Annotated in this window: 48 protein-coding genes, 1 pseudogene and 1 riboswitch (1 of these 50 running past the window's edge); of the genes and pseudogenes, 32 read left to right on the top strand and 17 right to left on the bottom strand. The window is 59.4% G+C overall.

Annotation, left to right across the window (positions count from 1 at the left end):
- On the bottom strand, nucleotides 1-476 hold the 5' portion of the coding sequence (locus HMPREF2651_RS00545) for an exodeoxyribonuclease III (RefSeq protein WP_049181117.1). It extends 322 nt beyond the left edge of the window; the window shows 476 of its 798 coding nt (coding positions 1-476); its start codon is at nucleotides 474-476; the stop codon falls past the left edge of the window.
- Nucleotides 477-597: 121 nt separating this feature from the next.
- On the opposite strand from HMPREF2651_RS00545, the gene HMPREF2651_RS00540 reads away from it, so the two are divergent.
- Nucleotides 598-1425, top strand: a complete 828-nt coding sequence (locus HMPREF2651_RS00540) for an RDD family protein (RefSeq protein ID WP_239663051.1) — start codon at nucleotides 598-600, stop codon at nucleotides 1423-1425.
- 47 nt (nucleotides 1426-1472) lie between these two features.
- Here HMPREF2651_RS00540 and HMPREF2651_RS00535 read toward each other — a convergent pair whose 3' ends face one another.
- On the bottom strand, nucleotides 1473-2645 hold the full coding sequence (locus HMPREF2651_RS00535; RefSeq protein WP_049181119.1) for an N-acetylglutamate synthase, CG3035 family: 1173 nt from the start codon (nucleotides 2643-2645) through the stop codon (nucleotides 1473-1475).
- A gap of 3 nt (nucleotides 2646-2648) precedes the next feature.
- Nucleotides 2649-3230, bottom strand: coding sequence for a peptide deformylase (locus tag HMPREF2651_RS00530; protein WP_038626702.1), 582 nt, complete (start codon nucleotides 3228-3230; stop codon nucleotides 2649-2651).
- A gap of 195 nt (nucleotides 3231-3425) precedes the next feature.
- Between HMPREF2651_RS00530 and HMPREF2651_RS00525 the strand changes: the two genes are divergently transcribed.
- From HMPREF2651_RS00525 to HMPREF2651_RS00510, 4 genes are all read left to right on the top strand, one after another.
- Nucleotides 3426-3773 carry a DUF3263 domain-containing protein gene (locus HMPREF2651_RS00525; RefSeq protein WP_038626695.1) on the top strand — a complete coding sequence of 116 codons (348 nt, stop codon included), beginning with the start codon at nucleotides 3426-3428 and terminating at the stop codon, nucleotides 3771-3773.
- Nucleotides 3774-3824: 51 nt separating this feature from the next.
- Nucleotides 3825-4745: a LytR C-terminal domain-containing protein gene (locus HMPREF2651_RS00520; protein WP_038629197.1), complete on the top strand. Its 921-nt coding sequence runs from the start codon at nucleotides 3825-3827 to the stop codon at nucleotides 4743-4745.
- Nucleotides 4746-4969: 224 nt separating this feature from the next.
- Nucleotides 4970-5527 (top strand): hypothetical protein, encoded by a 558-nt coding sequence (locus HMPREF2651_RS00515; RefSeq protein WP_038626693.1) that lies wholly within the window; start codon nucleotides 4970-4972, stop codon nucleotides 5525-5527.
- A gap of 17 nt (nucleotides 5528-5544) precedes the next feature.
- Complete coding sequence (locus HMPREF2651_RS00510) at nucleotides 5545-6768, top strand: glutamate--cysteine ligase (protein WP_049181120.1); 1224 nt, start codon at nucleotides 5545-5547, stop codon at nucleotides 6766-6768.
- A 170-nt stretch (nucleotides 6769-6938) separates the two neighbouring features.
- Here HMPREF2651_RS00510 and HMPREF2651_RS00505 read toward each other — a convergent pair whose 3' ends face one another.
- The 8 genes from HMPREF2651_RS00505 to HMPREF2651_RS00470 form a co-directional block, all read right to left on the bottom strand.
- On the bottom strand, nucleotides 6939-7289 hold the full coding sequence (locus HMPREF2651_RS00505) for a monovalent cation/H(+) antiporter subunit G (protein WP_038626688.1): 351 nt from the start codon (nucleotides 7287-7289) through the stop codon (nucleotides 6939-6941).
- Nucleotides 7286-7696, bottom strand: a complete 411-nt coding sequence (locus HMPREF2651_RS00500; protein ID WP_038626686.1) for a monovalent cation/H+ antiporter complex subunit F — start codon at nucleotides 7694-7696, stop codon at nucleotides 7286-7288. Before HMPREF2651_RS00500 ends, HMPREF2651_RS00505 begins: the two co-directional genes overlap by 4 nt.
- On the bottom strand, nucleotides 7677-8330 hold the full coding sequence (locus tag HMPREF2651_RS00495; RefSeq protein ID WP_049181121.1) for a Na+/H+ antiporter subunit E: 654 nt from the start codon (nucleotides 8328-8330) through the stop codon (nucleotides 7677-7679). Before HMPREF2651_RS00495 ends, HMPREF2651_RS00500 begins: the two co-directional genes overlap by 20 nt.
- On the bottom strand, nucleotides 8330-10033 hold the full coding sequence (locus HMPREF2651_RS00490; RefSeq protein WP_038626684.1) for a Na+/H+ antiporter subunit D: 1704 nt from the start codon (nucleotides 10031-10033) through the stop codon (nucleotides 8330-8332). The genes HMPREF2651_RS00495 and HMPREF2651_RS00490 overlap by 1 nt, the downstream gene beginning before the upstream one ends.
- Nucleotides 10023-10538: a Na(+)/H(+) antiporter subunit C gene (locus tag HMPREF2651_RS00485; RefSeq protein WP_038626682.1), complete on the bottom strand. Its 516-nt coding sequence runs from the start codon at nucleotides 10536-10538 to the stop codon at nucleotides 10023-10025. The genes HMPREF2651_RS00490 and HMPREF2651_RS00485 overlap by 11 nt, the downstream gene beginning before the upstream one ends.
- Nucleotides 10535-13672 carry a Na+/H+ antiporter subunit A gene (locus tag HMPREF2651_RS00480; RefSeq protein WP_049181122.1) on the bottom strand — a complete coding sequence of 1046 codons (3138 nt, stop codon included), beginning with the start codon at nucleotides 13670-13672 and terminating at the stop codon, nucleotides 10535-10537. Before HMPREF2651_RS00480 ends, HMPREF2651_RS00485 begins: the two co-directional genes overlap by 4 nt.
- A gap of 219 nt (nucleotides 13673-13891) precedes the next feature.
- Nucleotides 13892-14446: a 2-isopropylmalate synthase gene (locus HMPREF2651_RS00475; RefSeq protein ID WP_038626681.1), complete on the bottom strand. Its 555-nt coding sequence runs from the start codon at nucleotides 14444-14446 to the stop codon at nucleotides 13892-13894.
- A 225-nt stretch (nucleotides 14447-14671) separates the two neighbouring features.
- Complete coding sequence (locus HMPREF2651_RS00470) at nucleotides 14672-16057, bottom strand: dipeptidase (protein WP_049181123.1); 1386 nt, start codon at nucleotides 16055-16057, stop codon at nucleotides 14672-14674.
- Between the two features lie 366 nt (nucleotides 16058-16423).
- Here HMPREF2651_RS00470 and groL point away from each other — a divergent pair, with 366 nt between their 5' ends.
- Nucleotides 16424-18049, top strand: coding sequence for a chaperonin GroEL (groL, locus tag HMPREF2651_RS00465; RefSeq protein WP_049181124.1), 1626 nt, complete (start codon nucleotides 16424-16426; stop codon nucleotides 18047-18049).
- 456 nt (nucleotides 18050-18505) lie between these two features.
- On the opposite strand, the gene HMPREF2651_RS00460 is transcribed toward groL, so the two are convergent.
- Nucleotides 18506-18982: a DIP1984 family protein gene (locus HMPREF2651_RS00460; RefSeq protein ID WP_049181125.1), complete on the bottom strand. Its 477-nt coding sequence runs from the start codon at nucleotides 18980-18982 to the stop codon at nucleotides 18506-18508.
- Between the two features lie 153 nt (nucleotides 18983-19135).
- Here HMPREF2651_RS00460 and ppk2 point away from each other — a divergent pair, with 153 nt between their 5' ends.
- Complete coding sequence (gene ppk2 / locus HMPREF2651_RS00455; RefSeq protein WP_005510168.1) at nucleotides 19136-20035, top strand: polyphosphate kinase 2; 900 nt, start codon at nucleotides 19136-19138, stop codon at nucleotides 20033-20035.
- Nucleotides 20036-20302: 267 nt separating this feature from the next.
- Here ppk2 and HMPREF2651_RS00450 read toward each other — a convergent pair whose 3' ends face one another.
- On the bottom strand, nucleotides 20303-21424 hold the full coding sequence (locus HMPREF2651_RS00450) for a Dyp-type peroxidase (RefSeq protein ID WP_049181126.1): 1122 nt from the start codon (nucleotides 21422-21424) through the stop codon (nucleotides 20303-20305).
- A gap of 209 nt (nucleotides 21425-21633) precedes the next feature.
- A riboswitch (cobalamin riboswitch) is annotated at nucleotides 21634-21817 on the top strand.
- Between the two features lie 38 nt (nucleotides 21818-21855).
- Between HMPREF2651_RS00450 and metE the strand changes: the two genes are divergently transcribed.
- Complete coding sequence (gene metE / locus HMPREF2651_RS00445; protein ID WP_038626671.1) at nucleotides 21856-24165, top strand: 5-methyltetrahydropteroyltriglutamate--homocysteine S-methyltransferase; 2310 nt, start codon at nucleotides 21856-21858, stop codon at nucleotides 24163-24165.
- A gap of 306 nt (nucleotides 24166-24471) precedes the next feature.
- Here metE and HMPREF2651_RS00440 read toward each other — a convergent pair whose 3' ends face one another.
- From HMPREF2651_RS00440 to HMPREF2651_RS00425, 4 genes are all read right to left on the bottom strand, one after another.
- Nucleotides 24472-28521, bottom strand: coding sequence for a Pls/PosA family non-ribosomal peptide synthetase (locus HMPREF2651_RS00440; protein WP_038626669.1), 4050 nt, complete (start codon nucleotides 28519-28521; stop codon nucleotides 24472-24474).
- Nucleotides 28518-29372: a MarR family winged helix-turn-helix transcriptional regulator gene (locus HMPREF2651_RS00435; RefSeq protein WP_049181127.1), complete on the bottom strand. Its 855-nt coding sequence runs from the start codon at nucleotides 29370-29372 to the stop codon at nucleotides 28518-28520. The genes HMPREF2651_RS00440 and HMPREF2651_RS00435 overlap by 4 nt, the downstream gene beginning before the upstream one ends.
- 157 nt (nucleotides 29373-29529) lie before the next feature.
- On the bottom strand, nucleotides 29530-29826 hold the full coding sequence (locus HMPREF2651_RS00430; protein ID WP_038626665.1) for a rhodanese-like domain-containing protein: 297 nt from the start codon (nucleotides 29824-29826) through the stop codon (nucleotides 29530-29532).
- 153 nt (nucleotides 29827-29979) lie between these two features.
- Nucleotides 29980-30453, bottom strand: a complete 474-nt coding sequence (locus HMPREF2651_RS00425; protein WP_005510088.1) for an inorganic diphosphatase — start codon at nucleotides 30451-30453, stop codon at nucleotides 29980-29982.
- A 124-nt stretch (nucleotides 30454-30577) separates the two neighbouring features.
- Here HMPREF2651_RS00425 and dacB point away from each other — a divergent pair, with 124 nt between their 5' ends.
- From dacB to HMPREF2651_RS00305, 24 genes and pseudogenes are all read left to right on the top strand, one after another.
- A complete protein-coding gene (dacB, locus tag HMPREF2651_RS00420; protein WP_239663052.1) occupies nucleotides 30578-32056 on the top strand; it encodes a D-alanyl-D-alanine carboxypeptidase/D-alanyl-D-alanine endopeptidase in 1479 nt (492 codons plus the stop codon).
- A gap of 48 nt (nucleotides 32057-32104) precedes the next feature.
- Complete coding sequence (locus HMPREF2651_RS00415; protein WP_049181129.1) at nucleotides 32105-33385, top strand: amidase family protein; 1281 nt, start codon at nucleotides 32105-32107, stop codon at nucleotides 33383-33385.
- A complete protein-coding gene (gene tilS, locus HMPREF2651_RS00410; protein ID WP_371325847.1) occupies nucleotides 33366-34451 on the top strand; it encodes a tRNA lysidine(34) synthetase TilS in 1086 nt (361 codons plus the stop codon). The genes HMPREF2651_RS00415 and tilS overlap by 20 nt, the downstream gene beginning before the upstream one ends.
- Before the next feature lie 122 nt (nucleotides 34452-34573).
- A complete protein-coding gene (gene hpt / locus HMPREF2651_RS00405; protein WP_038626661.1) occupies nucleotides 34574-35158 on the top strand; it encodes a hypoxanthine phosphoribosyltransferase in 585 nt (194 codons plus the stop codon).
- A 269-nt stretch (nucleotides 35159-35427) separates the two neighbouring features.
- Nucleotides 35428-38100: an ATP-dependent zinc metalloprotease FtsH gene (gene ftsH, locus HMPREF2651_RS00400; protein ID WP_049181130.1), complete on the top strand. Its 2673-nt coding sequence runs from the start codon at nucleotides 35428-35430 to the stop codon at nucleotides 38098-38100.
- 9 nt (nucleotides 38101-38109) lie between these two features.
- Nucleotides 38110-38685, top strand: coding sequence for a GTP cyclohydrolase I FolE (gene folE, locus HMPREF2651_RS00395; RefSeq protein ID WP_049181131.1), 576 nt, complete (start codon nucleotides 38110-38112; stop codon nucleotides 38683-38685).
- Nucleotides 38686-38771: 86 nt separating this feature from the next.
- Nucleotides 38772-39713, top strand: coding sequence for a dihydropteroate synthase (gene folP, locus HMPREF2651_RS00390; protein WP_038629186.1), 942 nt, complete (start codon nucleotides 38772-38774; stop codon nucleotides 39711-39713).
- A gap of 5 nt (nucleotides 39714-39718) precedes the next feature.
- Nucleotides 39719-40123, top strand: a complete 405-nt coding sequence (folB, locus tag HMPREF2651_RS00385; RefSeq protein ID WP_005510214.1) for a dihydroneopterin aldolase — start codon at nucleotides 39719-39721, stop codon at nucleotides 40121-40123.
- Entirely contained in the window at nucleotides 40120-40632 is a 513-nt protein-coding gene (gene folK, locus HMPREF2651_RS00380) for a 2-amino-4-hydroxy-6-hydroxymethyldihydropteridine diphosphokinase (protein WP_038626655.1), read from the top strand. Before folB ends, folK begins: the two co-directional genes overlap by 4 nt.
- Nucleotides 40633-40634: 2 nt before the next feature.
- Complete coding sequence (locus tag HMPREF2651_RS00375) at nucleotides 40635-41141, top strand: DUF3180 domain-containing protein (protein ID WP_038626653.1); 507 nt, start codon at nucleotides 40635-40637, stop codon at nucleotides 41139-41141.
- On the top strand, nucleotides 41138-42388 hold the full coding sequence (locus HMPREF2651_RS00370) for a DUF6779 domain-containing protein (protein WP_070585946.1): 1251 nt from the start codon (nucleotides 41138-41140) through the stop codon (nucleotides 42386-42388). The genes HMPREF2651_RS00375 and HMPREF2651_RS00370 overlap by 4 nt, the downstream gene beginning before the upstream one ends.
- Nucleotides 42389-42452: 64 nt before the next feature.
- Entirely contained in the window at nucleotides 42453-43373 is a 921-nt protein-coding gene (locus HMPREF2651_RS00365) for a Rossmann-like and DUF2520 domain-containing protein (protein ID WP_049181132.1), read from the top strand.
- 97 nt (nucleotides 43374-43470) lie between these two features.
- A pseudogene (gene panC, locus HMPREF2651_RS00360) lies at nucleotides 43471-44412 on the top strand (pantoate--beta-alanine ligase); the annotation flags it as partial.
- 314 nt (nucleotides 44413-44726) lie between these two features.
- A complete protein-coding gene (panD, locus tag HMPREF2651_RS00355) occupies nucleotides 44727-45149 on the top strand; it encodes an aspartate 1-decarboxylase (RefSeq protein WP_038626645.1) in 423 nt (140 codons plus the stop codon).
- A gap of 247 nt (nucleotides 45150-45396) precedes the next feature.
- Entirely contained in the window at nucleotides 45397-47592 is a 2196-nt protein-coding gene (locus tag HMPREF2651_RS00350; RefSeq protein WP_049181133.1) for a PhoX family protein, read from the top strand.
- Nucleotides 47593-47762: 170 nt separating this feature from the next.
- Nucleotides 47763-48377, top strand: a complete 615-nt coding sequence (locus tag HMPREF2651_RS00345) for a DUF4178 domain-containing protein (RefSeq protein ID WP_049181134.1) — start codon at nucleotides 47763-47765, stop codon at nucleotides 48375-48377.
- A gap of 11 nt (nucleotides 48378-48388) precedes the next feature.
- Nucleotides 48389-48928, top strand: a complete 540-nt coding sequence (locus HMPREF2651_RS00340) for a DUF2617 family protein (protein ID WP_141745472.1) — start codon at nucleotides 48389-48391, stop codon at nucleotides 48926-48928.
- Nucleotides 48929-48932: 4 nt separating this feature from the next.
- Entirely contained in the window at nucleotides 48933-49397 is a 465-nt protein-coding gene (locus HMPREF2651_RS00335; protein WP_049181136.1) for a DUF4247 domain-containing protein, read from the top strand.
- Nucleotides 49398-49399: 2 nt separating this feature from the next.
- Nucleotides 49400-49909 carry a DUF350 domain-containing protein gene (locus tag HMPREF2651_RS00330; protein ID WP_080972847.1) on the top strand — a complete coding sequence of 170 codons (510 nt, stop codon included), beginning with the start codon at nucleotides 49400-49402 and terminating at the stop codon, nucleotides 49907-49909.
- Nucleotides 49910-51472: a polyamine aminopropyltransferase gene (locus HMPREF2651_RS00325; RefSeq protein WP_049181137.1), complete on the top strand. Its 1563-nt coding sequence runs from the start codon at nucleotides 49910-49912 to the stop codon at nucleotides 51470-51472.
- Nucleotides 51473-51542: 70 nt separating this feature from the next.
- Nucleotides 51543-53075, top strand: coding sequence for a lysine--tRNA ligase (gene lysS, locus HMPREF2651_RS00320; protein WP_049181138.1), 1533 nt, complete (start codon nucleotides 51543-51545; stop codon nucleotides 53073-53075).
- A gap of 131 nt (nucleotides 53076-53206) precedes the next feature.
- Nucleotides 53207-54694: a metallophosphoesterase family protein gene (locus HMPREF2651_RS00315; protein WP_049181139.1), complete on the top strand. Its 1488-nt coding sequence runs from the start codon at nucleotides 53207-53209 to the stop codon at nucleotides 54692-54694.
- Between the two features lie 122 nt (nucleotides 54695-54816).
- Nucleotides 54817-56223, top strand: coding sequence for an acyl-CoA dehydrogenase family protein (locus tag HMPREF2651_RS00310; protein ID WP_038626632.1), 1407 nt, complete (start codon nucleotides 54817-54819; stop codon nucleotides 56221-56223).
- 42 nt (nucleotides 56224-56265) lie between these two features.
- Complete coding sequence (locus tag HMPREF2651_RS00305; protein WP_049181140.1) at nucleotides 56266-57477, top strand: acyl-CoA dehydrogenase family protein; 1212 nt, start codon at nucleotides 56266-56268, stop codon at nucleotides 57475-57477.
- Nucleotides 57478-57671: the final 194 nt, after the last annotated feature.

The following is a 57671-nucleotide window of genomic DNA, read 5'->3' as shown; positions in this document are numbered from 1 at the left end:
TTGAAGTCGCCGCCCATCATGAAGGTGGCCTCCGGGTCGTCGTCAAGCGTGGCGATGATGTGCTGACGGAGCCGCTCCAGAAATTCGAGCTTGTACTCGAAGTGCGGGTCGGTGATGTCGCGGCCGTTCGGGATGTAGAGGCTATGGACGCGCACGCCACCGCAGGTAGCGGCGATATGGCGGGCCTCCAATGCGGGAGTTGCGTCGGGGTCCTTGTTGAAACCGGGCTGACCGGGGAACTCTGCCTGGATGTCCTCAAGGCCGACGCGGGAGATGATGGCAACGCCATTCCACTGATTCAGGCCGTGGTGGGCGACTTGGTATCCCAGCTCTTCAAAAGCAGCGGTGGGGAATTGGTCGTCCTTGCACTTGGTTTCCTGGACGGCCAGGACATCAATGTCATTCCGGCGCAGCATTTCCACCATTCGGTCGAGGCGAGTTCGAGCCGAATTGACGTTCCAGACACAGATTCGCATATCAACGATTGTAAAAGGGGAACGAAACGGCGGCCTTATGCGTTGAACAAAGCAGTGACAAAATAAGCGGACAAAAGCGAACAAGGTGGGCGGAAGCCCGGTAGGAAAGGGAGTTTCGAGGTTGGCTAACTGGGACGATCGCCGTTACGGCGGCGAGTACAGTCCGACGGATTACCTGGGTAGTAGTGGCAGGAACGTTTATCGGGAACACGACGCATATGCGGCGTACGATGCGGCAATGCCGTATCAGGAAGTGCCATATCCGGTAGCAAACATTCCGGTCGGCTATGAAAGCGGGTACCCCGCTAGCTATGGGGCGTCTTCCTTCGGTGCGCTCAGTGCTAATCCCAAAGTCGCGCCGCTGACCGCTCAAATGGCAGTACACCTGGGCTTTGACCCCAATCTGGCCAATGGCTCAGTGGCACGTCGTGGTGGTGCGCTGTTGGTGGATTCTGTCATCTACACTGCATTGATCGCCTCCATTGCAGTTCTCACTAGCATCGTGGGGACATCGGACAGCGGCGTAATGGTGATGCTGATCAGCCTCTTCCTCGGTCCCGGTGGTTTTTACCTCTACCGCGTGGCGGGGGACTCCATCTTCGACGGGTCGCCGGGTAAACACGCCATGGGCATGAAAATCGAAGGTGCACACGGGATGCCAGTTTCAGCCCGCGATGGTTTTGTGCGCAATGTCTGGATTCTGCCGTCGATGATTCCGGTCGCCGGTTGGTTTGTCTCTGCGGGCCTGGCTGGCTGGATTGCAATGGCTGCCTCCCGCGATCCGCTGGGTCGAGGTCGCCATGAGCTTTCGGTCCGCACTCGCGTGGTGGAAAAGCCGGAGACGCGCGAGCTGCAGCGCGGGCAGCGCCGCATGGACAACCGCATGGGCAGCAAAGAGCAGCAGGGCAAGCAGCTGAAGCGGATTAAAAGGGTTAAGCGCGGGAAGTAGGGCGATCAGGGCGAGCAGCGCAGGGCCGAAACGTAACCCCCGGCCCCCTAAGCCCCTGTCAGCTCCGCGTAGCGGTGCCGGTGGTGCTCGGTAAAACCGAGTGTCCGGTATAGCGCAATGCCAGCCTCATTTGAGCCCAATACCTGCAGATATGCAGAATCTGCCCCGTGTTGTGCGCCCCAGTGCATCATGTGAATTCCCAGTAGGGTGCCAAGTCCTCGGCGGCGCATATCGGCTGCGACTTCCACAGCGGAGAACCCGAGCCATACACGGCCGTCGTCCGATTCGGTCAGCGTGCCGCGCGTAATGGCTACCGTGCGTATGCCTTCAGGCGCATTGTTGTCAGGTACTTGCAGGCGTCCGAAGCACATGCGGCCATCAATTTCATTGCGCAGGAACTGCAGCGCATGCTCAGGCAGCGTAGTACCGCGGAAATGGTAGAGCCCCAGCCAGTCGTCGTCAGGTTGATCAGCGATATCCACCTGCACGTCTGCAAGCTCGACGCTGTGCTCATCGAGCACCTGTTCGGCGCTGTGCTCATCAAGCACCTGTGCTGCGCCGTCCGATTCAGCTGCCAATTCAGCAGGCGGCAAATCCCCATCGAGTGCGCGCGTCATAACCGTAATGTCCGGCCCGACCGTCCACTCCGGCCCCGCGACCAGTGCCTGTGCCGGTTTGGCGATTCTATCCGGAATCGCAATCCGCACCGGCAAATCGTGGGAATCGTAAAACGACTTAATCTTCTCCAACGGCACCGGCTGAGTGCTGGCTCCGGGTTCGAGCGGCAGCGCAGAGTTGGAACGCTCCGTAATGCCATCGCCGGCTCGCAGCAGCCAGCCCGACTCCACCACATGCGCGATACCCGGGAAGGCCTTCGCTGTCGCAGTTTCCACGGCGCGAATATCCGAATTGCGCACCGGATGATCCGGCAGGGCCTTCACAATCAAAATGTGCTTATCGCTAAAGTCCACCGCTGCCACGGATTCGTCGGCACGCACGCCAGCACGAACCTGCGGACGCACGACGAACGGATCCATGCTGAGCACATGCCCAATGACGTCCGTAGTCTTCTTGCCGCTGGCCAGCGCCTCTTCATCGGTCAGCGCGCGCCGCACAATGACACGACGTCCCACCGCCACTTCACCGACGCCCCAGCGGGAAATCGGTAGCTTCTGTGCTGCACTTTCGCTTGCCGACGACTCCAATTGCCTATCCGCCACGATCTAATCCTCGTGGCCGAACGGGTCTGGATCCACGCCCGGCATCCAGGTCAGGCTGCCCTCGGTCCAACCGGCGCGCTTGATTTCCTTCTTGGCCATGCGCTTCCAGCGGCCCGTGAGACAGTCGGTGTAAAGGAACCCATCCAGATGGCCGACCTCGTGCTGCATGCAGCGAGCGAGGAAACCGGTGGCCTCGATGCGGACCTCTTCGCCGTTTTCATCCAGGCCGGTGACGACAGCCTTCTCCGCGCGGTTGGTGGGGAAGGACAGGCCGGGTACAGAGAGGCAGCCTTCGTCATCGGAACCGTCGTCGTTAGGCATGGTCTTCGGGATTTCACTGGTGGTCAGCACCGGATTGATGACGCAGCCGCGGTGCCAGACGTCGTCATCATCGGGGCAGTTGTAGACGAATAGACGCTTGCCGACGCCCACCTGGTTGGCAGCCAGCCCCACACCGTGGGCGCGGTCCATGGTTTCGTACATGTCCTCGATGAGCTCACGCAGCTCGGAGATGTCCTCGGTTACCGGCTGGGTAGGAGTGTGGAGAACGGGGTCTCCGGCAATCACAATGGGACGGATAGTCATGTCGATGATTCTACTCGGCGTCCATCTTTTCTAAATCGCCTGGTGATGTCTGAGTTGTGCCAGGGAGTTGTAGGTGGGGCATAGGTGAGGCTGAGTGGCTGGGCCATACTATGTATCTTCACTAAGTATCTGCATAAGTAGTGTCGTGCGGAATAGAAAATCAGGGCGAGTGAGAAGGAAAGCGGGGTGCGGAAAATGGTGAGCAAGAAACCCATAGGCGGCAGCCACGAACCTGAGACCGAGCTGCGGCCTGACTCATCCGAGCATCTCGGACTCGCGGGCGATACCAGCGGCATTGAACCCGTTTTGGCGCAGAAAATGCTGGATTTTGAGAAAGAATGGCTGAAAGTTGCCCGCCGTGGGCCGCGTATGGCCGGTGCGCGGCAGGAGGCAATTCGGCGTCGCTTTGCCGAGGACTTTGGAAACAACACAATCCGCTACCACCAGGTACTTTCTCGACTTCTCGACTCTCCGGCAGCCGAAGCAGCCGAACCCGTGTTGGTTCATCGGCTGCGTGCCGTGCGGGATAACCAAGACGCATAAGGTTCAAGTTTCACTTCACGGTTCGGCGGCAGAACATATAGGATGTGGGATGTGTCTGACCAACTAAACCCTCAGAATTCGCCGCGTCCGGGCCGTCATCGACTCGATGACGACTTCGACGACTTTGATGAGTACAGCGATTACGCGGAGGCTCCCGCTGCTGGCGGCGCTCATGCGTACTCCGAGCCGTCGGATGCTCAACACACAGCGCCAAAATCTGCGGCTCCCGCCGCTGGCGCAGCCGCTGCTGGTGCCACCGCTGCCGCCACTACCGGTGCTGGCTCTCGGGCTGCTGCTAGCAATTCCGCAGCTGCTGATGGTGTTGATGACGGCGACATCGGCGACGGTGCCGGTGATGGCCGCTACATGCGCGTTCTCGCTATCGTGCTGCTCGCTATCGGCGTGTGCCTGGTCGCCTACGGTGCCTACGCACTCAGCACACGTGGCGACGATGCCGAGAACACCGGCCAGAATGACACCTCGGCATCCGCTCCGGCTGACTCTGGTGCGCCTGCTGACTCGGCCAACGGCAGTGATCCGGCAAAGGATGGTGCTGCTGGAGACGGTGACGGCGAGGTTCCGCCGCCGCCACCGGCAAATGAGCCAGGCAAGCCGGTTCCTCCCTCAGAGAATCCACCGGCACAGGATGAGGCCAACGAAGCGCCACAGATTGACCGCAAGACTGTCAAGGTCAGTGTCCTGAATAACTCTGAGGTCGTGGGCCTCGCCGATGACCTGTCCAAGCAGATGGGCGAGCAGGGCTGGGGCGCCGGTGAGACCGGTAACGCTCCTGAAGAGGAGATGGGTGTGTGGGAGAAGACTACCGTCTACTTCGACCCGAGGAACGAAGAGGAAAAGGCCGCCGCTGAGCAGATTGCGCACGACAACGGTTGGGAAGCCGCACCTCGCGATGACCGCCTCCGGGACGCTCCGGCGGGAATCGTCGTGGTCGCAACTGATCCGGCTCACTAGACTCCCGGCCCACCGGACTTCGGTTTCTCACTAAGGTTTGCGGCCTAAGCGTCAAGACCTGCCGCCGTGGTACGAAGCCTCCCCATAGCTTTCCAAGCCCCGCGTAAGCCACACATTTCATGGCTTACGCGGGGCTTTTGCATATTTTGCAGTCTCAAACAGATCACGGTTGAAAAAGGGGTACTAGTATTCTGCTAGTAGCCAGTGAGATCTGTGAGGTTTTTATGTTCGCCGTAAAGCGTCGTCGCGTTGCTGTCGCCACCGCGTTGGGTTGTGCTGCAACACTGTTGGTTTCCTGCTCGGGGGTTGAATCCAGCAGTGACAAGGACGGGAACGCGGACGCGTCGACAAGCACTGCGCCAGTGAGCGTAGATCCGGCTGCACCGAAGCTGACCGAGCGCGTCAGCGCCTATAACTTCATCCGCACAAACGACGACGGATCAATGAAAATGCTGGCAACTGTACAGGTCATGAGCGCTAAGGGATGGATGGGCCTTTCCGACGAAAAAGGTCAGTTCACTACCTTGGATAAGGGCAAGTACACAGTGCAGGCACGCGGTGCATCTGGCTGCAGTGGCATCGGCAGCCCCGCAACCGAAGGGTTGGGTGTCATCGGCGAAGTGCACGTCGATGACAAACGGAATGCAGATGTTTGGAACGTTCCGTCCAAGGTGGATGAAGACAGTTTCACCACAGTTGCGCTTGTCGATTCCAACGGTGACCTTGCCTCGTGCGCAAAAACCGTCACCTGGACGGAGCCAACTGAGGAAAACGACTCCTAGTGTGAAAAAATAGCGGTATGACTGAGCAATTTTCCGGATCGGCGCAGCCATCTCTGGGAGTGGAATGGGAAGTGGCGTTCGTTGACCGACGAACGCGCGACACCGCTCCCGCTGCCGCCGAGGTGCTCGACATCATCGATGCGGAGCATCCCGGACATGGGCTCCAGCGCGAGTTCCTCGCCAACACCGTGGAGCTCGTCACCGGTGTGCACATGAACGTGCCCGATGCCGTAGCGGAGCTCCAAAGCCAGCTGGACATGGTTCTCGATGCCGCTGACCGCGTTGGGGTGGATGTGTGGTCATCGGGCTCGCATCCGTTCGCCCGCGGTACTGCTCAGCAGGTCAGCGCTAAGGGGCACTACTCCGAAATCATCAACCGCACTCAGTGGTGGGGCAACCAGATGATCATCTGGGGAGTCCACGTCCACGTTGGCATTAAGGACTCCGAACGCGTTTGGCCGATCATTCAGGCCCTGGCAACGAAGCTGCCGCACATGTTGGCGCTGTCTGCCTCCTCACCGGCCTGGAACGGCGAGGACATGGGTTACGCTTCCAACCGAAGCCTGCTCTACCAGCAGCTTCCCACTGCTGGTCAGCCGCCGGCGATTTACACGTGGCCCGAGTGGGAGTCCTACATGCACGACCAGTCCCGCTCCGGCGTCATCAACCACACCGGTTCGATGCACTTGGACATTCGCCCAGCATCAAAGTACGGCACCATTGAGATTCGTGTCGCTGACGCTACCTCTAACCTGCAGGAACTCGCCGCTATCGTGGCATTGACGCACTGTTTGACGGTTTACTACGACCGCATGTGGGAGGCTGGCGAGGAACTACCGTCGCTACAGTCCTGGCACATCGCCGAAAACAAGTGGCGCGCCGCCCGCTACGGCATGGACGCGTTGGTCATCGTCAATCGTGATACCGACGAGCGGTGGGTTCGCGATGAACTCCGTGAGCTTGTGGTTCAACTCGCCCCGCTTGCCGACGAACTGGGCTGCCGAGCCGAACTGGAATTCGTCAACAATATCGTGGAAATGGGCGCGGCATACGAGCGTCAGCGCACTGTGGCGGATGCGGCCGGGGCGCTGCCTTCCATGGCTACCGAGGACGACGTACGGGCGAACGAAGAGCGCATTGGCCACACCCCGTGGCGAGCCGCCGTGGATCTTGCGGTGCAGGAACTGCGCGCCGGGCATCCGATAGCGCCTGCAGATTTCCACGAGCAGATAGACGACTAGCCGTCGTTAAGCGGTGTGTGCCCAGACATAAATTAGTGACTAGGCCTATAGCACTTTTGGGGTGCATAAACCTAGCCACTAACTGAAGAAAGGCGCCCCCCTGGGCGGCCCCGGTCGAACCCGGTTCCGCTCCAGGTCGGGGTCCAATCTTGACGGGGAGTGTCCTCTCGTTATTCCCGGCTGTCATCGCGGGCGAGGCTGTCCTCGTCGACGAGCCTCTCCTTGAACGCCTCGTGGCCAACGCGGTTACTAACAATTGGCGATGTACCCAGAGCAAACAGGATAATCAGGGTCAACAGAGCCAAGTCACTACTAGTAGTTGTGTGAGCTGACGCGTGCGTGGCGACGTGCAAAAGCGAACCCGACAGCGTCAGAATTAGCCCCAGCGTTTGTGGCTTGGAGGATGCGTGCATGCGACTGATGGTGTCGCGGAAGCGTATTAATCCCACGGACGCTGCAACGCACAGTAGCATTCCGGTGATAATGAGTGCGATGGCGATAATGTCTGCCACGAGAATCATTTGGGCTCTCCCTTCACTGTTTTCGGAGCTGCTGTCGGTGTTGCCTTAGGCGCTGCTTTCTGTGCGGTTTTCTTTGTGGCGGCCTTTCCGGCTGCTTTCGCCACACCCTTTCGGGAGCCCTTCGCGGGCTGCTTTCCGTCATCCGGAACACGGAACTTGGCGACCGCCAGCGAAGACAGGAAACCGAGCAGCGCAATGATGAGCATTGGGTAGACCACCGAAGTGTCCAAGCTCCAGGCCATGAACGCAGCGAGCATGCCCTGCAACATTGCAGTCATGGACTCCAGGGCCACCAGGCGGTCCAGCGAGTTTGGTCCTGCGATCATGTGCCCGAGGGTAATCATCACCGCAATGAAATAGCCTGCAGCAGCTACGCCGAGCAGAATGTTAAAAACTTCCGGGTTCATCGACTGCTCCTTTCTCCCCTTTTTCGCTGCTCGTTTCGCCTTGCTCGTGGCTTTTCGCACTGCTCGGCTGCTCTTCGCCAGAGCCTGGCTTAGTCGGTTGCTCATGTACATCGCGGTTCTCAAACGCGCGAATCACCCGTCGCTCGATTCGGGTCAGCTGGTTGATTTGTTCAGCTACCTTGCCTGTCGACGAAGCGTCGAGAAGATGCATGGTCAGCGTCTTTTTTCGCTTATCGATGTCCACGATGATGCCGCCCGGCTGCAGATTAATTAGTGCCATTGCAGTCGTGAGCGAAATATCGTCATTGGTCCGCATGGGGACCTTGATAATGGCAGTCGGTGGCGGATCATCTCGTCGGATGGCCAGCCAGGCGACACTGATAGAGGCCTTCACGAAGTCGATTGTCCAAGAACCGAACAGTCGCACCATGCCACCGAAGTTGATGTCCAGTGCGCTGCTTGGCGGGATAGGCATGGCGAGGTTCAGCAACGTGGCTACAAGGATTCCCGAGAGCACATTGGCAAATGTCACCTCGCCCCACAGCATGACCCAAATAATCACTGTGAATAAGAAGAGCAGGATTGAAATACGTGGTGGTCGCTTTGCAGCCACCTTGGCGCGCGCTTTACTCATCAGCTTTCACCTGCTCCTTCCAGCGTGCTGGTGGCACGTTCGGTCGCTGAATCCGACTTCCATGGGCTCTTGGTGCGGCCTGGGTTTTCCAGCTGCTCCAGGCCCTTGTCATCGGCCGAGTCGATACCGAGGACCGCTGCGCGGTACTCATCAACATTCGCGACGTTGCTTGCCGCTTCGGTAGCCACATTGGACAGTGGCCCGGCCAGAACGGTAACCCCCACAGAGGCAATCACCAGCAGGGCCGTCGGCATCACCATGCCGAGTGGCATCTTGCCGACGTCGTCACGCTCTGCGATAGCAACCATCTGAGTCCTTTCCCGGAGCGCGGCTGGCTGCGCAAGCACGGTGTCGCCCTCGGGGGCGTCGGAACGGTCGCGCCAGAAGGCCTTCGACCAGACAAGAATCATGGTGTAGAGGGTCAGCAGGCTGGTGATGATAGATCCCGCAACCAGAATCCATGCGGTGGCGGATCCGTTCTGTGCGCCGGCCTCAATGAGCATGACCTTGCCCAGGAAGCCTGAGAACGGCGGGATACCACCGAGGTTGAGCGCGGGCACGAGGTATAGCAACGCCAGCAGCGGCGACGTCTTGGCCAGGCTACCGAGGCTGCGCAGGGAGGACGAGCCCGCCTGGCGCTCGATAAGCCCGACCACCAGGAACAATGCCGTCTGCACCAGAATGTGGTGGACGATGTAGAAAATCGCGCCGCCGAGTCCCAGCGTATTGCCGACGGCAATACCGAAGATCATGTATCCGATGTGGGATACCAGCGTAAAAGACAAGAGACGTTTGATGTCATTTTGGGCCATGGCACCGAGAATGCCCATGAGCATTGTCGCTAGGCCGGCCCACATCAGGACGTCGTCAAGCCTGCCGTCTGGGAAAACGACACTGCGCGTGCGGATGATCGCGTAGACACCCACCTTCGTCAGCAGCCCTGCGAAGACCGCGGTAACCATCGACGGTGCGGTGGGGTAGGAGTCTGGCAACCACGCCGACAGCGGGAACACTGCTGCCTTCACTGCGAAGGCAACGAGCAGCACTGCGAAAATCGCGGTGCGGGTGCCATCGGGGATGTCCTCCATACGCAGAGAAATATGCGCGAAGTTCACCGTGCCGACCGCTTGATAAACCAGGCCAATCGCCAGCAGGAACACCATCGAGGACAGCATGTTGACCATCACATACGACACGCCTGCGCGCGTGCGTGACGACGATGCCCCCAGCGTGAGCAGCACGTAGGAGGCTACGAGCAGAACTTCGAAACCGACATACATATTGAACAGGTCGCCAGCCAAGAAGGCCATTGAGACGCCCATGTTGAGCAGCATGTACGTCGGAACGAAGACGGAGATCGGCTCATCTTCGTCACCATCGCTAATACCCTGGCCGATGCCGAACCACATCACGGCAAAGAGGACCAGCTGAGAGACGGTAATCATCAACACTGCGAGGTTGTCGGCTACGAGCGTGATGCCGATTGGTGCGTCCCAGCCACCCACCTGGACAGTGTGGACGCCGTGCGCGTAGATGAGATACACCAAGGCGCTGGCGACTCCCAGCAGACTGCCGAGCGAAAACAGCGCGATCGCCTGCTGTGCTTTGGGGAAACGCGCCAGCAGCAGAGCAATTGCGGCGGTGGCGGCGGGGACGATGATAGGCAGCGGAATTAGTGCGAGAATTAGTTGCTCAGTCGTCATCGTCGTCACCTCCTGGGGAGTTTGATGGCGGGGTCACGGGCTTTTCGAAACTGGCCGGACCGAAGCTATCGCCGGCCTCTGTGGGTCGACCGGTGGTGGGGTCGTCGGATTTGTCGTGATCCGGAGCAGCTGATGGGTCGCTGGCCCGACGCATTGCCAGGCTGCGGTCCTCGTGGTCATCTTGCACGTGATCGCCGATGCGGTAGCGGTGCTGGCGATAGAGCAGAGCCAACAGGAATGCGGTCATGCCCATGGAAATAACAATCGCGGTGAGGATGAAGGCCTGAGGCAGCGAGTCGGCCTGGGCATCGCTGACTAGCGATTCTCTATCCCAAATCGGTGGCTGCCCCGGGGAACCGGAACCAAGCAGGATGAGCAGGTTGATACCGTTGCCCATCAGCAACAGTCCCATGAGCATCCTTGTCAACGAACGATCGAGGAACAGGTACACCCCTGTAGCGATCAGTGTGCCGACAGTAGCTAGCAGAACAAAATTGAGAATCACTGGTGAGTGTCCTTTCCTTCGGTCCTAGCTGGGGCTGTCGTTTCTGAGGCCTCTGAGGTGGCTGTGTTGGCAGAGCCTGCGGGTTTAGTGCCGGCAGGTTTAACGCTTGCGGGGTTAGCGCCTGCGGACTTAACACCTGCGGGCTTAGCCGCCGCCAACTTGCTGCGCAGCTGGCGGGACTGACCGAGTGCGGCTCGATTCACACGACGTGAACGATTGCGCTCAGCGCGAAGGTTTATCTGAGCATCGATGCCACCGCCCAAACTGCGCAGGATGTAGACAATCGTGCTAACCACAATCATGTACACACCCAGATCAAAGAGCATGGGGGAGACAACAGTGACATCGCCGAGCAGCGGAATTTCCCGCGAGCCATACGTAGAAGTTAGCGGTGCCCACCCCACAAACAGTGGCCACAACGCGCTGAGTGCCGACACCAGCAGACCGCCGCCGAGAAGTATCTCGTTAGGAATCGGCAGAGTTGCCGCCAACTCACGACGACCACCGATGAGATAACGCATGGTCAGTGCCAGCGCAGCCACGAGACCACCGGCGAAGCCACCGCCGACATCGTTATGGCCGGCAAAAAAGAGATAGAAGGAAACCACCATCATGGCGGGGAAGAGCACGCGCGATGCCACCAGCACCATGATCGGGTAGCGCAACCGCTCGGCTTCACCGGACTCATCGAGAGTGTTCAACCAACGGTTGGTGCGGCGAGCTCGATTCCGCTGCGGCTTAATCTTTGAACGCATATGCATGGTATGCGTGCGGAAGACCAGTGAGGTAATCCCCAGAGCCACCATCACCAGCACGGTGATTTCTCCAAAGGTATCCCAGGCACGGATGTCGACAAGAAGTACGTTCACCGCATTCTGGCCGTGCCCAATGTCGTGAGCCAGTGGCGGAATGTCGCCGGAGATTGGCTCAGTACGACGGGAGCCCATGGCGTAAGCGGCCAACACGGGAACCGTGACACCGACTGCAATGGCCAACCAAGCACGGTGTCGTGTCCACCTCGGGTTCGATGCCGGTGCCCGCGGGGAGAGCGTACGCAACACCAACACGAAAATAATCATTGAGATCGTCTCAACCAGCAGCTGCGTCAGAGCCAAGTCAGGTGCGCCGAACATGGCGAAGATAATGGCCAAGCCGTAGCCGGTCACGCCTACCAGGATGACTCCGGAAAGCCTGTTCTTCTGCCGGGTAGCGGCCAGCGCCGCGATAATCATGATGAGCGCAACTGCACCCTGCGGAGCTGAGTCCCACAGTTCCATTCGCAGCTCATCGCGCTCGCCGAGCAACAACGCACCGATGGACAGCACGATGAGGGTCAGCAAAATGACCGCTTCATTTAACGGGAGGGAACCACGCTGGGTCGCAGCAGTGACACGGAGAGAAAGACGGCGGGCCAAGTCCAGGATTCCGTCGTAAAGCGCATCGGCACTACCGAGAGCCGGTTGATCAAACTGCAGCTGACGCACCAGATTACGCTGCCAATGCATGATGGCACCCGCGAGCAGAATTGTGGCCGTCAGCGCCAGCGGAAGGGTGAATCCGTGCCAGAGAGCCAGGTGCGATTCTGCTTCCGTATTCGGGAATGCGCTGGTGAGGTAAGGCGAGATAATCGAGTCGAGGACGCGCGGAACCAGGCCGAAAACCAAACCTGCCAGCGCGAGCAGCCATGCCGGGCCAATCTGATCCCAGGTCGGGGAATCCATCTCGGCGACGGCAGGAGAAGTGCCACCACCGCTGGCGTGCGTGCTGGACTTGGTCGCAAAAGCGGCACGCAGTAGGTACAGAGAGTACGCCACGGTCAGAATCGATCCCACGACCAGGCCAATGGTGGTGAACACCGACGGCATTCCGTGCAGCGGCTCGGCATTGAGCGTGGCCTCCAGCGCCGCTTCCTTCGCGACAAAGCCGAAGAACGGCGGCACACCCATCATCGAGGCGGCAGCGAGAATCGAAATCACCAGCAGCTGTGGCGACTTTTTGCCCAGCCCGGAGAGCTTACGGATATCGCGCGTACCAGTCAGCCTGTCAATCGTTCCCGCGATCATAAACAGCGTGGCCTTGAACATGGCGTGGCCGAGAGTCAGCGCCAGGGCGGCCAGTAGCGTCGCGCGGGTGCCTATCGACGCTACCGTGATGATGAATCCCAACTGGCTGACAGTGCCATACGCCATGATCAGCTTGAGATCCTTCTGGCGCAGAGCCATCCAGCCGCCCATGATCATGGTCAAAAGGCCGAGCGGGATGATGATTGGTTGCCACGCGCTGGTGGCGTTGAAAGTTGGCGCGAGGCGGGCGACCAGGAACACACCGGCTTTGACCATCGCTGCCGAGTGCAGGAAGGAAGAAACCGGGGTAGGGGCAGCCATTGCGCCGGGCAGCCAGAAGTGGAAGGGCGCGATAGCGGACTTAGAAAGTGCGCCGATGACCAGCAGGATTGCTGCTGTGGAGACCGCCGTGGAGTTTAGCTGCGACGTGGTCAGCGCGCCAGGTGCTGTGAGGTCGGAGAAGTTCCAGAACCCGGTGGTCACTCCCATCAGGACGATACCGACCAGCATGATTAGCCCGCCAAGTGTCGTGACCAGGAGCGCCTGCCCTGCTGCGCGACGGGAGGAAGCTCGCTCGGCATAGTAGCCCACCAGGAGGAAGGAAAGAACCGAGGTAATTTCCCAGAAGACAAACATCAGCATGATGCTGTCGCTGATGACCAGGCCGTACATAGCCGCGGCGAAGGCAACCATCTGGGCTGCGAAGGAGCCTATGCGACGGCGTTTTCCGGGCGGCGGATTGACGAAGTATCCGGAGCAATACACCAGTACGAGAAAGCCGATGGTCAAAACCAGTGTGCCGAAGAGCGATTCAATAGGGCCTAATCGCAGGTTTACATCCAAGTGGATAATGGGCATCCACGAAAAATGCGTGACGGCGGGTTGCGTGATTGCGGAAGTTTCCCCGTTTGCATTCGCTAGAGCTAAGCGAACCAGATGGGCACCGGTGTAGATAGCGCCACCTGCCAGAGGGAGGCTGAGAACGAGGAACCCGCGGGTTCCGAGCCACTTAATCGTCCATGGTGCAATCGCTGCCGTAAGGAACAGGATGCACAGGAGGGAAGTCACCATTCCATAATGAATGGAACCCACCGGTTCATGCAACCCCGTTTTAGGGATTTAAGTATCCAAAACGGGGTTAACCGAGTGTGAGAAAATGGGAAATTTTTTCCGGTGTGGTGAAAATTCGGGGGTGAGGATTTGGGTATTTTTTGGGGCTTGGCAATCGACTGCCAAGCCCCAAAATCGGTGCACTTCTTACTCGTGCGCTACTCGAATGTCACCTGCGCATTAGCCATGCAGGCGGTTAGCAGCACAGACCAAAGCGGAGAGCACAGAAGCCTCCGGAGTCTGGCCAAAGCCCATGGTCCACACATGGTCATTGTTGTGGCCTGCGTAGACAAAGGTAGCCGTAGCTTCGAAAATCTCGAACTGGTGGAATTCCACGATTTCAACGCGGTAACCTGCATCAGCCAGCAAGTTGGTGCAAGCCGACACCGGCCCCATAGCGGTGATTTCCTGGGTGAAAGTGCGAGTGTGGCCGTCCTTGTCGGTCAGCGACAAATCAGCGTTGAAGTTCCAGCGGCCCAGGGTGCCACGGGTTGCCTCGAAATTCTTGATTTGGACTGGGCCGTTAGTGGGGGAGTAAGTGTCCTTGAACTTCTGCCAGTTCATGCCACGGGCTTCCTGCCTCAAGCCACGAGGCAGGCGATGTCCGAAGCGAGCCCTAAACGGATCGTCGGAATAAGTTCGCACATTGCCATTGTCCTGGTGCTCCAACGAAGGGCGCTTGCCCGTGAAGGTCGTCGAAGTGGACATATTCTTCTGGGTGCGAGTGGAAAACATTCTTTTCTGGTCCTTTGCTTAATTGCTTTGCTGTGAGTGGCGGACCAACCAAGTGCTTCGAGAAGTTGCGGCCAGAGACCCCGCGTGGAGGGGTCAGTCCTGTCGGCCTCCACCGGGGTTCGTAGCCTTCGCTACTCGAATAAGAATGTTCTGCTGCATGGGTCGAACCTTACTACAGAAAAAAGATGTGACACAAGTCATTCAGCCAATATTTTTGGCTTTGACTTAAATTCCGTTGACGGAAGCCAAGAAAACTGCCTCGCCAATAGCGATGTCGCGAATCTCGTTCGGGTCCACCGACTCGTCGGCCGAGTGAATGCGGGCCTGTGGCTCTTCCACGCCGTAGAGCGCGATGTCAGCACCTGGTACGGCCTCCAACAAAGTGGCGCACAGAGGGATCGAGGCGCCCTCGCCCATGCTTGCGGTTTCCTTGCCGTAGGCGGCCGACAGGCTGTCGGCAACCAGTTGCACAACTTTGCCCTCAACATTGGCCCGGAATGGGTTCGCCAACTCGTCGCGCTCAACCGTCACCTTCACGCCCCACGGAGCATGTGCGCGCAGGTGATTCTCCAGTGCGTCCTGTGCTTCGGCCGGGTCGACGCCGCCTGGGATGCGGAAGTTGATGTGCGCCATAGCGGTCGATGAGATTGCATTGACAGCATTGGTCGCTGGTGGACAATCGATTCCGGTCACAATCACAGACGGACGAGCCCAGGTCAGGTCGGAGACGGAAGTGTCCTCGTTGCTAATCAGGTCTACGCCGTCAAGCACACCCGCATCGGCACGGAAAGTTTCTGGCGCGTAATCCAGGCCCTCCCAGTGCTGCGAGCAGTCCAAGCCGTCAATAGAGGTAAAGCCATTTTCATCGCGCAGGCTGTCGAGCATACGAATCAGCGCCGCGAGTGCATCCGGAGCCGCGCCGCCGAACATGCCCGAGTGAACAGGCTGTTCAAGCGCATCGACGCGAACTTCCACATCGGCGGTGCCGCGCAGAGTGGTTACGAGTGTCGGTTGGCCAACCTCGGCATTGCCGACATCCGCAATGAGGATAACGTCGGCGTCGAAAAGCTCCGGCTGCGTGGCGATGAGGTTGTTCAGGCCCGCCGATCCGCGCTCCTCGGAACCTTCCACGATGAGCTTGATGTTTGGCATGTCGACGCGGCTTGCAAGCGCGTCGTCACGCAGCGCGCGCAGCGCAGCTAGATGCATGACCACGTTGCCCTTGCAGTCGGCAGTACCGCGGCCGTACCAGCGACCGTCGCGCTCGTCGAGCGTCCACGGATCTGCGGTCCAAGCGGACTCGTCGCCCGCCGGCTGGACGTCGTAATGGGAGTAGAGCAGTACGGTCTTCGCGCTTTCCGACGACCCGGGGACGAAACCCGACAGTGCAATCGAGCCGTCGACGGTGTGGTGCGCCTTCAGTTCGATGCCCAGCTCTGCGTACATCTCGGTAACCGTCTGAGCTGCGTCAATGCAAGCCTGTTTGGTTTCTTCGGTGCCGTGTACGGAGGGGAAAGCCACCAGCTCGGTCAGCTGGGTGCGGATGGTCTCGCGTTGGCTGGAGATGTGGTCTCGCAGGGCGTCCGTGAGTTCCTTATTAATAATGCTCATGTGCGACAGTGTAGGCGCACAACCATGATGACGTTGGCAGTGGCATCGACGTTGAGAGTTACGGCGCTTAACCTTGCACTCTAGGGGGTTGAGTGCTAAAAAAGTGAATTAGCACTTGCTCCAATTGAGTGCTAATAAAAACAACTTCACACCTTGTGTATGTGTGTGTTGTATGCGAGTTGCAGCAAACTGCAGCACATACTGCAGCGCACGCTGAAACAAGTGTTGGAAAGTCGTTAAAAAGTACAGTGTTGACTCCGGTGATGGAGAGGGCGGCGCTTCCCTCGAATCACATGCCGTCGCGGGCGCCTGGGTCAACTTCCAATGTAAGTGCCACATAAATAGACGGAGGATTCTTCAAACCTCATGGCTAAGATGATTGCATTTGACGAGGAGGCCCGCCGCGGTCTCGAAACGGGTCTGAACACCCTGGCAGACGCTGTCAAGGTTACGCTGGGCCCGAAGGGTCGCAACGTAGTCCTCGAGCGCAAGTGGGGCGCACCGCTGATCACCAACGACGGTGTCTCCATTGCACGTGAAATCGAACTTGAGGATCCTTACGAGAAGATCGGCGCTGAGCTGGTCAAGGAAGTTGCCAAGAAGACCGACGATGTCGCTGGTGACGGTACCACTACCGCTACCGTTCTGGCTCAGGCTTTGGTTTCCGAGGGTCTGCGCAATGTTGCTGCTGGCTCCAACCCGATGGGCATCAAGCGCGGCATCGAGAAGGCTGTCACGGCTGTTACCGAGAAGCTCCTGGAGTCCGCTAAGGACATCGAGACCAAGGAGCAGATTGCTGCTACCGCTGGTATCTCCGCTGCTGACCCGGCTATCGGTGAGCTGATTGCCACCGCCATGGACAAGGTCGGCAAGGAAGGTGTCATTACCGTGGAAGAGGCCAACACCTTTGGTCTCGACCTGGAGCTGACCGAGGGTATGCGCTTCGACAAGGGCTACATCTCCGGTTACTTCGCCACCGACATGGAGCGCCAGGAGGCCGTTCTGGAGGATCCGTACATCCTCCTGGTTTCCGGCAAGATTTCCAACATCAAGGATCTGCTGCCGCTGCTGGAGAAGGTCATGCAGTCCGGCAAGCCGCTGCTGATCATTGCTGAGGATGTCGAGGGCGAGGCTCTGTCCACCCTGGTCGTCAACAAGATCCGCGGCACCTTCAAGTCTGTCGCTGTCAAGGCTCCGGGCTTCGGTGACCGTCGTAAGGCAATGCTGCAGGACATGGCTATCCTGACTGATGGCCAGGTCATCTCTGAGGAGGTCGGCCTGTCGCTCGAGACCGCTGACCTGCCGCTGCTGGGTCGCGCTCGCAAGGTTGTCGTCACCAAGGACGAGACCACTATCGTCGAGGGCGCTGGCGAGCAGTCCGCTATCGAGGGCCGCGTCAATCAGATCCGCGCTGAGATCGAGAACTCCGACTCCGACTACGACAAGGAGAAGCTGCAGGAGCGTCTGGCTAAGCTCGCCGGCGGTGTTGCAGTCATCAAGGCTGGCGCCGCAACGGAGGTTGAGCTCAAGGAGCGCAAGCACCGCATTGAGGATGCCGTCCGCAACGCAAAGGCTGCTGTAGAAGAGGGCATCGTCGCTGGTGGCGGTTCCGCACTGCTGCAGGTCTCGCACGTGCTTGACGACGAGCTGGGTCTGACCGGCGACGAAGCAACCGGTGTCCGCATCGTGCGTGCAGCTCTCGCAGCTCCGCTGCGCCAGATCGCTCTGAATGCTGGCCTCGAGGCCGGCGTCGTTACCGAGAAGGTTGCTTCCCTGCCGCAGGGTGAGGGCCTGAACGCTGCTACCGGCGAGTACATCGACCTGATGGAAGCTGGTATCAACGACCCGGTGAAGGTTACCCGCTCCGCACTGCAGAATGCCGCTTCCATTGCGGCTCTGTTCCTGACCACCGAGGCTGTTGTTGCTGACAAGCCGGAACCGGCTATGCCGGCAATGCCGGGTGGCGACGAGATGGGTGGCATGGGCTTCTAAACGAAGGCCATGGGCTTAAGGCATGGCTGTAGCTGGTAGCTGCAGCCGAGCCTGAACTTTTCAGCTGGCACCCAGGTTCTAACTGCTTGAGTTAGCCTAAAAAGCGCCGCTGAGGGTTGTCCCTCAGCGGCGCTTTTTCTGTGTAATTTGACGAAAGTTTTAAGTCCCCGAACCCACCCTCGTTGCATCAGACGCCTCAGCGCTTGGTAGTGAAAAATAACCGATGATCTGTACCCATGTACGCAATGCCGAGGACTGTCTGTTATTCATCCTGTTGCCTCAGTACAGAGGTGAGATCCTTGGTGCCTCTTTAAGGCCAGAGACGGGCCGTCGCGCTCGCCGACAATCTGGATGCAACTACCGACTTTTTAGATTCTACAAATCCCGCTAACGAGTCTTACTGGTTATTCCGCAATTTCCGCTCTGCCAGTTTCACTAACGGCCCTTGCTGTTTAGCTACTCGGCCGGCTTATTCTCGGCCTCTATAAGCTCCGTCGACCAGTTCGCCTGCTGAATACGGGTATCCAAGTCCCGGTATTCCTTCGCTGCCTTGTCGGCTTTCTGGCGCAGCGACCGGATATCCACAGTGGCGACATAGCGAATCTCCGAAGCTGAGTATCGATCCCGCCGCCCAGAGCCCTGATCGGCTGCGGAGGTGTAGAACCGCCGCCGTGTTAGCAGGTGGTCGCGCTTCGCGAGTGCGTCGCTAAGCGTTCCGTCCTCGAAGGCAGTAGCGGAATTCGTTGCGTTAATCGAGCGCACCAGCCATTCGAAGCGCGCCATCAGACGCTCGGCTTCGGCAATAAGCGCTTGCGGATCTTCATCAGGCGTATCGCCTTCCTGCACCTGCGCCACCAGCGCGAGACGGCGATTAATCTCAGCGAGACGGTCAGAGACCTCGGATCGTGCGGCAAGAGCCTCGGATAACAACATGGCATTTATTGTACGCGCAGTGCTTATCGACGGTCGCTGCGTGCAGTCCCACCCCTCAGTTTCGGTAAGACGGAACGTTAACTGCTGGGAAATTGCAGGTAAGGGCACCCGCATGGGGGACGTGTGGCAGAGAAATTCAGTAGGATAAAGGGTATGGCTGACAAGAATGAAGAGGAATTCCACATCGTCGATTTGGCGAAGACCGAAGGTTACGTCGTCGATGATTCTGATGAGGACGATCCGGTACTGGTCACTCCAGACGGTGAGCGGGTTGATACCTGGCGCGATGGCTACCCGTACGAGGAGCGCATGACGCGCAAGGAATACGAGTCTATTAAGAGGAAGCTGCAGATTGAGCTTCTGAAGTGGCAGAACTGGACCAAGGAAACTGGTCAGAAGCACATCATCCTCTTCGAAGGCCGTGACGCCGCTGGTAAGGGCGGTACCATTAAGCGCTTTAACGAGCACCTGAATCCGCGTGGTGCTCGTACCGTGGCTCTGGAAAAGCCGTCGCCGCGTGAGTCCACCTCGTGGTACTTCCAGCGCTACATTGAGCACTTTCCGTGCGCTGGCGAGATCGTCTTCTTCGACCGTTCTTGGTACAACCGTTCGGGCGTTGAGCGCGTGATGGGTTTCTGTACTGAGTCGCAGCACGCAGAGTTCCTGCGTGAGGTTCCGATGCTGGAGAACATGATTTTGGGCTCCGGTATTTCGCTGACCAAGCTGTGGTTCTCGGTGACCCAGAAAGAGCAGCGCACTCGCTTCGCTATTCGCCAGGTCGACCCGGTACGTCAGTGGAAGCTCTCTCCGATGGACCTCGCATCGCTGGATCGTTGGGGTGACTACACCCGCGCGAAGGAAGAGCAGTTCCGTTACACGGATACCGATGAGTCCCCGTGGATCACCATTAAGTCCAACGACAAGAAGCGTGCCCGCATCAACGCAATGCGTTATGTGCTGAGCAAGTTCGAGTACACGGAGAAGGACCACGAGCTGGTCGGTACTCCGGATCCGAAGATTGTTAAGCGTGGCCGCGACCAGATTGGTGACTAGTTCGGTGGCTCGTGACTGACAGAGTTCTTGTCTAGTAGTAACGCCCGCAGGAGTGCTCAGGCACTCGGCGGGCGTTTTCTTATGGCTGGCAGCGCCGGGGCGATGCCCTTATGGCTCGCAGCGGCGGGGCGATGCGAGTTAGTGCCTGAGTTTATGACAAAAACGGCCAGAAATTTTGCCCGAAAGTGTCATAAACTCGCACAGTTTCACATTTGCAGCCCGTAAGCTTTTTAGTCCGTCAGACTTTAGCCTGCCAGCTTGCAGCCTTTACCCCTCAATCAACTCCTGACCCCAGTAGGAATCTGGGGTGGTGCCAGGGGCGATCCAGTACACAGCGGAGCCGATGTGGCGGTTCCACTCATTGAGCAAATCGCCGCGATCCAAACGGGCCTGGATTGCGCTGAACTGGTTGTCCGGGTTCTTCTGGAATGCAACCCAGACCAGGCCGACGTTCGGTCCTTGGAACGGGAAGGCCGGCTCACCGGGCTGGTCTTCGTATGCATAGGCGCGGCGACGCAGGGCGTCGTCAGGCTGGCCGTCCTGCTCACGGGACAGTGCCAAGTGAGACTGGCGGTGGATGAGGTACTCTCCCTTGTCATCGATGGCGTCCATGTCCTCTTCATCGAACTCGCTTTCGCCGCCGGAAAGAGGAGCGCCGGTGTGGAAGTCACGGCCGATAACGATGGAGCGTTCGTCGGTGCTGAGTTCATCCCAGTTGTTCAGGTCGAGTGCGATGCGGCGAACAACCATGACACAGGAATTGTTGATTGCCTTGTCCTTTGAGTCAATCCACACCTGCTCGGACCATTCTTCTGGAGTCGAAGGGTTGACGGTGCCGTCGAGCTGGCCCAGCGGGTTGCGTGGGGTGGCGCCGTAAGGTTGCGAACCCCAGGCGTAGGAGAAGCCCTTCTGGAACCACTTCACGGTAGCCCATGTAGCCGCTTTCTTTTCCAGCAATCTGGCCGCCGCGGTAACGGTGACGAGGTCATCGCCGCACAGCTGCAACACAAAGTCCGACTGGCTCCATTCCGGGCGAAGCATGTCGTGTTGGAAAGCAGGGATATCGTGCAGGCCAGCGGGCTTGCGCTCTGGTTTGCCCAGGATGTCGAAGATACGCTCACCGAAACCCGCGGTAATGGTCAGGTTTGCGGTGGCTGCGACCATTTCCGGTTCCAGATACCCCTCGATGTCCTGGCCTTGGGTGAGGCGGCGGGCAACGTCGGTAAGCGAGGAGAATAAATCCTTCAGATTTGCTGCGTTGATGCCATCCTTCAGGTCTAATGCGACGAGGCGCAGGTGTGCCTGGCCGGGCTGTTCAATGCCTGACTGGATCGGGCCATCGAACGGAATCTTGGCGCCCCTCAGGGAAGTGTCGGAAGCCTGTGTCACTCGAGGTCACTCCTTGAAAGAGGTGGGATAAATAGTCTTTATGACTACGAGCATAATCACATTGGCCCCAGCAGGAGAGCATCAAAGCAAAGGCTCGGGGAGGGGGCTAAGTGAATGAGATATTTGTATATTGCGATATACTTCACATCCACAGCCGCCTCGAAGGAGTTCATAAAGGAAAGTGCTGCATATCGCACGTTTTCCGCGCAAGGTGTGTTTTGGAACCTAGCGTGCATGAGACCCTCGAGTTATGCAGGGGAATCCCGGTGCAAGTCCGGAACTGTCCCGCAACGGTAAGCATCACCGCCAGAACTTTGGTTTATCCGACGCGTTGATAACCAATCTTTTCAGTGATGACAAGTCCGAATGCCTGCCGGTTGTGCAATTTCATACCCGATGCTGATCACGACTGACGAGGAAATCACGAGATCATGGCAATTCACGCAACCCTCGCGGGCATTCCGCGGATAGGGCGTAATCGTGAGCTCAAAAGAGCTCTGGAAAACTACTGGCGCGACCCGGCGACCGGCGGCCTGTTGGCTGCGACGGCGCGCAACACTGTCAATAGCTACATTGGCGCAGCGCTGAAGGCAGGAATCGACTCGGTTCCGACAATTGGGCGCTCGTTCTACGACTCCATGCTGGATACATCGGCGCTGCTTGGAGTGCTTCCAGCCCGCTTCCAGGATGCCCCGAAAACGGACGGTTCCAATCTGCCAGAATGGATTAACCACTACTTCGCCACCGCTCGCGGTACAAAGACGCAGCCGGCATCCGCAATGACCAAGTGGTTCGACACTAATTACCACTACATCGTTCCGGAACTGTCGGCCAATACGGAATTCACCATCGACCTCACTGACTGGTTGGACGATTCCTGCAGCTTGAACAATGGCGCCACAACCATGTTGCGTCCACATTTGATTGGTCCAGTGACCTACTTGAGCCTGTCGCGTACCGACGATGGTTCTAACCCACTTGGCCTTTTGGAAAAGTTGACCGATGCGTACGCTGACGTCATTGCTCAACTGGGAGAGAAAGGCTTTGAGTGGATTCAGCTCGATGAGCCGGTATTGGTCACTGACCTCGACGAAGTGACACTTGCTAGGACTCGCCAGGTCTACGAGAAATTGGCTGGCGTGTCGGAGTCTGCAAATGCCAAATTGTGGGTGCAGACCTACTTTGGTGATGGTGGTCAGGCACTGAAAACCCTTTCTGGCACAGGCGTGCAGGCCATTGGTTGCGACCTGGTAGCTGGTAGCTCCGAGCTGCCGCATTGGACTGGCAAGGAACTGCTGGTCGCGGGAATCGTCGATGGTCGTAATGTGTGGCGCACCGACTTGGATGCAGCCCTGGCGACGCTGGAGAAGCTGGCAGCTCGAGGCCCCATCGCGGTGTCGACTAGCTGTTCGCTGCTACATGTCCCGTACTCCCTGGCCTCGGAAAACCCGAGCGAAGAAGAAGCCGAGGTGCTGCAGTGGCTGGCCTTCGGCGATGAGAAAATCGCCGAGGTGACACTCTTGGCGAGGGCGCTTGATGCTAAGTTGAATGACCGCCAACTCGATGCCGCGGATTTGAAGGTGTTGAGGGAGTCCCGGGCAGCACTGGCATCGAGGGCAGAATCGAAGCGGATTGTTAAGCCTGAAGTTCGTGAAGCTTTGGCGGCAATCGAGGATAGCGACCGTAACCGTTCCCCGTTTGCAGCTCGCCAGGCGGCTCAGGCTGAGACCCTTAACCTGCCTCCGCTGCCGACCACCACAATCGGTTCCTTCCCGCAGACCAATAGCATTCGACGTGCACGTGCACAGCTGCGCTCGGGAGAGCTCACCCCAGCTGACTACGAGTCGTCAATGCTCGCTGAAATTCGATCTGCCATTGAACAGCAGGAAGAACTGGGGCTCGATGTGCTGGTTCACGGTGAACCTGAGCGCAACGACATGGTCCAGTACTTCTCGGAGCAGCTGGACGGCTACCTCGCGACCGCCAATGGCTGGGTCCAAAGCTATGGTTCCCGCTGCGTGCGGCCGCCGATCCTCTACGGTGATATCACCAGGCCAGAGCCAATGACGGTGCAGTGGTACAAGGCAGCGGCAAACATGACTGACCTTCCCGTCAAGGGAATGCTCACTGGGCCAGTGACCATGTTGGCATGGTCGTTTGTCCGTGATGACCAGCCCATCGGTGACACTGCGGATAACGTTGCGCTGGTTTTGCGCGATGAGATTGCAGATCTCGTGGCCGCTGGAGCGCAGATTGTGCAGGTCGATGAGCCAGCCATTCGCGAGTTGTTGCCCCTGAATGAAGCGGACCAGTCCGCCTACCTGAAGTGGGCTGTGGGGTCCTTCCGCCTGGCTACCTCTGGCGTGGCTGACGAGATTCAGATTCACACGCATATGTGCTACTCGGACTTCAATGAGCTCATTGACACCGTCGATGAACTCAACGCCGATGTCACGTCCATCGAAGCAGCTCGCAACGGCATGCAGGTGCTCGCAGCGCTGAAGGATGAGGGATACGTTCGTGGGATTGGTCCAGGCGTCTGGGACATCCACTCGCCTCGCGTGCCGACGGACGGAGAAGTCAGCCAGCTCGTGGAAGATGCGCTCGAAAGTGTTGACCCCAGCTTGCTGTGGATCAATCCGGACTGCGGTCTGAAGACCCGAGGTTGGGAAGAGGTTACGGCTTCACTGAAAGTATTGGTAGCCGCAGCGAAGCAGGCTCGTTTGCAGCTAGCAGAGTAAGCCGGAACCAAAAAGCCGAAAAATAAATAGCGGGTTAAGTAGCAAAAGTGTGTCCGCTCGGCGTGTCGCCGGGTGGGCACCTTTTGCTACTTAACCCTACTTAGCCCCAATGCGAGTAACTGACTGCGTTTATGGCTGGCGGCAGCGGGCCAATGTGAGTTACTGACTGCGTTTATAGCAAAAATTGCCCGAAAAATGGCTTGAAAGTGCTATAAGCTTGCATAGTTTCACATTTGCAGCCCGTTGTGCCAACAAGGCCCCAACAAGGCCCCAACAAAGCTCCTACAAAGCCCTACACAAGCCGGGCTACTTCTTCTTTGCCACTACCGGCTCAATCGGGTTACCTCGCCAGGAGGTATGCGCAGGAACGTGGTCACCGCGCATAACGAGAGAACCGGGTTCGACGCGGCAGCCGTCGTCAAGCACAGATGCCGGCAGTGCGACCGAGTGCGGTCCGAGCACGGATCCGTGTCCGATGTGGACGGTGTCGAGCGTCATCACGCGGTCGGTGAACAGGTGCGTCTGAACGACACAACCGCGGCCGACAGAAGCACCTCGCTCGATCGTGATCAGGTCGGTCTCGGGCAGCCAGTACGTCTCCAGCCACACGCCGTGGCCAACGTTCGCGCCGAGCAGCCGCATCGCGCGTGCGATACCGCCGGTGGCCATCGCCGGGTTCAGATACCACGGCGCGGCGACCATTTCGACGAACGTATCCTGCAGCTCATTGAGCCAGACGAACTTACTCCACAGCGGGTGGTCACCGGGCTTGTGCTTGCCGACGCACACCCACTTGGCCACGACCGTGATGAGCAGCCCCAGCGCACCAATAATCAGTAGCACGGCAGGGGAGAGCAGCCACGCGACCACCAGGCCGAGCAGGGCAGCGCCAACGCCACCTGCAGTGACCAGCTCCGCGGTGAACATACCAATTCCCTGCAGGCTAAACAGCGTGATCGTCGCCAGCATGAGAGAGACCATCGGCGCCAGGACACGCAGCGTCTCCACAATGCTGCGGGCGACCTTCAACCCCGTAGTCGGACGGTAGGTCTGCGCCGACTCATCACTGGAGACGGTTCCCACACGGCGCATGCGCTCTGGTGGCGAACCCCACCAGTTGGAACCGGACTTGGTCTTCTTCGGAGTAGAGGACAGCACGGCCACCAGCGAGTTCTTCGCCAGCTTGCGTTCCGGAAGCGTGATGCCGGAGTTGCCCAGGAAGGCGCGCTTGCCGATGCGGGAGTCGCCTACCAGCAGCCAACCGCCGCCGAGCTCGTAGCTGCCGACCATGGTGTCGTCAGCCAAGAAGGACTCGTCCTTGACGTGCAAGAACTTCGGAATACCAATCGCGGTGGAGACCTCGCTGTCGTGACCAATCTGGGCGCCCAGTGCACGCAGCCACAGTGGAGTCAGCATGGAGGCGTAGATGAAGAACAGGTCGTGACGAGCAGCATCCATCAGGCGAATTGTCGCCCAGGACTGCCAACCCACGCGCGAACGCACCGGGAACACTCCCGGCTTCAGGCCGATGCTGAACAGGCGCACGAGAATCAGCGTCAGCAGGGCATACACCGCAACACCGACGAAGGTGGCGGGAATAGCCCACAGCACGGCGCTGCCCAGCGTTGGCCAGAGATTCGAGGTGGTTAGCTCGGTGGTGCCGTCGATAAGTCCCGTGCCCCAACCGATGACAGCAGCCATCGCGACCGCAGCGGACAGCGGCACCAGCGTCAGCAAGACAGCGGTAAGACCGTAGATAGCCACCCAGTGGCGACGCGCCGGCGGGACTTCCTCCGGGAAGCGGTGCTTGGACCGGCCGACCTTGCGAGCCGGGGAACCCGACCAGCGCGCACCAGCCTTGACCTTTTTTTCACCGGTGACGGTGGAACCCGCCTCGATGTGAGCGTCATTGCCGATACGCGCGCCGGGCAGCAGCGTTGAACGGGCACCGATGCGGGCGTGCTTGCCAATAGTGACCTCGCCGACGTGGACGACATCACCATCGACCCAGTATCCGGACAGGTCTACCTCCGGCTCGATCGAGCAGTAATCATCCAGTTTGACCAGACCCGTCACCGGCGGCAGCGCGTGCAGATTCACGCCCTTACCAATGCGGGCACCCAGCATGCGGGCATACCACAGCACGAACGGAGCGCCCGCCACTGAGTGGGCGCCGGAGCTCTCTGCCAGGCGTTCAGCCGCCCATAGGCACAGATGCACCGAGCCGCCACGCGGGTAATCACCCGGGGCGATGTTGCGCGTGAGCAGGCGTGTCGTCGCCGCGTTGATGGGCATAACCCCCAGCGGGGTCAGGAACAACACGGCCAGTACAGCCACCAACCAGCCTGGTAGTGCCAGCGGCCCGCCGATAACCCAGTTGATAATCGCAAGCCACGTTACCCAGCGCATACCACGTGCCCACTGCAGCGGCACCATGAGGCCGACCTGCGCCCAACGGGTCTTGCGGGAGACAGGCGTCGGCTCGGGCACCTTTTCCAGGTGGGCGGTGGGGTCGCTGGCGTCGTCGGCAAGCATGTCGTCGCTGATGAAACCGCGAGCGACCAGTTCCTCGGCGAGGTTTCCCAGGCGTGGGTGGTCGTAGAGATCGCGCACGGCGACCTGTGGGGCGCGCTGACGAATACGCGCGATGACGCTCGCCGCCGCCAGCGACGTGCCGCCCAGGGCGAAGAAGTCCGAGGCCGCGCCGGGCGCAGGTACGGACAGCACGTCCGCCCAGATATCGGACAGCCATTTCTCCACAGGGTTCAGCTTGTCGACGTCGCCCTCCCCCGCACGCGCAGGCAGTGGCCACGGCAACGCCGCCTTGTCGACCTTGCCGGAGGTGCGTACCGGCAGCTCATCCATGATGTGCAGGCGTGGCACCATCGCGGCTGGCATGGCATCGCGGAGAGTGTCCATGCACTTGTCGTAGTCCATGGCTGCGGCGTCGCCACCGGCGCCGACGTAGCCGACCAGGATGGAGTCGCCAGCACCGGTCTTCTGCACCACGACAGTCGCCTGAGTAGCGCCAGGGAGGGCAGCCAGGTGCGCCTCGACCTCGCCGAGCTCAATACGGCGCCCGCCGATTTTCACCTGATCGTCGACGCGGCCGGTGAAGTACAGTCCGTCCTCATCCATGATGACGTGGTCGCCGGTGCGGTACGCGCGCTCCCAGCCCAGGGCTGGCAGCGGCGCGTACTTCTCGGCGTCCTTCTCCGGATCCAGGTATCGTGCGAGTCCCACACCGCCAATGACCAGCTCGCCCTTGGTGCCCGGTAGGACGGGGTTGCCCTCCTCGTCGATAACGGTGAGGTCCCAGCCGTCCAGAGGAAAACCAATGGTCACGGGCTTGCCAGGCTTCAGCTCGATGCCGGAGGCCACGACGGTGGCCTCAGTGGGGCCGTAGGTGTTCCACATTTCGCGTTCTGGGGTGGACAGTCGCTCGACCAGCTCTTGCGGGCAGGCCTCGCCGCCGACGATGAGCAGGCGCACGCTGTCGAGTGCCTCGGCGGGCCACAGGCCGGCCAGTGTCGGCACCGTGGAAACAGCGGTGATGTGGCGGGAAATCAGCCATGGGCCCAGGTCCACACCGGAGCGCACCAGCGAACGCGGGGCCGGCACCAGGCAGGCACCATTTCGCCAGGCCAGCCACATTTCCTCACAGGAGGCGTCGAAGGCGACGGACAGGCCGGCGAGAACGCGGTCGTCCGGGCCGAGCGGCCCTTCCGGGTGGTTGGCCAAGAACCATCGGGCCTCCGCATCGACAAAAGCGGCGGCGCTGCGGTGGGTGACCGCCACGCCCTTGGGCTTACCGGTGGAGCCAGAGGTGAAAATAATCCAGCAGTCATCGTCAGGAGTGGGCTCCTGCGAGATAATCTCGCGTGCGCTTGGCGGCGTCGGTTCCGTCTCTTCCTCGTCGGAGTCGGCGTCGGAGTCCAGCGGGCGGGGGCGATTACGTGCCGTGGAGCCAGCCAAATGTAGGCCTTCAGCATCGAAGTAACCGGCGATACCGGCCTCGCCGAAGACCATTTCGGCACGCTCGTCGGGGTCGTCCGCATCCACCGGAACGTAGGCGGCACCGGCAGCCATAATGGACAAAATTGCCAGGTAGAGCTCGCGGCTTCCCGACGGCATCCGCACACCAATGCGGTCGCCGCGACGGATGCCCTGTTCGTAGAGCCACGTAGCTGTGGAATCAATCTCGTTGATCAATTCCGCATACGTGACGACAACCTCGCCGTCATCGATGGCCTCAGCCTCAGGGAACCTTCGCGCGGTCGCCCGGACAATGTCAATGAGTGTGCGCTCAAGCGGCTGTTCCGTAGTGCGTAGGAACTTCGCTTCAGTGGTTGTCACTTGAGAGCCCCCTTCTTATTCTTCTTGCGCTTTTTCTTCTTCTTCGACTTCTTCCGTTTAGGACGCTGGGCATCGCTTGACGACGTCGCCTGCGTCTTATTCTCCGCCATGCCCTTGGTGTCTGTCTCAGTGGCCGTGGCCTCTGGGGTAGCGGTCTCAGGATTCTTCGCGCCGGCATTGTCAGAAAGCGGAGTACCGGTGTCATTTTCGTGGCTTGCAGCGGATTCGTCGGCAAGCGATGCAAGCAGTGCGCGTACCTCGGGTGCACATTCGGAGACGGCGGCGCGCTCGGCTCTGCGGAGTGAGCGTCGCAGAGATGCGCGGGTGGTGTTGCCCGTTTCTGTCAGCGCGATGAGCTGGCGGCGACGATCTTTGGAGTCCCGGGTGCGCTCGACTAGATTTGCCGACTCCAGAGAGTCGATTAGGCGAACCATGTCAGAGCGATCCATGCCGAGCAGTGCGCTCAGCTCGGTTTGAGCCATGTCGCCGCCATCGGCGATGGCCTCCAGAACCCAATACCCGCGGATGGAAATCGACTCAATCTGAGTGCGGCCAAGAGCCGCGTTGACACTGGTACGGACAGCCGCGTCGAGCTTTGCCAGACACCAGGACGCGGATTTGCGCAGGGCCGCCGGTGCGACGGCGGGTTCGCTTGCGGAGCCGGGCTTGCACTTGGACTTAGTTCTGGCCTTAGCACTGGCCTTGTTTTTGGCTTTCGCCCCCTTGCGAGCCTTCTTCGCCTTGGTGCCGCTCTGTGCGTCGACAGCAGGCACCTTCGCGCCTACGTCGGCTGCCACACCACCGCTGGCGTCGGCGGAGTCTGCCGAGGAAAGTACGGATGAATCAGACATACTTCCCATACTAGACAATCTGGGGAACCATCAATAATGGGACATGGCCAACTAATAATGCCCCTGTTTGCCTGCGGATTGTTAGAAGGTCGGTGCTTTGGGGTGGGTAAATAAATGAAAAACTGCCCTGCAGGTAGGCAGGGCAGTTGTAGTTGATTTAGTTGGCCTTCTCCATCGGGCGGCCGAAGTGCTCCCAGTCAATCATGCCACCGGTGATGACGATGGTGTCGATACCGTTCTTCTCCAACCAGGAAGAAACCTGAGCGGCACGTCCACCGGAGCGGCACATCAGGTAAATGTCGGAATCCAGATCCAGCTCGCCGTAGCGGGACGGAATCTCTTCCATGGGGATGTGAATGGCGCCGGTGGCATGGCCGTCATTCCACTCCATCTGTGAGCGGACATCAATGATCTGTGCGTCTTCGGGTACTTCAGATACGTTTACGGTTTCCATAGTGCGCACTATACGCAATCTGGCCTTATCGCCGGAAGCGCAAAGGCCGCCGGAGGAAAACTCCGACGGCCGTAGCGCTGAATCACAGGAACTGCGTCAAAGGGGTGAACCCCAGGAAGGGGGGTTGGTCAGCGCAATTCTTAACTGTGGCTCTTACTTGTGGCGTTCGATAGCCTCAGCCAGGATGCGCTCAGCCTCGGCCTTGTCGCCCCAGCCCGAACCGGAAACTTCCTTGCCCGGCTCCAGGTCCTTGTAGTGGACGAAGAAGTGCTCAATCTCGTCCTTGGTGAACTGGGAGACATCGTCGATGTCCTGGTAGTGGTCAAAGCGGACGTCATCCAGGACGCACAGCAGCTTGTCGTCGCCGCCGGCCTCGTCGGTCATCTTGAAAACGCCGAGCGGACGAGCCTTGACAATAACGCCCGGGAAAACCGGCTCCGGCAGGATTACGAGAGCGTCCAACGGGTCGCCATCCTCGCCGAGGGTTTCATCGATGAAGCCGTAGTCGGCCGGGTAGGCCATTGGGGTGAACAGGTAACGGTCGAGGTAGACCTTGCCGGTCTCATGGTCGACTTCGTACTTGTTGCGCTGACCCTTCGGGATCTCAATAGTGACCTCAACGCTCACAGCGATGACTCCTTATAATCGGTGTACACTTCTCTGACGGCTATCTTATGCGAAACCCGCTCAAAACCGTTTATTTGTGCACCTTAAGTGAGGTTTTGTTTCCAGGAAGAAGGTGTTTGTGACCGTGGGGAGTACCGACTCTGACAGCTCCAAAACCGCCGCTAAGGGCACGCCAAAATCGCCCAGTTCCGTAAAATCCGGCAAATCCAAGAAGTCGCGCGGACTGAAAATCGGCGGTGCCATCGCCGGTGTTCTCGTTATTGCAGCGGGCAGCGGCGTAGCGGTTGTCGTCAATAACAATCGTCAGACTGTGGTCGATGCGCCGCCCGCCGTCAGTCATGTTTCCGCTCCTGTGACGGCTGCGCAGTCTTCGCTTGACGACGGCACTCTGGCCCAAAAAGTCAGCGCCATCATGGACGCTGCTGCGGCTGATCCAGCTTTCGGTGAGCTGCATGGAATTGTCAGCGATGCTTCGACCGGCCAGAAACTGTGGGGGATCAATGACACCGCGGTGGCCTTGCCGGCGTCCAGCATGAAGATTCTCACCGCGTCTGCCGCACTGTTGGACTTAGGTGAAGATCATCGGGTTTCCACTCGCGTCTACCGGGTTACGGGGACTAATGACATCGTTTTGCACGGCGGGGGCGACCCCACCTTAAGCAAGGACGGGGAAGGGTTCTTCCAGGACTCGGCTTCAATCGCTGAGTTGGCGAAAAAGATTTCCGTGGTCATTCCGGAGGGGGTCGGCAAGGTCTATCTCGACAACTCTCTATTCACCGAGAGTTTCCACGAGACCTGGGAGCGTGCGGGGCTGGAGGACGGCTACATCGCACCGGTGGAGTCGGTGATGATGGACGCCGGTCGTATCGATCCGACGAATGAAGAATCGCAGCGCAGCGCCACGCCGGCTGTGGATGCCGCTGATGCACTGGCCGAGGCGCTTGGTGCGGAAAACGGAGGCAGTCTGAGGGATGCGGCCAAGGATGGTCAGTCACTGCCTCTGGATCCAGACCTCATCGCGCTCGTGCAGTCAGCCCCGCTGGTTACCCGTGTGCACGAGATGATGAACTACAGCGACAACGTGCTCGCCGAGTCCATTGCCCGTGAGGTGGCTATCTCTCGCGGTCTGCCGCCGACCTTTGAGGGGGCCGCACGTGCCGTGCGTGACACTCTCGCGGAGCACGGTTTTCCTCTCGATGGTGCGGTGCTGTCGGACTCCAGCGGCCTGAGCACGGATAACCGTATTTCTCCGCAGCATCTCTCCGAGGTGCTCAATTCCGCCGCGGGTCCGGTGGAATCGGCCGAGCAGGGGGGACTGGGGGAGTCACAGGAGTCGTCGGAAAGCACGTCGTTGCGCCCACTGTTGGATAGCCTGCCGGTGGCGGCGGTGTCCGGCACTCTGGCGACGCGCTTTGCCGGCCAGTCCGGGGCGGGCATCGTCCGTGCGAAGACAGGCACGCTGAATAAAGCCTCGGCGTTGGCGGGGTATGTGGTGACGAAGTCGGGACAGGTGCTGACGTTCGCACTGATTTCCAACGAGGCGAGCCTGTTGCCGGCAAGAGCTGCGTCCGATAAGGCAGCGAGCGCCCTGGCAGATATCTAAACTGAGATTCATTTACCACTGAAAATAATTTGAGGAGATGAATCCGCAATGGCCTCTTACACTTCCGCGATTAGGAACTTGCCCACCGTCCACGAGATTGCCGCGCAGGTTCGCGAGGGAAAGCTAAGCCCGGTCGACAGCGTGCAGCGCAGTCTCGACGCTATCGCCAGACTGGATGGAGGGATTCATGCCTTCCGTGAAGTGTGGGCGGATAGGGCTCTGCAGGTTGCGCGGGAACTCGAGCACAGCGAGAACCTCTCGGAGTTGCCGCTCGCAGGTGTGCCATTCGCGCTGAAGGAAAACACTGCTCTAGAGAACCCGTTTGTCCAGCAGTTGACTAGCGCCGGTGCAATCGCGGTGGGAACTACGGTGAATCCGCAGTTCTGTACGTGGGGGACGACGACGCTGCCGGGGCTGGCCGTCGATAATCCGATTCTGCCGGGGCACACTCCGGGTGGGTCCTCCGGCGGATCCGCAGCGGCTGTCGCCGCTGGGATGGTTCCTTTTGCGCAGGGCAACGACGGCATGGGGTCGCTGCGTATCCCTGCAGCGTGCTGCGGGCTTTCGACCCTGAAGGCGACCCCGGGAACAATGCCGGGGCGCGTGGGCGGCAATGACTGGTACGGAATGTCTGTCCAAGGGGTGCTCACAGTCAACAACGAGGACTTGCGCCTGATTACCAAGATCCTCACAAATGGCATGGTGGATGCGGAGGATCCGGCGAAGACCCTGCCTGAAAACTTCGCCGTCAGCGTGGACACCACTGCGCCCGTATTCGGGTTAAAGGCTGCACCGGAGTACGTCGATGCGGCGCAACAGGCGGCGAGAGTATTCGCGGACAAGGGCTTTGCCGTCACGGAAAAGAACATGCCGTACCCGCTGAACCCGCTGCCGATGCTCGCGCGCTGGACTGCGGGGGTGGCAGATCAGCTTCGTGACGAGCCGTGCCCGGATCACCTGGAGTGGCGCAACCGAGTCCACGCTGGCATTGGGCGCTTGCTGCGTTTCACAATCAATGGCCGCCAAGTGGCACGCGATGGCGCCCGCATCGAGCGTGAGCTGCCGGGTGACACCATCTTGATTACTCCGGCTCTGGCCAAGAATCCACCGCGGATCCGCGCATGGCATCGCATGCCCTGGATTGTGAACCTGTTGTCCAATCTGCGCTTCACCCCTTACGTTTCGACGTGGAATTACCTGGGATTCCCGGCCGGCATCGTTGTGGAGCCGACTTCTGGATTGCCGGTGCAGCTAATCGCGCGCCCGACTCAGGAGCGAATTCTGCTTACAGCGATGGAAACCATCGCAAGTGGTGGGCGCGTTGGCTAGACCTTTTTGGCCGGACCGCAGCCCTCATTTCCTCATCATTCGGCAAGCTGTTCGCGCGATAGTGCCGCAGGTGGGGCAGGAGTTGGGCAGCGGTATCGTCATTGGGCTTTCCGGCGGTGCGGATTCGCTCGCCCTGACCGCCGGGGCCTGTGCGGAAGCTTTCGGGTCCAAGGGGGCACTGGCCGGCCGCAACGTTCACGCCGTCGTCGTTGATCATCAGCTTCAGCAGGGCTCTGCAGAAGTCGCCGAGCGTGCCGCCACCATGGCTCGGGGGATGGGGGCTACGGCCGAGGTTATCGCGGTCGATATCAATAACGATTCCGACCGCGGTCCCGAATACGAGGCGCGTTTGGCTCGACACCGAGTCCTACGGCAGATTGCCCAATCTCGAGGTGCGGCACTGATGCTCGCCCACACGTTGGACGACCAGGCGGAAACAGTTTTGCTGCGGCTGGCCAGAGGGGGCGGCCCGCAGGCGCTGTCCGCTATCAGAGACAATCTCACGTGGTCGGACGGGACTCGGATTCTGCGTCCGCTGCTCGGTGTGCGACGCACCGACACTCAGCGCTGCTGTGAAGAGCTGGGCCTAAAAGTCTGGCACGACCCACACAATCAGGACGACCATTACGCCCGTGTCCGGGTTCGAAAGACGATTTTGCCGCTGCTGGAGCAGGAGCTGGGTCCGGGAGTTGCGGAAAATCTCGCTAAGACTGCGGGGATTGCAGCAGTCGACAATGACTTTTTGGACGCTCACGCCGAGTCGGCTCTGGATGCGCTGCTGGGGGAGGAAGTGACGTCGGCAAGCGGGAGCCTGTCTGTGCGAGGGGTCGCTGAGCTTGACGACGCCATCGCGGTGCGCGTCCTCGCTCGTTGGTTGAGGCAAGCGGGTGCCGAGCCCAGCAGTAAACAGATCGACATGGTTATGGCGCTCGTGCACCGCTATCACGGCCAGGGGGAAGTGCCGGTGACCCGCGGGCGCGATGGTGCTGACAGAAATGCCAGGTTGGTCGTTGAGCGAAAAGATGGCACTCTACAATTGGTAATGAATCGTCCTGCGGTGTCTTAAGAAAAGGTGCCGCAATCCAACTTCCGGCGGCTGAGAACTATCGGTTGCCTTAACCCTGAACTTGCACTGGGGCAGTTACGCTCCATCGACACGCCGCCATAGAAGTGCGGAAAGGAAATGCGATGCATGATGTGAAGGATTTCAACGTCCCCGCAAACCCCTACGGCGATGAGGTAGAGGCAGTTCTCATTGGCGAAGAGGAGCTGCATGCTCGCATTGCCGAGATGGCGCATCGTGTGAATGAGAAGTACAAAGATGCCGACAGCGATCTGATTCTGGTCGCAGTGCTCAAGGGCGCGGTGTTCTTCCTGACTGACTTCGCCCGTCAGCTCAGCATTCCCAGCCAGATGGAGTTTATGGCGGTTTCCAGTTACGGAAACTCCAGCTCGTCGTCAGGCGTGGTGCGTATTTTGAAGGATCTGGATCGCGATATTGAGGGACGCGATGTCGTGATCGTTGAGGACATCATTGACTCTGGTCTGACCCTGTCCTGGTTGATGAAGAACCTGCGCAACCGTAATCCGCGCTCCCTGGAGGTCATTACGCTGCTGCGTAAGCCGGAGGCTGTGCGCACCAAACTGGACGTTGCGGATGTTGGCTTCGATATTCCGAACGAGTTCGTCATCGGTTACGGCCTGGATTACGCCGAGCGCTACCGCGACCTGCCGTACGTCGGCACGCTGCACCCGCGCGTTTATCAGAACTAGGTCAATCTTCGGCACTTACTGCACAGTGCCGATGCTTTACGACGGGCATTGCGCGCGCACCCTCACGCTGTTCTAGCTGTGTTCTAGCTATGAAGAGTAGGAGTTGGAAACTTTTTTCGGTTGCGATGCGTTATGCCTACTGTGGGGTCAGGTGCCATGAGCCCTGGCCCCATGTTGTGTCATTGATGTGTCTTCGAGAAGAACTCGTTGATGCGTACAATTAATAAAAGCAACTAATAGATGTAGAGAGCGAAAAGCGAACCCACTGTATGGACAAGAAAAAGGTGTTCCGGTTTGCCACCGTTGCCGGCATCATCCTGATTATCCTCTTTGCTATTACTCAGCTGGCGGATGATTCCCGGGAATACCGCGAGGTGGATACGTCCGTTGCCCTGACCCAATTGGATAAGAGCAATGTCACGGAAGCTCAGATTGACGATCGCGAACAGCGAATTCGCCTCACCCTGAAGAAGGGCGTGGAGGTCGAGGGTACTGAGGACGTCACGAAGGTGATGACCAAGTATCCAGCGCGTGCGACCGACCAGGTCTTTGACAAGGTCGCTGCCGCCAAGGGCATGGAGAAGTTCAATACCAAGGTCACGCAGGATTCCTTCCTGATGTCCACCTTGGGCTTCCTGCTGCCGATGGTGATCTTCTTCTTCGTCATCATGTACTTCTTCAGCCGCATGCAAGGCGGCAAGAACGGCATGTTCGGCTTTGGTGGCAACCGCGCCAAGCTGCTGAACAAGGAGACCCCGACCAATACGTTCGAGGATGTTGCTGGTGCCGATGAGGCCGTCCAGGAGCTCGACGAGATTAGGGATTTCCTGCAGCACCCAGCTCGCTATGAGGAGCTCGGCGCCAAGATTCCGCGTGGTGTCCTGCTCTACGGGCCTCCCGGTACCGGTAAGACCTTGCTCGCCCGCGCCGTCGCTGGTGAGGCAGGAGTGCCTTTCTACGCCATCTCGGGTTCGGACTTCGTCGAAATGTTCGTCGGTGTCGGTGCCTCTCGTGTCCGTGACTTGTTTAATCAGGCCAAGGAAAACAGCCCGTGCATTATCTTCATCGACGAGATTGACGCCGTCGGTCGCCAGCGTGGTGCCGGTATGGGCGGCGGCCATGATGAGCGTGAGCAAACCCTGAACCAGCTGCTGGTGGAAATGGATGGTTTTGGTGATCGTCAAGGTGTGATCATCATGGCTGCGACCAACCGTCCGGATATTCTCGACCCGGCGCTGCTGCGCCCGGGCCGTTTTGACCGACAGATTCCGGTGGGTGCACCAGACCTGAAGGGCCGCGAGGCAATTCTGAAGGTCCACGCTCGGAACAAGCCGCTGGGGCCGGACGCGGATCTGACGTCGCTGGCCAAGCGCACCGCCGGTATGAGCGGTGCTGATCTGCAGAACGTGCTGAATGAAGCTGCGCTGCTGACCGCTCGCGTCAACGGCAATATCATTACTGCGGATGCGCTGGAAGAGGCAGTCGACCGAGTTATCGGTGGTCCGCGCCGTACCTCCAAGGTAATCTCCGAGCAGGAGAAGAAGGTCACCGCCTACCACGAGGGTGGTCACACCCTGGCTGCGTGGGCGCTGAAGGACATCGAGCGTGTTTACAAGGTCACCATCTTGGCTCGCGGTCGCACTGGTGGCCATGCGTTGACCGTCCCCGAGGACGACAAGGGCATGTATAACCTGCCAGAGCTTTTTGCTCGTCTGGTCTTCGCCATGGGTGGTCGCGCTGCCGAGGAGCTGGTCTTCGGGCTGCCGACTACCGGTGCTTCTGCCGATATTGAGCAGGCCACCAAGATTGCTCGCGCCATGGTGACCGAGTACGGAATGTCGCCGGAGCTCGGCCCGGTGAAGTACGGGGAGGAGCAGGGCGACCCGTTCGTCGGCCGCGGTGGCAGCGGCTCTCTGGACTACTCGCCAGATGTGGCGGCGAAAATTGATCAGCAGGTTCGTTTGCTGATCAATAAGGCTCATGACGAGGCCTACGCCATCTTGAAGGAAAACCGCGACACTCTCGATGTTCTGGCTGAGAAACTGCTGGAGAAGGAGACCCTACGTCGTCCGGATCTGGAAGTCATCTTCACCGATGTCGTTCCGCGTGAGCGTCTGAACTTCTTCGATAGGGACACCAAACACCCGGCCGATGGCCGCGAACCGGTGAAGACACCGGTGGAGTTGGCAATCGAGCGCGGTGAGGAACCGCCGAAGCGTGTCAACATCTTCGCGCCGGTGCGTCGCTGCGAACCGGAGAACCAGGACGCGGGCAACAACGGCAATGGTCAGGGGGCGGCAGGCTCCGCTGGTGCCGGTAATGCTAGTGCTCCGGGTCTGCCAGGCACTCAGCAGGACCGACCAAATGTTCCGGTTTACGGTGGCACCCCACCGCCGGCTGGTTGGACCGCACCAGGTTGGCCGCCGAAGGATACCGGCAGCACGCACGGTTCGGCTGCCGCACCGGCACCGGCACCGGCTCCTCGCCCGGAGGGGCAGAGCCAGCCGGGTTCGCAGGATGGCCAGGGCAACGCGCGTGGCCAGCACCCGGGCACTGCTAACTACCCGGCAGGCTCCCCGGACTTCGGCTCGAAGGCAACCGGTATTGGTAGCGACGGTGGCAACGGCCCCGCGAATATCCCTGCCCCTCCGAAGATGCCGTGGGACAGGCAGGGTGGACGTCACCACCAGGAAAACTCTGGTAGCGATGCCACCCCGACTACGGTGATGCCGTCGGCGGGACAGCAGCAGGAACTGCGCGGATTCCGCCTGCCGGATAACGAGCAGCCGGAACACACAGAACGTTCGGAAAACGCGAAGAACGCCGACAACTCCGATGACAAGGGTGCACAGATGCACGATTCGGATAAAGACAGCGTCGTCAAGCGAAACGAAGACAACAGCGCCTGGCAGGACAAGCCGGACACCAACGAGGAGCGATAAGTACACATCATGGAGCGCGAATTCGATCAGGAGCGAGCCGAGGCTGCGGTTCGTGAACTGTTGATTGCCGTCGGTGAGGATCCCGACAGGGAAGGCCTGAAGGAGACACCGGCGCGAGTGGCGCGAGCCTACCGCGAGGTTTTCGCGGGCCTGTTTGAAGATCCGTCTGAGGTGCTGGCGAAGACCTTCAACGAGGATCACCAGGAACTCGTTTTGGTCAAGGACATCCCGATTTACTCCACCTGTGAGCATCACTTGGTGCCGTTCTTTGGCGTTGCCCACATTGGTTACATTCCGGGCAAGGACGGTCGTGTGACGGGCCTGTCCAAACTCGCTCGTCTGGTCGATGGCTATGCGAAGCGCCCGCAGGTGCAGGAGCGGCTGACCAGTCAGGTTGCGGATGCCTTGGTGGAGCGGCTGGATCCGGCCTCGGCGATTGTCGTTATTGAAGCGGAGCATCTCTGCATGGCCATGCGCGGTATCCGTAAGCCGGGTGCGCGCACGGTGACATCAGCCGTCCGCGGTGGCTTCAAGACGGATGCCCGTTCGCGCGCAGAGGCAATGGCGCTGATCCGCAAGAGCTAACGCAACAGTTAAATGGTCGATTGGAAAGGCTGGACAACAAGGTGACTGAATCCCCCTTGCAAGCGCAGGCAGGACAGCAGGCGGAGATGGGTGTCGAGAATCAGCTCTGCAAGGTGATGGGCATTGTCAACGTCACCGAGGACAGCTTTTCCGATGGCGGCCTGTACAAGACCTTCGACGCGGCGATTGCCCATGCGCACGAGCTCCTCGCTGAAGGCGCACATATTCTCGACATCGGTGGCGAGTCCACTCGCCCTGGCGCACACCGCGTTTCCGAGGATGAGGAAATTGCCCGGGTCGTGCCGGTGGTCCGCGAGCTCGCGGCAGACGGGCACCTGATCAGCGTCGATACAATGCGCGCAAGTGTCGCAGAGGCAGCAATCGCCGAGGGTGCGGTATTCATCAACGATGTCTCCGGCGGTCTCGCAGACCCCAACATGTACGCAGTCTGCGCCGATGCCGATGTGCCCATCTGTCTGATGCACTGGAAGACCGATCGCTTCGGCTCCGCTTCTGGGCGCGCCGAAACTCACCCGGACGGCATTGTCGCCGATGTCCGTGAGCACCTGCTTCAGCTTGTCGACGGTGCCATGGGCGCCGGAATCGTCGAGGAAAATATTGTCCTCGACCCAGGCCTGGGCTTTGCCAAAAATGCCGATGACAATTGGGCGCTCCTCCACGACCTGCCGGAGCTTATTGACCTCGGTTTCCCCGTGTTGGTCGGTGCTTCCCGCAAGCGTTTCGTCGCCGCCGTTGGCAGTGAGGTACGCGCACCAAAGCAGGCTGATGCCGCGACTACCGCAATTTCCGCGCTGTCCGCAGCGGCGGGCGCATGGGCGGTTCGAGTTCACAATGTGGCCGACAACCTCGACGCAGTGCGTGTGGCGCAGGCATGGAACCTTGGACGTTCACTGACCGGTTACACAGCGGCCGGCGACTATCCGGAAGGTGGGTCTAACCGCGCTGCGCAGCACGACGAGTCGGCTGCGGAATCACCAGCCGAGTCGACTCTGGAAGGAGACGCGTAAACACAGTGGCTGATCGTATTGAACTCAAAGGTCTGAAAGCCCACGGCTACCACGGTTGTCTCGACTTCGAGCGCCGGGATGGCCAGGACTTCATCTGTGATGTCACCCTGTGGCTGGATTTCTCCGGTGCTGCTGCGAGCGATGAGCTGGACGACACCGTCAACTACGCCGACATTGCAGCCACAGCGCACGGGATTTTGACCGGCACTCCTCGCAACCTCATTGAAACAGTCGCGACCGAGATCGCCGAAGCAGTGCTTGCCGACGACGACGCCCGCGCCGAACGCGGATTGTCCCCACTGTTGCATGCGGTGGAAGTGACCATTCACAAACCACATGCGCCCATTCCGCTCGACTTCGATGACGCTGCGGTGACAGCCCGCCGTTCGCGGAAGAAGCGGTTGGCATGATTCGCGCAGTTCTTTCTATCGGCGCGAACATGGATCGCGCGCGAGAAAACCTAACAGGTGTGCAGGACTTCTTCGCCGATGAATTGGTCGCAGCCTCAAAAATTTATGCCACCCCGCCTTGGGGTGGGGTAGAGCAGGGTGACTTCCTCAACGCCGTACTCATTGTTGACACGCGCCGGACACCAATGGAGCTACTGAAAGCTGGTTGGAAACTGGAAAATGACGCTGGTCGAGTGCGTGAAATTCACTGGGGGCCGCGGGCGCTCGACGTGGACATTGTGCAGGTCATCGACAAGGAATCCGGCGAGGAGATTATTTCTGACGATTCGACTCTGACCCTGCCGCACCCGTGGGCAACCGAGCGTGCCTTTGTGCTGGTGCCATGGCTCGATGCCGACCCGGATGCCGAATTGGAGGGAGTTCGGGTCGCGGAACTCGTCGATAAGCTGGCACTTGAAGACGTAAACGCGGTGCGCCTAGCAGACAGCGCGGATGGAGAAGGGGCCTAGAGATGAAACCGACCTCACCAATTACGTTGGCAGCATCTGCGCTGGTTCTCGCGCTGGCGTCATGGATGATTCTGGCACAGTTTTTCGGTGCGCTCGGGCCGCGAAGTTGGTGGGACCTGGGGTTTCCCTGGTTGCTCACAGCAGTCTGTGTGGCGGCAGCGCGGTGGATTAAGTCGGTACTGAAAGAGGCGAAGGTCGGGCAGGATCGCAGTCAGGTGCAGCCGTTAACGTTGTCGCGATGGCTGGTGGTCGGTACGGCATCCGCGTGGTTGGGTGCGATTCTCGGAGGACTGTACGCCGGTGGCGTGCTGTGGGCCTTGCCGAAGTGGACGGAACTTGCGGCCGCACAGGCCGATGGACCGATCATGATTGTCGGCACAGTATCTGGCATTTTGCTCGCTGCGGCGGGGTTGTGGCTGGAAAAAGTTTGCCAATTGCCAACTGATGGCGAAAATTCTTCGCCTCCTAGCGGGGAAATGGGAACTAACTCGGTAGGGTGGGAGTTATGACTGACCTCTCCAACGCCGGTAATGACCCGAAGCGCTCGGGTGATGCCGCATATTTTCAGAGCGACGCGGCAGCTACTTCGTCGGATATGGCTGAGTCTCCGTCCCCGTCGCCTTCTTCAGCCTTCGAAAGCTACTCCGCTGGAGCTAATTCCGGGGCTGATGCGGCATATGCAGATGAGCAGAGCAATGATGTGACGAAATTTAGTTCTACCGATGGTATGACGGAGAAAACCGCCGTCATTCTCATGGTTGTGCTGCTGGTGCTCGCGGTGATTGCCAGTATCGTCATGCTCTTTGCCAGCTCTGCCGGCTGGATGAAGGTTGCCGTGCTGCTGGCGTTGTGGTCGGCAGTTATCGGGGCTGTGCTGGTGACTCGATACCGCAAGACTATTGCGCTGGAGCGCAAGCGGTTGGAGACAATCGAGGAGCTGCACAAGGTGGAGCTTGACCGCGAGCTGGCCACTCACCGTGAGCAGGAACTGATTCTCGAGCAGAACTACTTGGATTCGCTTGAGGGCAACAACGATGACAACATTGCGGCGCTGCGCGCTGAGGTCTTTGCACTGCGCGCCCAGCTTGCTGAGTTCATGGGTGAGGATTTCGACGACGAGCAGGTTGCTCTTCGCGCTCAGGCCGAGCGTCTGCGTGAGCTTGACTCGCCGCAGCAGGCTTCGCCAATGAAGAACCCGACAGGCCACGACCGGCCGACACCACGCGCGACTTCCCACCGTGCTGAAATGACCGCCAACGGCACTGTCGGTGCTCATACCCAGCACGGTGGCACTGGCTCCGCTTCGCCGGTTGAAGATGCCGAGGCCACCGACATGCGCCGTACATTCTCGCCGTCTGGTCAGCCGGTTGACGTCCCCGAAGTCGCCGACTCCAAGGATGACGAAACCGTTTCCAAGGAGAAGTTCTCCACTAACTCTTTCCGCGCCATCAACTGGCAGGAAACCCCGGCCGAGGACGCCGCAGAGGAAGATTCTCAGGGCGGTGCGCACGAGGCACACGGTGCACGGCACCCATTCGCTGCGCCGGAATCGGACGCCGCCTCGGACTCTCCGACTCGCCAGCTGCAGACCATTCGCGATGAGGACCTCGCAAAAGAGCCAGTTCAGGCTCCTGAACAGGAGCCTGCAAGCCACGGTCGGCGCCGTGCTGAGGACAACAAGGGCAGCCTGACGGTTGCCGAGCTGATGGCGCAGATGCGCAAGAAGAGGGAGCAGCGCGAGGACGAAGAAGCCTAGTCGCTTACCGAGTGTGCGCGACCTACTCACCGCACATAGCTGGTTTGGTCTAACCTAGTCAGTCATGACGCAAAGCCAGCATGATTCCCATCCCCATCGGACAACCGCTCCGCGGTTGACGGTGGGGATTATTTCTGCCGGAAAAGTCGGGGTTGCGCTCGGCCAGGCGTTAGAGCGCTGTGGACATCGTGTCACTCACGTGGTCGCGCGCTCACCAGAATCTGTCACACGAGCGCATCTACGTCTCCCGAACGCACAGGTCAGCAGCATTGCCGACACAGCTTCCACCTGCGAGCTCATCGTCATCGCTGTGCCGGATCGCGCCATCGCAGAGGTCGCCGAGGAAGTCGCCCGCCACGTTGGTCCCGGGCGCATCGTCATGCATACTTCTGGTTCCCTCGGGCGTGCCGTGCTCGATCCGGTCGCGCTCACCGGCGCGCTGACCATCGCCGCCCATCCCGCAATGACATTCGCAGGGCTTGACGACGACTCCGAGCTCCTGACCGGTTGCCCATGGGGTATCACGGTCGGGGATGAGCTCGCGAAAACAGTCAGTGAACTGCTCATTGGTGAACTCGGCGGTCGTCCGGTGTTCATCAACGAACAGCACCGCGGCCTCTATCACGCGGCCATGGCACACGGCTCAAACGGTCTGGGCGCAGTTGTGGTCGATGCAGTAGAAATGCTGGCAACCACTATCGGCGGAGATGCAGCAGCCGAAGACACCGACATAGCTGAGCTGCGTCGAGGCCAAGCCGCCGAGCTGCTCCGCCCACTGCTGGAAGCTTCATTGGACAATGCCTTGAGGTGGGGTTCCCGGGGGCTGACTGGCCCGGTGACGCGGGACGACTTGGGGACCGTCGTCAAGCACGAACGTGAAATTGAAGCGGTGGCGCCGGAAATGGGAACCGCCTACCTGGCCCTCGCCGAGCGCATCGCCGAGCTGCGCGGCGCCAACGAGGTTTTGCGGTACCTACGCCGATGACCTGAGCGGACTGGCTGTTCTGGTCATCCGGGATGTGGCGTAAGGTATTGCCGTCGGACGAAAAGCTTGGTCCGGTAGATCTGAACGCGGAGGAAACATGACGGGTTATACCGCCGGAGAGACAACTGTTCACAAGACTATTGCGGGAATCGCGCAGGTCACCCGTGCGTTGCGGAAGACCGGGCGGCCGGTGGTGCTTGTACCTACGATGGGTGCGCTGCACCAGGGGCACCTTGAACTAGTACAGGCCGCGAAGACGCTGCCGCGCGCGGTTGTGGTGGTGTCGATTTTTGTCAATCCGCTGCAGTTCGGTGAGGGGGAGGACTTTGACGCCTACCCGCGCACTCTGGAGGAAGACGTGGAGAAGCTCCGCGCTGTAGGTGCTGAGCTGGTCTTTGCGCCGAACGCGAAGGAGATGTACCCCAACGGTTTCCGTACGACCGTGCAGCCGGGTCCGCTGGCGTCGGAGCTCGAAGGCGCTACTCGCCCGGGGCATTTCGCCGGCGCGTTGACAGTGGTTAACAAGCTTTTCAACATCACCAACTGCACTGATGCTGTTTTTGGTGAGAAGGACTACCAGCAGCTGTGCCTGATGCAGCAGATGGTCACTGACCTGAATATGCCGGTGCAGCTGCACGGTGTGCCAGTGATCCGCGAGGCCGATGGGCTGGCTATGAGCTCCCGCAACCGCTACCTCTCCGAGGAGCAGCGCAATCTCGCAGTAACCCTGTCCGCTGCGCTGACTGCCGGTGCTTTTGTCGCGGACCGTGGTGCGGATGCTGTGCTGGAAACCGCGCGTGGTGTGCTCGCCAGCCAGCCTGAGGTCGAGTTGGATTACTTGGAGCTGCGTGACGCTGCGCTCGCCCCGCTTTCCGACGAGGCGTTGCGCGGCGACGGCCAGGAGACTGAAGCTCGCCTACTGGTTGCTGCGAAGGTCGGCACTACTCGTCTCATTGATAATGTTGGCTTGATTCTGGGTGCGCCGCGCCCGGATTCGGCAAACGGTTTCGGTCAGCTCGGGCAGAAGGACGCCGAAATTGCGTCAGCGGCCCTGTCGGCTGCGGGTCTGGACGGCGAGCTGACTGAGCAAGAGGCCGCTGAGTTGGCTGAGCTGCAGGAAAAGGTCCGCGCTGCTCGAGATGCCCGCCTGAAAGATGAGTCCAGCAAAGAAAACCTGAAGAACGCCGGCTTTGGCGTTGAGCAGGACAGCGAGTAGGACGGCTTTTCGAAGTAGTTTTTCGTGGCTGGGAAGTTGTCGTATTATAGTGTGCCGACTAACAACCTGCCACGCTAAGGGGTGCCGCGGTAGGCAAGCATCCAGGGGACGAATCCAGGAAGGGACCTACCTTTTTCATGTTTCGCACTATGTTGAAGTCCAAGATTCATCGTGCCACGGTGACTCAGGCTGATCTTCACTACGTTGGATCGTGCACGATTGACGCTGATTTGATGGAAGCGGCCGACCTGCTTGAAGGTGAAGCCGTCGACATCGTTGACATCAACAATGGCAACCGACTTACCACTTACTGCATTACCGGTGAGCGTGGCTCGGGCATCATTTCCATCAATGGTGCCGCTGCCCGCCTAATCTCGCCGGGTGACCTGGTTATTATCATCGGCTACGGCATGATGGATGACGCTGAGGCGCGTACGTACAAGCCGAATGTCATTTTCGTCGATGAGAATAACAGGATTCTAGAAAGCGGCACTGACCCGGCGGATGTGCCGGAAGGCTCTGATTTGAAGAATCCGCGTAGTCCTGAGAACCAGGGCTAGTCCACGCAGCCCGCAGAGCTGGGTCTCGACTGCGTAGTTGGAGGGAAAGCCGAGCGGGAAAACCACAACACCAGGGTGTTTACTTTGCGTTAAATTGTAAGCCATTAGACCGTCAGCTAAAGCTCATTGGCGAGTTGATCTTTAGAAACCGAAAGGTAACGCAACGTCCTTAGCTTCTTAGAGGATCTAAAAGTTTTAGTTTTCCATTTCCTCATCTAGTCGAAGCTATACAAAGGCGGTCTCCCCCGTGGTTCGTATTGGCAAGAATCTGCTGACAAATCCGTTTGCTACCTCTCGCAGCTCCCTGACCTGCACTTACAAGTGTGGTAATGCTTGTGCTGACGATGCTCCGAATGAGTTCTCTGACAACCAGTACTTCGGTGATGTTGCGAAGCAGGCATTCTCCCAGCGCGCATTCTCCCGTCGTGCTGCACTGAAGGTCACTGGTGCTAGTGCTCTTGCGGTCGGCGGTGGCGCCGTGCTGGCCGCTTGCTCCTCTGATGATTCGGGCAGTGCCGCAGGTGGCTCCGATGCCTCCGGTACCACTGCTGCCGGTGACGGTAGCAAGGGCGAATCGCCGGAGGGTATGCGTTTCGACGCCGTTAAGCCGAACACGGAAGACGCAGTCGTTATCCCGGACGGCTACGAGCAGAATGTTCTGATTCGCTGGGGCGACCCAATCCACGAAGGTGGCCCGGAGTTCGACTTTGACAAGCAGACTCCGGAAAACCAGCTGAAGCAGTTCGGCTTCAACAATGACTTCGCTGGCCTGATTAAGGCTGAAGACGGCACACTGCTGTACGTCTGCTCGCACGAGTACACCACTGAGCCGATGATGTTCCGTGCCTACAAGAAGGAAGATGCCACTAAGGAGCAGGTCGACATCGGACTGGCTGCCCACGGGCAGACCATCCTTGCTGTGGAAGAGGATGACAAGGGATTCCTGAAGCCGATCCTGAGCGACAAGCGTAACCGTCGTATCACTGGCTTCACCGAGTTCACAGTTGACGGTCCGGCTGCTGGTCACGATCTGCTGAAGACCAAGGCTGACCCGAGCGGTATGAAGGTCGAGGGAACTTTGAACAACTGCTCCGGTGGTGTTACTCCGTGGGGTACCTACCTGTCCGGCGAGGAGAACGTCGACCAGTACTTCGGCAACGTTGGCAAGCTCAAGGACGAGGACACAGTTAAGAAGCTCAAGCGCTACTCGGTCAAGAATGAAGAGCTGTCCGATCGCGCGTGGGAGAAGTACTACGACCGCTTCGATGTCTCCAAGGAGCCGAATGAGCCGAACCGCTTCTTCTGGCTGGTGGAGATTGACCCATCTGACCCGAACTCCACCCCGGTCAAGCACACCGCACTGGGGCGTTTCAAGCATGAAGCCGGTCAGATTTACGTCACCGACGACGGCACGGTTGTGTGCTACTCCGGCGACGACGAGCGTTTCGAGTACATCTACAAGTTCGTCTCTTCCCGCAAGGTTAAGGAAGGCGACCTCAAGCACAACATGGGCATTCTGTCCGAGGGCACGCTCTACGTCGGTAAGTTCAACGGTAATTCCGAGTCCGAGATTGACGGCTCCGGTGAGCTGCCGAAGGACGGCCGTTTCGACGGTGACATTGAGTGGCTTCCGCTGATGACCGCCAAGGCAGACGGCAAGCACGAGTCCCACGTTGATGGCATGACCGCCGAAGAGGTCTGCATCTACACCCGCATCGCCGGTGACAAGGTCGGTGCGACTCGCATGGATCGCCCGGAGGATATCGAGCCGTCCCCGAAGACCGGTAAGGTCTACGCGGCGCTGACCAACAACAAGTACCGCGGTAAGGCGAGCCCGGATAGCTCTGGCAAGACCCAGGACAACAAGGCCGCCAAGAAGACTGATGGCGCAGGGCGCCCCTATGAGGGAGCGACTGAGGTTGCACCAATCACCGAGAACAAGAATGGCCTTGTTCTGGAGATGGAAGATGACCACGCTGGTACCAAGGGCAAGTGGAACCTTCTGCTGGTCTGCGGTGACCCGAACGAGGCTTACACCTACTTCGGTGGCTTCGACAAGGAATCGGTCTCGCCAATTTCCTGCCCGGACAACGTCACCTTCGACGAGTACGGTAACCTGTGGGTTTCCACCGACGGTAACGCCCTGGACTCCAACGACGGCCTGTTCGCCGTTGCTGTCGAAGGCGAGCGTCGTGGTGAGACCAAGTGCTTCCTGACTGTTCCGGTTGCTGCTGAGACCTGTGGTCCGCAAATCTTCTCCAACCGCGTGATGGTCAACGTCCAGCACCCGGGCGAGATTGAAACGGATCAGGGCCACCCGGTCGGCGACAACCCGGACCCGACCACCAACCCGACCTCGCACTGGCCGGACGGTGGCAAGGAGCAGCCACGCCCGGCAGTCGTTCAGGTTGTACGCACTGATGGCAAGAAGATTGGTGTGTAGGTTGCCCTTGGCAAGGAGCTAAGCAAAAACGCGCGGATTAGCGCGTAGACCTATCGCGGCGCGTCTCGAACGAAAATAATGTTCGACGACGCGCCGCGACTGTATTCGGTAGAAAGTTAGTAATCGGGCGTTTTCTCAGCGCCACCACACTATCGATGGGATTAATCCTAGTGAACAGCATTGTCATAATCGGCATCATCCTCGTTGTCATCGGGGTCATCGTCGTTGTTGTAGCGCGTCGGAATACTCAGGTTCCGGGGTCTGATCGGGAGCGCTTCGTCGATCCACTGATGACTGATGAGTACCGCAAGTACGGCCCAACCTCTGTCGCACCGGGCGCAATCCTGAACTACGGTGGTGCCTCTCATGTTGTGCGCGGATCACTTGAGCTCTCTCAGGGACCGTTCCGCTGGTGGGAACATCTCGTCGACGGTGGGGCAGATGGTTCTTGGTTCGGCGTTGAGGAAGATGAGGGTGAAGTCATCCTCACCTGGTGGCGCAAGCTTCCAGGTAGCTTCAAACCAGCTAATCCCATCGTTGTCGACGGTGTGGAGTACTGGGAGGAAGAGCGGGGGACCGCCCGCTACACCGCGATTGGCACCACTGGGCTGCCGCCCGAGGGGGCTACGGACTTCGTCGACTACAAGTCCGGTGACGGTCGCTTGCTCGGACTGGAACGCTACGGTGACTCGATGTGGGAGGCATCCACCGGTATTAGGATTCTTCCCGGTGAGATTGATGTTATGGCAGCGCCGGACCATAATCCGGACACGGACAATCGCTAGTGACGGTCACTATGTCGCTGGCAATTCTAGATGTGCCGTTCAAAGACACCGCTGCGGAGCAACTCCGCGTTGCTTTTGACGGCCAAGTCCCGGACACCCTCTGCGAGGCGGTTATCTCACACCCCGACGGCAAAACACCGTCGCTGACGCTCGGTGTCCTCGGAGCGTCGCATGTGGTTTTCGTCGGTAAGCGGGAGAACCCGTGCTTTACCGAGGAGATTTCCTGTACTGCGACACACGGTGTGCCTCTGAGCGGGGCGGGCGTGATGGTGAAAGCTCGTGTGGAGAACCTCTCGCCAGAAGCCTTCGCTCAGCGCGCAAATGCTTTACGGCGTGAGTTCGGAGCGGGACATCCCCATTCGGTCGTCGCAGAGTTTCCCGGTTCTCCCGGCGCGCTGACTGTGTTGTCTGCGGAGCCGATTGAGCAGGGGTATCGCTGGGATACGTGGCACGGCTACCCGCCGGGGCAGCTCGTGTGGACGTCGAATACTTGGACTGCCGTTGCTGGTAACCATGGGGCTGAGGCAGACCGCGTAAAGGGAGGTTCCTGAGTCTATGGGACGCGGAAGTATTGGTTACGCACTGATCGTTGTCGGCATTATGGTCACGCTGGCTGGTTTTTTCGTCGGCGGGAAATCTGCGGAAGAGAGGATTAGCGAGCGCTATCAGTCCGCGCCCGGCGCAGCATCTGCGACGCAGGTCAGCAGCGGAATTGATCGACGTTGGACCTGTGGCGACCGCGACCCCATTGAGGTGGGGCGTGAGCTGAAAGAAGAGATCAAGCCACAGGCCTACAACGAAGATGGCGGGGCGGCGTACCTGAGGACGAAGAAGCACCTGTTCATCGTTTCGCGTCAGACCCCTGAGGCAGGGTCGAAGGACACGTGCCTGATAACCAGAGAATCACTTAGTGGCCGCTATTCGGGTGGGCACTTCATCTATCTCGGCCCCGGTTTCGGTCCCTCCGCCCCCTCCGGCGGTTCGGGTGGATCGGCCGGATCATTCGGAGGAGCGAAATAAACATGGGACCAGTAACGTACATGGCCACCACCGGGACGGCTATCCTCACGGCGCAGTCGGAGACATCAGAGACAGCGCAGTCAACAGTGGGCGAGCATCTGGCCGTCGGAGTACCGGCCACCATCGGTTACTTCCTTGCGGGTGCCCTAGTGCTTGTAGTCGGATTCATTGTCCTTGATCTGATTACCCCTGGGAAACTGCGCGACCTGGTGTTTCTCGAAAACCGTGCGGGCGCCGCGATGATAGCGGGCTCACAGCAGATTGCGCTGGCCTGCATTGTCGTTTCGGTAATCCGCGCATCCGACGACGCCCTGATGATTGGCCTGGGGGAGACCCTCGTCTACGGTGCCCTCGGCATTGTGCTGCAGGCAGCATCGCTGCTGGTGCTGGAAGCCCTGATTCCGGGGCGCTTCCGTGATGTCGTGATGGACGCGAAAGTACGCCCCCGAGCGGCGTTGGCTGCGACCGCCTTCATCGTTATCGGTGTGATTAACGCGGTGGCGCTGTCATAGATGGAGACCACCACGACTTCCCGGCGTTGGCGGGCTCTCCTGCTGGGCTCTGTGGCGGCCTGCGCTGCCTGCGGCCTGGTCTATGAGCTGGCGCTACTGGCGCTGTCGGCTTCTCTTGGCCGCGGTGACGTCGTTGCGAATTCCCTGATTGTGGCCGGTTATGTCGCAGCGCTGGGTTTTGGCGCCGTCGTGGCGAAACCGTTTGTGCGCCGTGCCGCGGTGTCTTTCCTCGGTATCGAGTGTGCTTTGGGTTTGCTCGGCGGTGTGTCCGCAACCGCCCTGTACTGGGTATTTTCGGTTACAGGTGAGAGCCTAGGAGCATTGGTCGCTGCTACTTTCATAATCGGAACGCTGGTTGGTGCCGAGGTGCCGTTACTCATGACACTTCTGCAGACCGGTCGGACGTCCTCCGCAGAGGACACCGGTCGCGTGCTGGCGAATCTCAACGCCGCGGACTACTTCGGAGCCTTGGTCGGCGGTTTAATCTGGCCGTTTGTGCTCCTGCCTACCGTGGGAATGCTGAAGGCCACTGCCATCGCCGGACTGATCAACGTCACCGCGGCATTGGTAATTGCCGCGCTGCTACTGAAGCAGATGTTGTCCCGCCGGGCACTTGTCGCAGCTGTCGCCGCCCTCGTCGCGGCGCTGGTTGGGTTGGTTGCGTTGCTGGCCGGAATCCGGGACATCGAGGCGACCGCCCGGCAGTCGCTCTACGCCCAACCCATTGTTTTTGCCAAGCACTCGAAGTACCAGGACATCGTCGTCACCCGATTTGGCGGGGACCGGCGGCTTTATCTCGACGGGGGACTGCAGTACTCCAGTCGTGATGAGTACCGCTACACCGAGTCGCTGGTCTACCCGGCGGTGGATAAAGACACGAAGTCGGCATTGATTCTCGGCGGGGGAGATGGGCTGGCTGCCCGGGAGCTGCTGCGGATGCCCAACATCGAGCGCATTGTTCAGGTCGATCTGGATCCGGACGTCATCGAGGTCGCCCGCACTGTGCTGCGGGAAGATAACGGCGGCAGCCTGGACAATCCCCGAGTGGAGAAGGTTACTGCGGATGCTTTCGCATGGCTCCACGATCAGGCACGTGGCAAGACCCAGACGCAAAAATTCGACGCCATCTACGCAGATCTTCCCGATCCCGACAACGCAGTGTTAGCCAAGCTTTACTCTCAGGAGTTTTACGGGTTAATCCGTACGGTGGCCGCGCCGGGCGCGAAGCTGGTGGTGCAGTCGGGTTCGCCATTTTCGACGCCGCAGGCCTTCTGGCGCACCGACAGCTCGATTCGTGCCGCAGGCTGGTCGACCACTCCGTACCATGTGCATGTTCCCACCTTCGGGGACTGGGGGTTTGTACTCGCGCAGGCCGAGCCTGAGCCTCCTACGCTCGAGCTTTACGACGGCGCCCCGCCGCTGAAATTCCTCACTCCTGACGTGGCTCGGGCTGCGGCTGTGTTCGGTGCTGATAACGGTCCGCAACAATTGGAACCGTCGACACTGGCTCATCCTCGAATTGTGGAGGATATTCGTCGAGGTTGGCGGCAGGCGGGGGAGTAGTGCGCTGAGTATTTCGCAAAGAGCCGGGCGAGTAGCAGGTCGGCGGTGTAGTCGGCTAACCTTTATAGCCGTGACTGACGCGAAGAAGACCCCTGAAAACACCGCCACCGTTCCTGAGCAGCTGCGCATTCGACGCGAGAAGCGTGACCGCCTGCTCGAGGCTGGAATTCAGCCGTACCCGGTCGAGGTTCCCCGTACGCACTCTCTCAAGGATGTCCGCGAAGAGTGGGGCCACCTCGAGGCCGGCGAGGAGACTCAGGATGTCGTGACCGTCATTGGTCGTGTCATGTTTATCCGTAATACCGGCAAGCTCTGCTTTGCCGCTCTGCAGGAGGGCGACGGCACGACCCTGCAGGCCATGCTTTCCAAGGCTGAGGTCGGCGAGGACGCCCTGGCTGCTTGGAAGTCGGACGTAGATATGGGCGACTTCGTCCTCATTACTGGCCGCGTAATTTCTTCGCGCCGCGGCGAGTTGTCCGTAATGGCTACCAAGTGGCAGATGGCCTCGAAGGCTCTGCGTCCATTGCCGGTGTCGTTCGCTGATCTGTCCGAGGACAGCCGTGTGCGTCACCGTTACACGGACCTGATTATGCGTGAGCAGGCTCGTACTAACGCACTGACTCGCATCAAGGTCATCCGCGAGCTGCGCCACGCCCTTGAACGTCGCGGTTTCCTCGAGGTCGAAACCCCGATGTTGCAGACTCTGCACGGCGGTGCAGCTGCACGTCCATTCGTGACTCATTCCAACGCGCTGGACATTGATCTCTACCTGCGCATCGCGCCGGAGCTTTTCCTCAAGCGCTGCGTCGTCGGCGGTATGGAGCGAGTCTTTGAGATTAACCGTAACTTCCGTAACGAGGGCATCGACTCCTCGCACAGCCCGGAGTTCGCGATGCTGGAGTACTACGAGGCCTTCGGCACCTACGATGACTCCGCCCGCACCGTCCGCGAGGTCATTCAGGAAATCTGCGTCGCGGTCTTCGGTTCGACGACCGTTACGCTTGCCGACGGCACGGAGTTCGACTTCGGCGGCGAGTGGAAGCAGATTGAGATGTACCCGTCGCTGAACGAGGCACTTGCTCGCAAGTTCCCTGGTCAGCCGGAAGTCACCATCGACTCGACCGTCGAGGAGCTAAAAGCAATCGCCGACGTGATTGGACTTGAGGTTCCGGAGAAGGGCGGCTGGGGCCACGGCAAGCTGGTCGAGGAAATCTGGGAGCTGCTCTGTGAAGATCAGCTCGACGGTCCTATTTTCGTCCGCGACTTCCCGGTCGAGACCTCTCCGCTGACTCGTCAGCACCGCTCCAAGCCGGGCGTGACCGAGAAGTGGGATCTTTACGTCCGTGGCTTCGAGCTGGCTACCGGCTACTCCGAGCTGGTTGACCCGGTTGTCCAGCGCGAGCGCTTTGAGGATCAGGCACGTCTGGCAGCCGGTGGCGACGACGAGGCCATGGTTCTAGACGAGGACTTCCTGCAGGCAATGGAACAGGGCATGCCGCCGACGACCGGTGTGGGTATGGGCATTGACCGCCTGCTGATGGCCCTGACCGGCCTCGGCATTCGTGAAACCGTGCTGTTCCCGATTGTGAAGCCGGAAGTGTAAGCGACGCTTCTTTTTAGCATGAAGTTATTCAAGTAGTGGTCAGCCGGAAAATTACGGCTGGTCGGCGAATTCATGTGTAGTTATCCCGGTGTTATCACCGGGATTATCTTTATCCCGTAATTTCTTCACCCATGACTTCGGTAAATGGGAATAAGAAAATTAATCGGCGATCCGTATTGCGCTTGGGAGCAGCAGCGGGAGCGGTAGCGGTGGCCGTCAATAGCGTCGGGACGCGAGCAGTTGCATCGGCGGCTCCGAACCAGGCGCCGTTTCCATTAACAGGTTTGACCAGTGGCCTCGTGGTGACGGATCTGGAAGTCGTGACCGTGACCGATACGTCAGTGACATTTTCGTGGGCGACGTATGCAGGCCCACATCCAGCGTGGGGGAAGCTGGCTCCACTGGCACCGGCCGATACTGAAGTTGCGCTAGTGCCAGTCGACGCTGATGAGGGCGGCGAGCTGCCCGTGGTGTATAAGGACGAGGCGCAGGTTGGCTACCACTTTGTGACCGTCGATAAGCTGCGGCCTGGAACCACGTACCGTTTCGAATGTCGATCGAATGGGCTGGTCGCCGAGCCGGGATTAATTACCCGAAACCTCCCCGATACGCCTGAACAAACTGGACGGTTCACGACGTTGGTCGCTCCGGAGGGGGAGTATCTGACCACGATTGCCATCCTCAACGACACGCATATCGGCGAAAACGGGCACGGTATTGTTGTCGGCAATTTGCCTGCACCTATTTTCCCTGAAGCCGGTGCCGCACCGTACCCCGAGGTCATGTTGACGGCTGCCCTCGCTGAGCTTCGGGGGATGGGTATTGAAAGGGTTTTCATCAACGGTGATGCCACGTCGGAGGCACGTCCGGTGGAGGTACGTCGATTTGCCGAGATTATGAATACTTTTGGCGCTCAGGGGCAGCAGTGGTTTGTCACCCGCGGAAATCACGATCGTCCGCATAAGCCAGATGCCGATCCGTCTGCTGGCTACGACGAATTCCCGGTTTTGGAGGGCACCGAAGATCATCGCGATCCCTTCGGAGTCCTACTGGGGCGTCCGCGACAAGAACTGTGGGTCACTCAGCAGGGGCCGGTCCGCGTCATCGGTCTGGATTCGTCGAAATTGGATCAGTCCGGTGGCGAGATTAGCCCGGGACAGTTCGATGCACTAGAGCAAGAACTACAGCGCGACCCCAACAAGCCGACGGTTGTGCTGGCTCATCACCCAATTACTTCTGAGGCTGGCTGGACAAATGCTGCCGGCCCCATATTCATTCTCAATAGCGCTGATGCACGACGTTTGCAGCAGCTGCTTAACGACGCTCCGGGTGTATTCTTCGCGGGAGCAGGTCACACCCACCGTGCAAAGCGTACTCGCGGTGATTTTGGTGCCGGCGTTGATTATTTGGAGACCGGCGCGTGCAAGGCATACCCCGGTGGCTACACGCTGCTGCATGTCTATTCCGGTGGTTACCAGGTTAATTTCCATCGTTTGAGCAGTGAAGATGCGCTTGCGTGGACTGCGCGTGCCCGTTGGGCGATGTACGGCTTCGAGCCCGAGGCGTTGCTTGGTGAGCTCGCTGATCGCAACTACGTTGTTAACCGTGTTATCGCCTGACAAGTTAGAAACCTGAAAGTTTTCTGTTACTTGGCAATGTTTTTTCAATTCCTGTGACAACGGTCACGTGATTCATTTATTGTTATGCCAGTAATAGTTCTGACTCGAAAGGCCATGATCACATGAGCGAGAAGAAGAACCGCGAAGATTCGACTGTCGGCCGCAATAACCCTGGTCGCGACGCTATCGGAGCGGCAATGCGGTTCATCACGTCGATTACTGGTTCGGACTTCGCCCAGAAGTACGACCTTCAGCCAAAGATCGACCGCGTGGTGTACCAGTCCACCAAGTCCGGTTTTAAGACCCTTGGTGCCGCGAATCGTCAGTTTAAGAAGATTTCCGGTTCCGGTAAGCCGGAGCGTCCGGCTGAGGAAGCCCAGGCTGCACAGGAGGCCGCAGCCGAGGAGAAGGCAAAGAAGCTCTTCGACCTCACCCCGACCGAGGATCAGCAGATGATCGTCGAGACGGTGAAGGAGTTCGCTGAGTCTCGTCTGCGCGAGGCTGCTTACAAGTCCGACCACGAGGCAACTCCGCCGGAGAACCTCGTCTCTGAGGCTTCTGAGCTGGGCGTCACCATGATCAACGTTCCGGAGGCTTTCGAGGGCATCGCTACAGGTGAGGACGTCACCACCAACGCGCTGGTCGCAGAGGCTCTGTCTTACGGAGACATGGGTCTGGCTCTGGCTGTGCTGGCTCCGGCCGGTGTCGCTGCCACCCTGACCGCTCACGGCTCCGACTCGCAGCAGAAGACCTACCTGCCGGCATTCGCTGGCGAGAACGTCCCGGCTGCCGCTGTTGTTCTCGCAGAGCCGCGTCCGCTTTTCGACGCGCGCAAGCCTGAAACCACCGCGAAGCGCGAGGGCGATTCGCTGGTACTCAACGGTGTTAAGTCCTTCGTTCCGAACGCCGGCGCAGCTGAGCTGTTCATCATCGGTGTTGAGCTCGAGGGTAAGCCAGCTCTGGTTATCGTTGAGTCCGACACTGAGGGCCTCCACGTTGAGGCTGACCCGTCCATGGGTCTGCGCGGTGCCGCAATGGGCCGTGTCATCCTGAAGGATGTCAAGGTTCCGGCTGAGAACATTCTCGGCGGTGCTAGCACCTCTGCTGAGGATCGTGAAGAGGCATACCTTGACATTCTGCGTCGTTCCCGCCTCGGCTGGGCTGCGCTTGCAATGGGTACTTCTCAGGCAGTTCTCGACTACGTCATTCCTTACGTCAACGAGCGTCAGGCATTCGGCGAGCCGATTTCCCACCGCCAGGCAGTGGCCTTCATGGTCGCCGACATCAAGATTGAGCTCGATGGTCTCCGTATGATCACCCTCCGCGGTGCTTCCCGCGCTGACCAGGGTCGCGGTTTCGCTCGCGAGGCAGCTCTGGCTAAGACCTTCGCCACGGAAAAGGGTATGAAGATTGGTTCCGACGGTGTGCAGCTGCTCGGTGGACACGGCTTCACCAAGGAGCACCCGGTTGAGCGTTGGTACCGTGACCTCCGCGCAATTGGTGTCGCCGAAGGCATCGTCGTTCTGTAAACCGCTAGATACTTCAGCCGAAAAGAATTAAGAGGAAAGAAAATGATTAACCTCGAACTGCCGAAGTTCCTCAAGGCGGGCGCGTCCCAGTCGCATCAGGCCGCCGCTGAGATCTTCCGACCGATTTCCCGTAAGTACGATCTCGCTGAGCACGAGTACCCGAAGGAGCTCGACACCCTTGCCTCCATGATGGACGGCATGGCCGACGGTGGCCGTGGCTTCTCCGGTGCTTCCGGTGGACGTGGCGATGACAAGAAAAAGAAGCGTACCGGTGTGAAAAACGGTGGCAACATGGCTTCGCTGCTCAACGTTATTGAGACTTGCTGGGGTGACGTGGGTCTGACCCTGTCCCTGCCGTACCAGGGTCTGGGTAACGCAGCTATCGCAGCTGTTGCTACTGATGAGCAGCTGGAGGCTTTCGGTAAGACCTGGGCTTCCATGGCAATTACCGAGCCGTCCTTCGGTTCTGACTCCTCCGCTGTTTCCACCACTGCCAAGCTCGATGGTGACGAGTACGTCATCAACGGTGAGAAGATCTTCGTTACTGCTGGTGAGCGTTCCGATTCCGTCGTTGTGTGGGCGACCCTGGACAAGTCCAAGGGCCGCGCTGCCATCAAGTCCTTCCTGGTGAAGAAGGGCACCCCGGGCTTCACCGTGGAGCGCCTGGAAGAGAAGCTGGGTATTCGTTCCTCGGATACTGCAGTGCTCCGCCTGGACAACGTCCGCGTTCCGAAGGAGAATCTGCTGGGTTCCCCGGAGATTGACGTTAAGAAGTCCTTCGCCGGCGCAATGGCGACCTTCGACAACACTCGTCCGCTGGTTGCGGGTATGGCCATCGGTGTCTCCCGTGCTTCGCTGGAAGAGCTGCGTCGCATTCTGGAAGAGGCCGGCATCGAGATTGACTACGATGCACCGGCACACACCCAGAGCGCTGCTGCAGCTGAGTACCTGAAGCTGGAGTCCGATTGGGAGGCTGCGTACCTCCTGGCTCTGCGCGCTGCGTGGATGGCTGACAACAAGCAGCCGAACACCCTGGAGGCTTCTGAGTGTAAGGCCAAGGCCGGCCGCGCAGGCACTGAGATCTGCTTGCGTGCCGTTCAGCTGGCAGGCACCTTCGGTTACTCCGAGCGTAACCTGCTGGAGAAGTGGTCCCGCGACGTCAAGATCCTGGATATCTTCGAGGGAACCCAGCAGATTCAGCAGCTGGTTGTTGCTCGCCGCACCCTGGGGCTGTCCTCCAAGGAACTGAAGTAATTACAGCTTCAGAGCAATCTACATACTGGTGAGCCGGTAAAAGTTCACTTGAGATGCTCAAGCCACATTTCTTAAAACACCGTCCTTCCATGACCTGGTAGGGCGGTGTTTTATTTTGCGCTGTTGTAGTCGTGTGTTTTTTGTTGTTGTGCTCCTATTTTGGGTTAAGTAAAGAAAAGTGTGTCTTTTCCGGG

Origin of the sequence: Corynebacterium sp. HMSC063A05 (assembly GCF_001809695.1) — a bacterium.
In the GTDB taxonomy this organism is placed as follows: domain Bacteria; phylum Actinomycetota; class Actinomycetes; order Mycobacteriales; family Mycobacteriaceae; genus Corynebacterium; species Corynebacterium amycolatum.
Note: the sequence above shows the minus strand (reverse complement) of the source record. Positions and strands in the feature narration are given on the sequence as shown.

Excerpts from the sequence above, each read along its gene's own strand:
- groL (WP_049181124.1), top strand. The coding sequence starts at position 16,424 with ATGGCTAAGATGATTGCATTTGACGAGGAGGCCCGCCGCGGTCTCGAA.
- HMPREF2651_RS00480 (WP_049181122.1), bottom strand. The coding sequence starts at position 13,672 with ATGGTGACTTCCCTCCTGTGCATCCTGTTCCTTACGGCAGCGATTGCA.
- panD (WP_038626645.1), top strand. The coding sequence starts at position 44,727 with ATGTTTCGCACTATGTTGAAGTCCAAGATTCATCGTGCCACGGTGACT.
- HMPREF2651_RS00475 (WP_038626681.1), bottom strand. The coding sequence starts at position 14,446 with ATGTTTTCCACTCGCACCCAGAAGAATATGTCCACTTCGACGACCTTC.
- HMPREF2651_RS00490 (WP_038626684.1), bottom strand. The coding sequence starts at position 10,033 with ATGACGACTGAGCAACTAATTCTCGCACTAATTCCGCTGCCTATCATC.
- HMPREF2651_RS00525 (WP_038626695.1), top strand. The coding sequence starts at position 3,426 with ATGGTGAGCAAGAAACCCATAGGCGGCAGCCACGAACCTGAGACCGAG.
- HMPREF2651_RS00515 (WP_038626693.1), top strand. The coding sequence starts at position 4,970 with ATGTTCGCCGTAAAGCGTCGTCGCGTTGCTGTCGCCACCGCGTTGGGT.
- HMPREF2651_RS00310 (WP_038626632.1), top strand. The coding sequence starts at position 54,817 with ATGAGCGAGAAGAAGAACCGCGAAGATTCGACTGTCGGCCGCAATAAC.
- HMPREF2651_RS00315 (WP_049181139.1), top strand. The coding sequence starts at position 53,207 with ATGACTTCGGTAAATGGGAATAAGAAAATTAATCGGCGATCCGTATTG.
- hpt (WP_038626661.1), top strand. The coding sequence starts at position 34,574 with ATGCATGATGTGAAGGATTTCAACGTCCCCGCAAACCCCTACGGCGAT.
- HMPREF2651_RS00500 (WP_038626686.1), bottom strand. The coding sequence starts at position 7,696 with ATGAACCCGGAAGTTTTTAACATTCTGCTCGGCGTAGCTGCTGCAGGC.
- HMPREF2651_RS00325 (WP_049181137.1), top strand. The coding sequence starts at position 49,910 with ATGGAGACCACCACGACTTCCCGGCGTTGGCGGGCTCTCCTGCTGGGC.
- folE (WP_049181131.1), top strand. The coding sequence starts at position 38,110 with ATGGAGCGCGAATTCGATCAGGAGCGAGCCGAGGCTGCGGTTCGTGAA.
- HMPREF2651_RS00510 (WP_049181120.1), top strand. The coding sequence starts at position 5,545 with ATGACTGAGCAATTTTCCGGATCGGCGCAGCCATCTCTGGGAGTGGAA.
- HMPREF2651_RS00340 (WP_141745472.1), top strand. The coding sequence starts at position 48,389 with ATGTCGCTGGCAATTCTAGATGTGCCGTTCAAAGACACCGCTGCGGAG.
- folP (WP_038629186.1), top strand. The coding sequence starts at position 38,772 with ATGGGTGTCGAGAATCAGCTCTGCAAGGTGATGGGCATTGTCAACGTC.
- HMPREF2651_RS00370 (WP_070585946.1), top strand. The coding sequence starts at position 41,138 with ATGACTGACCTCTCCAACGCCGGTAATGACCCGAAGCGCTCGGGTGAT.
- HMPREF2651_RS00305 (WP_049181140.1), top strand. The coding sequence starts at position 56,266 with ATGATTAACCTCGAACTGCCGAAGTTCCTCAAGGCGGGCGCGTCCCAG.
- HMPREF2651_RS00470 (WP_049181123.1), bottom strand. The coding sequence starts at position 16,057 with ATGAGCATTATTAATAAGGAACTCACGGACGCCCTGCGAGACCACATC.
- HMPREF2651_RS00330 (WP_080972847.1), top strand. The coding sequence starts at position 49,400 with ATGGGACCAGTAACGTACATGGCCACCACCGGGACGGCTATCCTCACG.
- HMPREF2651_RS00530 (WP_038626702.1), bottom strand. The coding sequence starts at position 3,230 with ATGACTATCCGTCCCATTGTGATTGCCGGAGACCCCGTTCTCCACACT.
- ppk2 (WP_005510168.1), top strand. The coding sequence starts at position 19,136 with ATGGCTGACAAGAATGAAGAGGAATTCCACATCGTCGATTTGGCGAAG.
- ftsH (WP_049181130.1), top strand. The coding sequence starts at position 35,428 with ATGGACAAGAAAAAGGTGTTCCGGTTTGCCACCGTTGCCGGCATCATC.
- HMPREF2651_RS00505 (WP_038626688.1), bottom strand. The coding sequence starts at position 7,289 with ATGATTCTCGTGGCAGACATTATCGCCATCGCACTCATTATCACCGGA.
- HMPREF2651_RS00375 (WP_038626653.1), top strand. The coding sequence starts at position 40,635 with ATGAAACCGACCTCACCAATTACGTTGGCAGCATCTGCGCTGGTTCTC.
- HMPREF2651_RS00495 (WP_049181121.1), bottom strand. The coding sequence starts at position 8,330 with ATGAGTAAAGCGCGCGCCAAGGTGGCTGCAAAGCGACCACCACGTATT.
- metE (WP_038626671.1), top strand. The coding sequence starts at position 21,856 with ATGGCAATTCACGCAACCCTCGCGGGCATTCCGCGGATAGGGCGTAAT.
- HMPREF2651_RS00335 (WP_049181136.1), top strand. The coding sequence starts at position 48,933 with ATGGGACGCGGAAGTATTGGTTACGCACTGATCGTTGTCGGCATTATG.
- folK (WP_038626655.1), top strand. The coding sequence starts at position 40,120 with ATGATTCGCGCAGTTCTTTCTATCGGCGCGAACATGGATCGCGCGCGA.
- HMPREF2651_RS00415 (WP_049181129.1), top strand. The coding sequence starts at position 32,105 with ATGGCCTCTTACACTTCCGCGATTAGGAACTTGCCCACCGTCCACGAG.
- HMPREF2651_RS00460 (WP_049181125.1), bottom strand. The coding sequence starts at position 18,982 with ATGTTGTTATCCGAGGCTCTTGCCGCACGATCCGAGGTCTCTGACCGT.
- HMPREF2651_RS00435 (WP_049181127.1), bottom strand. The coding sequence starts at position 29,372 with ATGTCTGATTCATCCGTACTTTCCTCGGCAGACTCCGCCGACGCCAGC.
- HMPREF2651_RS00430 (WP_038626665.1), bottom strand. The coding sequence starts at position 29,826 with ATGGAAACCGTAAACGTATCTGAAGTACCCGAAGACGCACAGATCATT.
- HMPREF2651_RS00365 (WP_049181132.1), top strand. The coding sequence starts at position 42,453 with ATGACGCAAAGCCAGCATGATTCCCATCCCCATCGGACAACCGCTCCG.